The organism is Cupriavidus basilensis, from assembly GCF_000876015.1.
Taxonomy (GTDB): Bacteria; Pseudomonadota; Gammaproteobacteria; order Burkholderiales; family Burkholderiaceae; genus Cupriavidus; species Cupriavidus basilensis_B.
The window spans coordinates 1-55621 of record NZ_BBQM01000017.1 but is presented as its reverse complement, the minus strand read 5'-3'; the positions used below and the strand labels follow the sequence as shown (position 1 = coordinate 55621).

The following is a 55621-nucleotide window of genomic DNA, read 5'->3' as shown; positions in this document are numbered from 1 at the left end:
CCGGCCGCCCAGTGCGCCTGCCAGGCGCGCGCAGCCGGTGCGCGCGTGACGGGCAGGGCGCGGGCGGATACAGACGGCGCTCACGAGACGATATGCCTCCCTCGATTTCCCTGGCGGACAACCCGCCCCCGGCCCGGCCGGATGCCCCGCAGGCGCACGGACGCCTGCCCGGCAAGACCAGCCGGCGGCATTTCACGGTGCTGCCCGGCTTCGGCCTGTCGCTGGGCTTCACGCTGTTCTACCTGACGCTGATCGTCCTGATCCCGCTGTCGGCCACCTTCCTCAAGACCTTCACCATGAGCTGGGAAGCGTTCTGGGGCGCGGTGACGGCACCGCGCGTGGTGGCCTCGCTGGAGCTGAGCTTCGGCGCCTCGCTGATCGCCGCCATCGTCAATACCGTGTTCGGCCTCGTGGTGGCGTGGGTGCTGGTGCGCTACCGCTTTCCGGGCAAGCGCCTGATCGACGCGCTGGTGGACCTGCCGTTCGCGCTGCCGACCGCGGTGGCCGGTATCGCGCTGACCGCGCTGTATGCCGGCAACGGCTGGATCGGCCGCTACCTGGAGCCGCTCGGCATCAAGGTGGCGTTCACCCCGCTGGGCGTGGTGGTGGCGCTGACCTTCATCGGGCTGCCGTTCGTGGTGCGCACGGTGCAGCCGGTGCTGGAGGACGCGGAGCAGGAGCTGGAAGAGGCCGCCGCCAGCCTCGGCGCCACGCGCCTGCAGACCTTCGCGCGCGTGATCCTGCCGACCATCCTGCCGGCGCTGCTGACCGGCTTCGCGCTGTCGTTCGCGCGCGCCACCGGCGAGTACGGCTCGGTGGTGTTCATCTCCGGCAACATGCCGATGGTCTCCGAGATCGCGCCGCTGATGATCTATTCGAAGCTGGAGCAATACGACTACGCGGGCGCTACCGCGGTGGCGGTGGTGATGCTGGTGATCTCGTTCGCGCTGCTGCTGCTCATCAACGTGCTGCAGGCATGGACGCGCCGCCACCACACGGCCGGGCGCGCCGCCGCGGCGCAGGAACAGGAGAGCTGAGATGGCCGGCATCGTCACCAAGGGCCTGGGCGGCCGCGCCCAGCCCGCCGCGCATTTCGCGGACGCTACCGCGGAGGCGCCGTGGGTGCGCTACACGCTGATCACGGTCGCGGTCCTGTTCCTCGCGCTGTTCCTGTTCATCCCGCTGGCCTCGGTGTTCTACGAGGCGCTGCGCAAGGGCGTGCAGACCTATTTCGATTCGCTGGTCGAGCCCGACGCGGTGGCCGCGATCCAGCTCACGCTGCTGGTGGCCGCCATCGCGGTGCCGCTCAACGTGGTGTTCGGCGTGTCGGCGGCATGGGCCATCGCCAAGTTCGAGTTCCGCGGCAAGAACCTGCTGACCACGCTGATCGACCTGCCGTTCTCGGTCTCGCCGGTGATCTCGGGGCTGGTCTACGTGCTGCTGTTCGGCGCGCAGGGCTGGCTCGGACCGTGGCTGGAAGCGCACGACATCAAGATCATGTTCGCGGTGCCGGGCATCGTGCTGGCCACCATCTTCGTGACCTTCCCGTTCGTCGCGCGCGAGCTGATCCCGCTGATGCAGGCGCAGGGCAGCGAGGAGGAAGAGGCCGCCATCGTGCTGGGCGCGTCCGGCTGGCAGACCTTCCGGCGCATCACGCTGCCCAACATCCGCTGGGGCCTGCTGTACGGCGTGATCCTGTGCAACGCGCGGGCGATGGGCGAGTTCGGCGCGGTGTCGGTGGTGTCGGGCCACATCCGCGGGCTGACCAACACCATGCCGCTGCACGTGGAGATCCTCTACAACGAATACAACTTCGCGGCGGCCTTCGCGGTGGCCTCGCTGCTGACGCTGCTGGCCCTGGTCACGCTCGGCATCAAGACGCTGGTGGAATACCGGGCGCGCCGCGAGCACGCCGAAGACGAGAATATCGCGCCGGAGAACCCGGGCGCGGGCAATTTGCAAGGACAGGCATCATGAGCATCCAGGTCAGGAATGTGCAGAAGCGCTTCGGCAATTTCGTCGCGCTCGACGACGTCTCGCTCGATTTCGACGAAGGCCAGCTGACGGCGCTGCTGGGGCCCTCGGGCTGCGGCAAGACCACCCTGCTGCGCATCATCGCCGGGCTGGAGCGCGCCGACGCGGGCCAGGTCCTGCTGGAAGGCCGCGATGCCTCCAACCAGCACGTGCGCCAGCGCCAGGTGGGCTTCGTGTTCCAGCACTACGCGCTGTTCAAGCACATGACGGTGTTCGAGAACGTGGCCTTCGGCCTGCGCGTGAAGCCGCGCGGCGAGCGCCCGGCCGAGGCGCAGATCCGCGAGAAGGTGCGCTCGTTGCTGGAGCTGGTGCAGCTCGACTGGCTGGCCGACCGCTATCCGCCGCAGTTGTCCGGCGGCCAGCGCCAGCGCATCGCGCTGGCCCGCGCGCTGGCGGTGGAGCCGCGCGTGCTGCTGCTCGACGAGCCGTTCGGCGCGCTCGACGCCAAGGTGCGCAAGGAACTGCGCCGCTGGCTGCGCCGCCTGCACGACGAGCTGCACGTGACCAGCGTGTTCGTCACCCACGACCAGGAAGAGGCGCTCGAGGTGGCCGACCAGGTGGTGCTGATGAACCGCGGCCACGTGGAGCAGGCCGGCACGCCGGAGGCGGTCTACAACCACCCGGCCACGCCGTTCGTGTTCGGCTTCCTCGGCAACGTCAACCTGTTCCACGGCCGCCTGGAAGTGGGCGAGCGCGGCGGCCTGCTGCACACCGGCGAGGCGATCCTGCCGGTGGTCGGCAGCGGCCACGAGACCGCCGGCGACGCGGTCGCCTACGTGCGCCCGCACGACCTCGACCTGGAGCGCTACGCGCCGGGCGCCGAGGGCATCGCCGTGACCCTGCGCCGCGCGCTCACGCTCGGCCCGGTGGCCCAGCTCGAGCTCGAGCGCGAGGACAACCAGGAAGTGATCGAGGTGGCCCTGCCGCTCGAGCGCTTCCGCCACCAGGGCTTCCGCGAAGGCGAGCTGCTCGCGGTGCGGCCGCGCCAGCTGCGCGTCTTTGTCCAATCCGAATCGTCAACCCGCGCGCCGGCCAAGCCCGCGCCCGCAGGAGCCGCACAATGAACTTCCAGCAACTGCGTTCGATCCGCGAGGCGGTACGCCGCCAGTTCAACCTGACCGAGGTCGCCAACGCGCTCTATACCTCGCAGCCCGGCGTGTCGCGCCAGATCCGCGAGCTCGAGGAAGAGCTCGGGGTGGAAATCTTCGAGCGCTACGGCAAGCGCCTGACCGGCCTGACCGAGCCCGGCCGCGAGATCGTGCGGATCGTGGAGCGGCTGCTGCTCGAGGCCGAGAACCTGCGCCAGGCCGGCGACGAGTTCGCCGGGCGCCACACCGGCCGGCTGACCGTGGCGACCACCCACACCCAGGCGCGCTACGCGCTGCCCAAGGTGGTGCAGAGTTTCCGCCGCGCCTATCCGCACGTGACGCTGGCGCTGCAGGAAGCCTCGCCGGCGCATATCGTGGAGCTGCTGCTGACCGGGCAGGCGGACATCGGCATCGCCACCGAGGCGGTGGCCAGCGAGGCCGGCCTGACCTCGTTCGAGGCCTATAGCTGGCAGCACGTGCTGGTGGTGTCGCCCGGGCATCCGCTCACGCATGTGCCCGAGCCGACGCTGGAAGACATCGCCGGCTTCCCGATCATCACCTACGACGCCGGCTTCACCGGCCGCCGCAAGATCGACGGCGCGTTCGCCGCCGCCGGCCTGCAGCCGGAGATCGTGCTGACCGCGATGGACGCCGACGTGATCAAGACCTACGCCGAGCTGGACCTGGGCGTGGGCATCATCGCCTCGATGGCCTACGACGAGCGCAAGGATGCCGGCCTGGTGCGGATCTCGGCCGACCACCTGTTCGAGCCCAACACCACCAGCGTGGCCGTGCGCCGCGGCGCCTACCTGCGCGGCTACGCGCACGCCTTCATCAACATGTTCGCGCCGCACCTGTCGCGCGACACGGTCAGCAACGCGCTGTCCGAGCCGGCCGGCGGCCCCGCGGTCGAGGCCTGAGCGCCGGCGCCGGCCACGGCGCGCACGTTCTCCGGGCTGTTGCGCCGCCGCCGTCACTGGCGGCGGCGCCGTATCCGGCGGTGCCGCTCGCGCCGCATCCTCGCGCTTCGCGCTCCCGATCCTCCATTCGTCGCACGCCACTTCCGCCATGCACGCGGCAGGCGTACAGTTCGTGCAGTACGTGGCGGATCACTCTGGCGCAGCACCATGCGGCGACACGACCGCGGAAAGACGAACGAGGCGAGCGCAACATGACACGAGGCCGTGGCGGCAGGGGGCTGCTGCTCCCCATCATCCTGATCGCGCTGGGCGCGCTGTTCCTGGCGCGCAACGCCGGCATGCTGCCCGTGCGCGCCGTTCGCGACGGCTGGCCGCTGATCCTGGTCGCGCTCGGCGCCGGGCTGCTGGCGCGCCGGCTGGTGCCGCGCCGCGCCGCGCGGCGGGAGCCGCGGCCGTGAGCGCCCGCCCTGCATGGCTGCGCAGCGCGTGCCTGCGTGCCGGGGTGGGTGGGCATGCACGGAGGCCGGCCGTCGGCGGCGCATGGCGATGAGCCTCCCTTACAATAGGTTTTCGCCGGCCCGCCCGCGGCACCCGCGCAGGCCGGCGCGGCTTCTGTTCTTACCGATGTCACCGATCCTGCTGATTTCGCCGGCCTGGCCGGCACCCGAGCCTCGTATGGAGCTTCCGTCCTCATGAAATCGCTGGGCCGCTGTCCGGCCGCCATGCCTTCGCGCGTTTCCATCCTCGGGCGCGACCTCGTGTTCGTGCTGTGCATGAACACCGTGATCGCCGTGAGCCTGAACTATGGCTTCCGCACCGGCGGCTCGCTGTTGCACAACTTCGTCTACAGCCACCTGATCGGCCTGTCGATCTGGCTGCTGATCGACGTCGCCCGCGTGTTGATCTGGTGGAACGAGCGCCCCACGCGCTGGCCGTTCATCTGCCTGGCCGCGGTCGCCGTGCCGCTCGGGGTGCTGCTGGGCAGCTGGGCCACGCGCATCGTGCTGGGCGAGCCGGCCAAGTCCTTCCAGGAAGCCAGCGACATGCTGCGCATGTGCCTGGTGGTGGGCATGCTGGCGGCGGCCAGCATGATCTATTTCTACTGGTCGCGCGAGAAGCTGGCGCACCTGGAGCGGCAGGCCGCGCTGGACGCGCTGCAGCGCGAGGAGGCCGAGAAGCAGCTGGTGCGCGCGCAGCTGATGGCGCTGCAGGCGCAGATCGAGCCGCATTTCCTGTTCAACTCGCTGGCCAACCTGGATTGCCTGATCGCCACCGACCAGAAGGCCGCGCGGCGCCTGCTGCAGCGGCTGATCGGCTTCCTGCGGATGTCGCTGGCGCACACGCGCGCCGAGCAGTGCACGCTGCGCCAGGAGTTCGAGCTGCTGCGCAGCTATCTCGACATCCAGGGCCTGCGCTTCGGCACGCGCCTGAACTACAGCATCGACCTGCCGCCGGAGCTGGCGGAAGTGGAGATCCCGCCGATGCTGATCCAGCCGCTGGTGGAAAACGCGGTCAGCCACGGCATCGAGCCGTGCATGCATGGCGGCAGCATCGCGCTGTCCGCGCGCGCGCTCGGCGCCGGCGCGGTGCAGGTGGTGATCGCCGACACCGGCGTGGGCTTCGGCCACGCCGTGACCAAGGGCTCGGGCCTGGGGCTGACCCACGTGCGCGAGCGCCTGGCGCGCATCTTCGGCGCGGCGGCCGGCATGCAGATGGAGGAGAACGCGCCGCGCGGCGTGATCGTGCGCCTGACGCTGCCGGTGATGCGCGCGCCGGCCGCCGCCGTGCCCACGCCGGCACAGTCGCAGGCGCCGGCCGGCGGCATCGGCGCCGGGCTGGCCCCGGTGGCGCGTGCCGCCGTGCGGGGGGCCGCCCCGGCCTCGCATTCCTGACGCGCCGGGCACCGCCGGCGCCGTCCCGTTTTCCGACAGTCCATTACCGTTGCCATGTCCCCGACCTTGTTGATCGCCGACGACGAGCCGCTGCTCGCGCGCGCGCTGCATGCCGAACTGAGCGGCCTCTGGCCCGAGGCGCGCATCGTCTCCGTGGTGCACGATGGCGTGTCCGCGCTGGAGGCGGCGCGCCAGCACGGGCCGCAGGTGGCCTTTCTCGACATCCGCATGCCGGGCATGAGCGGCATGGATGTGGCGCGCGAGCTGATGGCGTTCGATCGGCCGCCGCTGGTGGTGTTCGTCACCGCCTACGACCAGTTCGCGCTCGAGGCCTTCGAGCGCGAGGCCGTCGACTACGTGCTCAAGCCGGTGCAGCCGGATAGGCTCGAAGCCACCGTGCAGCGTCTCAAGGGGCGGCTGGCCGAGCATGCCCAGGCCAGCGAGGAAGCCGGCGCGGGCGGGGCGGCGCTGGACGCCGCGCGCCTGGCGCAGCTGCTGGCGCGGCTGGAGACGCTGGAGCCCGGCGGCGGCGCGCAGCCGCCGGCTGCGGGGCCGGCGCAGCACGGCTACCTGCGTTTCATCAAGGCGCTGGTGGGGCAGGAGATCCGCATCATCCCGGTCGACGAGGTGATCTACCTCGAAGCCACCGACAAGTACGTCAACGTGGTCTCCACCGGCGGCGAGGCGCTGATCCGCACCAGCCTGCGCGAACTCTCGCAGCAGCTCGATCCCGAGCGCTTCTGGCAGATCCATCGCGGCACCGTGGTCAACATCGACTGCGTGGCCAGCGCCGTGAACCAGTCGCTCGGGCGGCTCGCGCTGAAACTGCGCAACCGCTCCGAGACCCTGGCGGTGGCGCGCCAGTACGCCTACCTGTTCAAGCAGATGTAGTGCCCGGGGGCATGCCTGCCGCGGGCGGTTTTCCTCTATGATGCGGCCCGATACCCGATGCTTTTTCCACTCTCACGAATCAGGAGCCGCCCATGAACTTTGCAACCACCGATCTGTGCGATGACAACGAAGACCGCCTGGCCGACGGCACGCTGCGCGTGCTGACGCCGGGGTTCCGCCATTTCGGCAAGCGCGCGGTCTTCGCCGGCCCGGCCGCCACGCTCAAGGTGTTCGAGGACAACTCGCTGGTGCGCGAGGCGGTGGAGTCGCCCGGCAACGGCCGCGTGCTGGTGGTCGACGGCGGCGGCTCGCTGCGCTGCGCGCTGGTGGGCGGCAAGCTCGGCGTGCTGGCCGAGAAGAACGGCTGGGCCGGCATCGTCGTCAACGGCTGCGTGCGCGACAGCGCGGAGCTGGACGCATGCGACATCGGCGTGCGCGCGCTGGCGCTGCATCCGCAGAAAAGCCAGAAGCGCAACATCGGCGAGCGCGAGGTGACGGTGCAGATGCCCGGCGCGGTGGTGCGCCCCGGCAACTGGATCTATGCCGACGCCGACGGCGTGCTGGTGGCGGACGGCAAGCTGGAGGGCTGAGCATGCCGGTGGTCTTTGTCTACGGCACGCTGCGCGCCGGCGAGGTCAACGACCTCAACGCCGCCGCGCGCCGGCACGGCATCGCGGCGCCGCGCCTGCTGGGCAGCGCCACCGTGCCGGGCCGGCTCTATGACTTCGGCAGCTATCCCGGGCTGGTGCCGGACGCCGACGCGCCCGGCGTGGCCGGCGACCTCTATGAAGTGGACGCCGCGCTGGTGCCGGTGCTCGACGAGATCGAGGAGGTCTACCCGGGCCAGGCCTCGCTGTTCGTGCGCGAGGAGCGCGCGGTGTCCGCCGCCGGCGGGCCGGTCGTCTGCCTGCTGTATCCGGTGGCCGAGTCCGCCGTGGCCGGGCTGCCGCGCATCGCGTCGGGAGACTGGGTGGCGTACCGCCGCGCGCGCGAGGCCGGCCTGCGCCAGGCCTGAGCGCGCCGCCGTTTCAAACGGCATGGCCGGTGCTCGCCGCGCCCGCGCGGCTGGCGTAGCATCGGCAACCATTCCATCACCCGATGTCATGGTCCGCGCATGCTTTCTTCCCCGCTTCCCTCCGAGGCCGCGCCCGCCCGGCTATCCGTCCGGTCCGGCGATGTCCGCCTCGCCGTCCAGACCTGGGGCGACCCGTCGCGCCGCGCCATCGTGCTGGTGCACGGCTATCCCGACAACAGCGCGGTCTGGCACGGCGTGGCGCCGCTGCTGGCCGATGACTACCACGTGGTTGCCTACGACGTGCGCGGCGCGGGCGCGTCGTCGGCGCCCGCGGGCGTGGCCGCCTACCGGCTGGAGCGGCTGGCGGAGGACTTCGGCGCGGTGATCGATGCGGTGTCGCCCGGCGCGCCGGTGCATCTGGTCGGGCACGACTGGGGCTCGATCCAGTGCTGGGAGTTCGCCACCGAGCCGCGCCTGCGCGGGCGCATCGCCTCGTTTACCTCATGCTCCGGCCCCTGCCTCGACCATGCCGGCCACTGGATGCGCGGCAACCGCCGGCTCTCGCGCGCGGCGCTGGCGCGCTCGCTGCGGCAGGCGCTCTCGTCCTGGTACATCTATGTATTCCACCTGCCGTGGCTGCCGGAGCTGAGCTGGCGGCTGTGGATGGGCCGCGCGTGGCCGCGCTACCTGAAGCTGTCGGAGGGCGTGGCGGCGCGGCCCAGCCCCACGCAGGTGGCCGACGGCTGCCACGGCCTGGCGCTGTACCGCGCCAACATGCTGCGCCGGCTGCTCGCGCCGGGCGAGCGCCATGCGCACGCGCCGGTGCAGGTGATCGTGCCGCTGCGCGACCGCTACGTCAGCCCGGCGCTGTCGGCGGACCTGTCGCGCTGGGTGGGACGGTGGTGGCGCCGCGAGGTGGCGGCGCGGCACTGGCTGCCGCTGGCCGACCCGGCCGGCATGGCCGCCATGATCCTGGAGCTGGCCCGGCATGTCGACGGCGCTCCCGAGGCGCAGGCGCTGCAGCGCGCGCGCATGCCGGACGGGCAGGGCGCCGGTGCGGCGGCGGCGTGATCGCCCCGCATGCCATCTTCCACTTTTTCACAATGCGGAATGTCGTTTTGAGCCACAAAAAATGTGGCTGCGTAGCACAACGGTCGTTTCTCATGATGGGAGATGTCGTGCCGTATCGTGAAATTACATTTATAAGATACTGATTTTATTTAATAAAAAAACTTAGCAAGGACTGCATTCCGACCTGTTGCGACGCGGGACGTTTCCCTACACTCTTATATAAGACACATGACCTGAGACGCGAAAAACGGGGGTGGCGAGGCAGCAGGAAACGGCCTCCGCAAGCATCCCCGCGGCGTCCCGGTTGGCTGCCAGGTATCGGTGCCCGGCAGGCCTGTCGCAAGTTTTCTTACGCCATACCCGTCTCAATCACTAGGAGAGTGCAATGTCCCGCGAACAAGAAATCCAGAAGCTGCAGAAGGAATGGGAAACCAACCCGCGCTGGAAGGGCGTGAAGCGCAACTACAGCGCCGCCGACGTGGTGCGCCTGCGCGGCTCCGTGCAGGTCGAGCACACCCTGGCCCGCCGCGGCGCCGAGAAGCTGTGGCACCTGCTGAACACCGAGCCGTTCGTCAACACGCTGGGCGCGCTGACCGGCAACCAGGCCATGCAGCAGGTCAAGGCCGGCCTCAAGGCCATCTACCTGTCGGGCTGGCAGGTCGCCGGCGACGCCAACCTGGCCGGCGAAATGTACCCCGACCAGTCGCTGTACCCGGCCAACTCGGTGCCGCAGGTGGTCAAGCGCATCAACAACACCTTCCAGCGCGCCGACCAGATCCAGTGGAGCGAAGGCAAGGGCGACACCGACTACTTCGCGCCGATCGTGGCTGACGCGGAAGCCGGCTTCGGCGGCGTGCTGAACGCCTTCGAGCTGATGAAGTCGATGATCGAAGCGGGCGCGGCCGGCGTGCACTTCGAAGACCAGCTTGCCTCGGTCAAGAAGTGCGGCCACATGGGCGGCAAGGTGCTGGTGCCGACGCGCGAAGCCGTCGCCAAGCTGACCGCCGCGCGCCTGGCCGCCGACGTCTCCGGCGTGCCGACCCTGGTGATCGCCCGCACCGACGCCGAAGCGGCCGATCTGCTGACCTCGGACGTCGACGACAACGACAAGCCGTTCTGCACCGGCGAGCGCACCGTGGAAGGTTTCTACCGCGTGCGCAACGGCCTGGAGCAGTCGATCTCGCGCGCGCTGGCCTATGCCGAAGTGGCCGACCTGGTGTGGTGCGAAACCGGCAAGCCGGACCTGGAATTCGCCAGGAAGTTTGCCGAAGCCGTGCACGCCAAGTTCCCGGGCAAGCTGCTGGCCTACAACTGCTCGCCGTCGTTCAACTGGAAGAAGAACCTCGACGACGCCACCATCTCCAAGTTCCAGAAGGAACTCGGCGCGATGGGCTACAAGTTCCAGTTCATCACGCTGGCCGGCTTCCACTCGCTGAACTACTCGATGTTCAACCTGGCCTACGGCTATGCCCGCAACCAGATGAGCGCCTTCGTCGAACTGCAGGAAAACGAGTTTGCCGCGGCCGAGAAGGGCTTCACCGCCGTCAAGCACCAGCGCGAAGTCGGCACCGGCTACTTCGACGCCGTGACCCAGACCATCGAAGGCGGCCAGTCGTCGACCACCGCGCTCAAGGGCTCGACCGAGGACGAGCAGTTCTTCGACAAGAAGGTGGCCTGAGTTTCCCGGGGCCCCGGCCCCGGAGTTGCAGCATGGCAGGATAACCAGAACGATACCTGCTCACCTTGAAGGACGTGCGACCATCGCGTCCTTCAATTAGGCGCCGCGCCGTGCCTCTCTCGGAGGGACGGCGCGGCTTTTTGTTTTCCGGCGCGGGGATGTGGATCAGGGGCTAGGAAAGATCGCGTGGGTCGATGCGAAATATCCGAAAAATATTAAAAATTGTGTCGTTGTCGATTCAGACGTTTCCAATTCACTTTCGATGATTTCGGCGATATGATGCCGCTGCGTGTCCGGAAGAGCACGCAGGGAAGCGCCGGCGAGCCACCGGCGCCGTCCCTTGGGGGCGGGCCTTCGGGCCATGCCTCCGGGTCGTTCATTCGCGTCATCCATCCGTGTTGCCGGCGCAGTTTCCGGCCGGTGCGCATCCAACAAGACAACTCCATGAAGCACACACTTTCCCTCGTGGCCGTCGCCGGCCTTTCCGCTCTCGTGGTCGGCTGTGCCGGCACCAATGTCGACGGCATGGTGGGCGCGGGCACCTCGATGTTCAAGGCGGCCTCGCTCGGCGACGCGGACGTCAAGTCGATGTCCGACCAGGCCTGCGCCGAGTCCGACAAGACCAACAAGATCGCCGCGGCCAACAGCGCCTATGGCAAGCGCCTGGCCAAGATCATGGCCGGCCTGCAGTCGACCGACATCTCCAACGTCAATGCCAAGGTCTACCTGACCAAGGACGTCAACGCCTGGGCGATGGCCAACGGCTGCGTGCGCGTGTACAGCGGCCTGATGGACATGATGACCGACGACGAAGTGCGCGGCGTGGTGGGCCACGAACTGGGCCACGTGGCGCTGGGCCACACCAAGAACAAGATGCAGGTGGCCTACGCCGCAATGGCCGCGCGTGGCGCGCTGGCGGCCAGCGGCAGCGGCGCGGTGGCCACGCTGTCGTCCTCGCAGCTGGGCGAGCTGGGCGAGCAACTGATCAACGCGCAGTTCTCGCAGACGCAGGAAAGCGCCGCCGACGACTACTCGTTCGACGTGCTGACCAAGAACAAGGCCAACACCCGCGGCCTGGTCACGGCCTTCCAGAAGCTGGCCAAGCTCGACGGCGGCAAGTCCAGCATGTTCTCGTCGCACCCGGGCTCGGCGGACCGCGCCAAGCACATCGAGGACCGCATCAAGCAGGGCAGCTGACCCGGCGCCGGCCTCGCGCCGGCGTCTTCCGCGCATGCAAGAAAGGCTGGCCGCCCGTTACCGGGCGGCCAGCCTTTTTTCCTTGTTTCCGCCGCCGTGGGCTACAAGCCAGCGCCGGAGGAAGGCGGATCAGCGGTACACGATCACGGGAATGTCGGTATGCGTGAGCACCTTCTGCGTCTCGCTGCCGAGCAGCAGGCCGGACAGGCCGCGCCGGCCGTGCGAGGCCATGAAGATCACGTCGCAGCCGTGGCGCTCGGCCGCGTCGATGATGCCGAGGTAGGGCACCGCGAAGGTCGTCATGTCGCAGTCGAAGGCGATGCCGTCGGCCGCGGCGGCGCTTTCCACTTCCTTCAGGTACAGCCGCGCCTGGCTCTCGACGCGGTCCTTGAAGGCCTGCGGGGCTTCCACCACGATCTCGCTGAAAGGCGTGTAAGGGTATTCCTCCAGGCACACATAGGCGGTGACGCGCGCCTTGATCGTCTTGGCCAGTTCCAGCGCGCCGTCGATGGCTTTCTTGGACAGTTCGGAACCGTCGGTGGGTAGCAGGATGTGCTTGAACATGCTGGACTCCTTTGGGGCAACGAGGCAGTAAGGGGGCGGTGCGCCGCATCAGGAGCAGGTCCAACGGCGCCTGCCCTTGATGCATTGTAGGCAGAGGTGGCGCATGGGTCATTGGCCTATATCAAATTCCTCCGCGGCGTGGGCCTCGCCGGCCCGGCGCCAGTAGGCCGGGTTGCCGTAGGTGTTCTTCAGGTGGTCGATGAACAGCCGCACGCGCAGCGGCAGGTGCTTGCGCTGCGGGAAGACCGCGTGGATGCCGATCGGCGGCGCCTGGAATTCGTCCAGCACCGTGACCAGGCGGCCGCTGGCGATCTCCTGCCCGACCTCCCACCAGGAGCGCCACGCCAGCCCGTGCCCCTGCAGGCACCAGGCATGCAGCACCGCGCCGTCGGTGCATTCCATCGAGCCGCCCACCTTGACCATGAGCGGCTTGCCGCCTTGCTGGAAGGCCCAGCCGCGCTGCACGTTGGCGCTCGCGCCGAAGGCCAGGCAGTTGTGCCGCGCCAGGTCCTCGGGCGCGGCCGGCACGCCGGCGCGCGCCAGGTAGGCGGGGGCGGCCACCACCACGCGGCGGTTCTCGGCCAGGCGGATGGACACCAGGCTGGAGTCGGGCAGGTCGCCGAGCCGGATGGCGCAGTCGAAGCCCTCGTTGACGAGGTCGACCACGCGGTCCGACAGGTCCAGCGTGAGCGTCACGTCCGGGTGCGACTCGATGAACAGCGGCACCAGCGGTGCCACGTGCCTGCGGCCGAAGCCCGCCGGCGCGGTCACGCGCAGGTGGCCGCTGGCCTTGACGCCGCCGGCCGAGACGCTGGCCTCGGCGTTGTGCAGGTCGTTGAGGATGCGCTGGCAGTCTTCCAGGAAGGCCGAGCCTTCGAAGGTCAGGCTGATCTTGCGCGTGGTGCGCAGCAGCAGCTTCACGCCCAGGCGCTCTTCCAGCGCGTCGATGCGGCGCCCGATGATGGCGGGCGCCACGCCCTCGGCGGCGGCGGCGGCGGACAGGCTGCCGCGCGCGGCGACCGAGACGAAGGTCTCCAGTTGCTTGAAATGATCCACGAATCTCGCCGGTGTGTGCCTCATGCCGCCCGGCGGGCAGCGTGCCGGGCAATGGAGTGGATTTGGTGCCTATTCTTATTACCGTCAGCGAAGATTAGTAGTGTAAAAGTAAAAGATCAAGTGACCCGCAACGGCTATGCCGCGGTGCGGCGCCTACCTACAATGCATGCATTCACTGGTGTACAGGCCGCGCGGCACGGATGAGCGATGCGCGCCGGCCTGACGCGATCGTCCGAGGAAGCCCCAGGCTCATGCACAAGATCCGCGCAGTCGTCTTCGATGCCTACGGCACGCTGTTCGACGTGTATTCCGTCACCGCGCGCGCCGAACAGCTCTTTCCCGGCAAGGGCGAGGCGCTGGCGCTGCTGTGGCGCGAGCGCCAGATCGACTACACCCGCATCCGCTCGCTGGCCGGCCCGGACGGCGCGCACTACAAGCCGTTCTGGCCGATCACGGTGGACGCGCTGCGCTACGCCGCCGAGCGCCTGCAGCTGGACCTGGGCCCGGCCGCCGAAGCGCAACTGCTCAAGGAATACGCCTGCCTGTCGGCGTTCCCGGAGAACCTCGGCGCGCTCAAGCGCCTGCGCGCCGCCGGGCTGCCGCTGGGCATCCTCTCCAACGGCAACCCGGAGATGCTCGACATCTCGGTCAAGAGCGCCGGCATGCACGGCCTGTTCGAGCACGTGCTGTCGGTCGACGCGGTGCGCCTGTACAAGACCGCGCCGGCCGCCTACGCGCTGGCCCCCGCGGCCTTCGGCGTGGCCCCGGCCGAGATCCTGTTCGTCTCGTCCAACGGCTGGGACGCATGCGGCGGCGCCTGGTACGGCTTCACCGCTTTCTGGATCAATCGTGCCGGCCATCCGGCCGAGCGGCTCGACGTGAGCCCTGCCGGCACCGGGCACGACATGAACGACCTGCTGCAATTCGCCCGCACCCGCGGCGTGGCGCTCTGACGGCAGGCAACCCGAACCAACCATCGAACACAGGAGAACACAGATGGCCATCACGCTGCCTGCGGGCATGAAGATCACCGGCGAGATCCTGCCGGCCTATGAAGACATCCTTTCGCCGGCGGCCCTGGCCCTGGTGGACAAGCTGCACCGCGCCTTCGAGCCGCGCCGCCAGGAACTGCTGGCCGCGCGCGTCGAGCGCACCAAGCGCCTGGACGCCGGCGAGCTGCCCGACTTCCTGCCGCAGACCAGGAGCGTGCGCGAAGGCGACTGGAAGGTCGCGCCGGTGCCGCCCGCGCTGCATTGCCGCCGCGTGGAAATCACCGGCCCGGTCGAAGCCAAGATGGTCATCAACGCGTTCAACTCGGGCGCCGACAGCTACATGACCGACTTCGAGGACTCCAACACTCCCAACTGGCACAACCAGTTGCAGGGCCAGGTCAACCTCAAGGCCGCCGTGCGCCGCACGCTCACGCTGGACTCGAACGGCAAGCACTACAAGCTGAACGACAAGATCGCCACGCTGCAGGTGCGCCCGCGCGGCTGGCACCTCGACGAAAAGCACGTCACCATCGACGGCCAGCGCGTCTCCGGCGGCATCTTCGACTTCGCGCTGTTCGTGTTCCATAACGCGAAGGAACAGATCGCCCGCGGCGCCGGCCCGTTCTTCTACCTGCCGAAGATGGAAAGCCACCTCGAAGCGCGCCTGTGGAACGATGTCTTCGTCATGGCGCAGAACGAGATCGGCCTGCCGCAGGGCACCATCAAGGCCACCGTGCTGATCGAGACCATCCTGGCCGCGTTCGAGATGGAAGAAATCCTGTACGAGCTGCGCGAGCACAGCGCGGGCCTGAACGCCGGGCGCTGGGACTACATCTTCTCGTGCATCAAGAAGTTCAAGGTCGACAAGAACTTCTGCCTGGCCGACCGCGCCAAGGTCACGATGACCTCGCCGTTCATGCGCGCGTATGCGCTGCTGCTGCTCAAGACCTGCCACAAGCGCGGCGCGCCCGCGATCGGCGGCATGAGCGCGCTGATCCCGATCAAGAACGATCCGGAGAAGAACGCGGTGGCCATGCAGGGCATCATCAACGACAAGAAGCGCGACGCCACCGACGGCTACGACGGCGGCTGGGTGGCCCACCCGGGCCTGGTCGAGCCGGCCATGAAGGAATTCGTGGCGGTGCTGGGCGACAAGCCCAACCAGTTCGGCAAGCAGCGCGACGACGTCAGCGTGTCGGCCAAGGACCTGCTGGACTTCCAGCCGGAAACCCCGATCACCGAGGCCGGCCTGCGCATGAACATCAACGTCGGCATCCATTACCTCGGCTCCTGGCTGGCCGGCAACGGCTGCGTGCCCATCCACAACCTGATGGAAGACGCCGCCACCGCCGAGATCTCGCGCTCGCAGGTGTGGCAGTGGATCCGCTCGCCCAAGGGCAAGCTGGAAGACGGCCGCAAGGTGACGGCCGAGATGGTGCGTGGCCTGATCCCCGAGGAACTGGCCAAGGTCAAGGAAGTGGTCGGCGGCGAGACCAGGACCTACGACCGTGCCGCCCAGATCTTCGAGCAGATGTCCACGTCGGAAGACTTCGCCGAATTCCTGACGCTGCCGCTGTACGAAGAAATCTGATGCCGTAGCCGCGCGCCGGGACCATCCCGGCGCATGGCAAGCCGGCCACGCCGCGCCGCCCCTGGACAGGGGGCGGCGCGTTTTTTTGTCCCGGCTACGCGGATGCCGGGAAGGTTTCCTGCAGCAGCGCGCGCACCGTGTCGGCCACGCCGTGCTGGCTGCCGCGGCGCCATGCCAGGTGCAGCTCCACGTCCAGCCCCGCGGCGTCCTCGAGCGGGCGGAAGGCCACGCCGGCATACCCGAGCCGGTGCGCGGACTGCGGCACCAGCGCCACGCCCATGCCGGCGTCCACCAGCGACAGGATGGAGTGCGTGTGGCTCAGCGTCTGCACGGTCTCGGGCGCCACGCCCTCGGCGCGCAGCCGGCCCGCCACCACCTCGTACAGGTAGCGCGACTCCGACGGGCAGAACTCGATGAACGGCTGCCCCTCCAGCGACCGCAGCGTGAGCGCGGCGCAGGTCATCAGCGCGTGCCCGACCGGCGCCGCCAGCACGAACGGCTCGCGCAGCAGCGGCGCCGACAGCGCGAAGCTGCGCGGCGCGAACGGCCGCACCACGCCGAGCTCGATGCGGCCCGCGCCGATCGCCTCCAGTTGGGCGTCGGTCTGCATCTCGCGCAGCGACACGTGGACGTCGGGGAATTTCGCGCCGATGGCCGACAGCAACTGCGGCAGCAGCGTGAAGCTGGCGGCCGGGATGAAGCCCATCGTCACGCTGCCGGCGTCGGCCCGCATGGCGCGCCGCGCGGCCAGCGTGGCGGCCTGGCTGCGGCGCAGGATGTCTTCCGCCTCGCGCAGGAAGGTGGCGCCGGCCAGGGTCAGCCGCACGGTGCCACCCGAGCGCTCCAGCAGGCGCACGCCCACCTCATGCTCGAGCAGCTGGATCTGCCGCGTGAGCGGCGGCTGTGTCATGTTCAGCAAGGCAGCCGCCCGGCCGAAATGCAGCTCCGTCGCCACGGCGACGAAGCTGCGCAGATGCGAAAGCTGGAACACGATTCAATTCTTGTATTGCGGCATCGCCTGTTTGAATTGGACGCCGCGCCCGCTTCCTTCTTAGAGTGGCACCTCCTGACTCTTGCGTCTTTTGAGTCTTTTCCTCTGGGAGATAAAGGTGGCAACTTTCGAAGGCCCGGCGCTGCGCAGGGCGCTTGACGGCATTTCCGGCATTCTGGTCACGCCCTTCGACGCAGATGATACCGTTTCGCCGGCGCCGCTCGCGCCCGTGGTGGATCGCGCGGTCGAAGCCGGCGTGCACGTGCTGGTCGCCAACGGCAACACCAGCGAGTTCTACGGGCTGCGCGAGCAGGAAGCCGTGCAGATGGTGCAGGTGGCCGCCGAGTGCGTGGCCGGCCGCGTGCCGCTGCTGGCCGGCGTGGGCCGCAGCGTGCACGAGGCCTGCGCGCTGGCGCGCGCCTCGCGCCAGGCCGGCGCCGACGCGCTGATGGTGCACCAGCCGCCCGATCCGTTCGTGGCGCCGCGCGGCGTGGCGGCCTACGTGCGCCGCATCGCCGAGGCGGGCGAGGGCCTGCCGCTGGTGCTCTACCTGCGCAACGACAACATCGGCCTGGCCGCGATCGAGGCGCTGTGCCGCATCCCCGGCGTGATCGGCGTGAAGTGGGCCTCGCCCACGCCGCTGGTGCTGGCCGAAGCCATGCGCCGCACCGCCGATCTCGGCCTGGCCTGGGTCGGCGGCCTCGCCGAGGTCTGGGCGCCGCCGTTCTACGCGGTCGGCGCGCGCGGCTTCACCTCGGGCCTCATCAACGTGCTGCCGGAGCGCTCGGTGGCCATCCATGCCGCGCTCGAAGCCGCCGACTACGCGCGGGCGATGCGCCTGATCGGCGAGATGCTGCCGTTCGAGGAACTGCGCGCGCAGGAGAACAACGGCGCCAACGTCACGGTGGTCAAGGCCGCGCTGCGGATCATGGGCAACGACTGCGGCGCCACGCGGCCGCCCTCGGCGTGGCCGCTGAACGCGGGCCAGCAGGCGCAGTTGCAGGCGCTGCTGGCGGGCTGGGGCCTGGCCCGCTGATCCGGCGATCCGCCGATCCGCCCGTTTTCCCCGATTCCCGCATCTCCGACCCCCGGCGGGGGCATCGTTTCCCCGCCGGCCCGAAGCACGACACAACACACCGGTTTCACCCGCAGGAGACAACCCATGCAGATCCACCGCCCGCTGCTTGCCATGCTGGCCGCCCTGTTGTTGAGCGGCGCCGCCGCCGCGCAGGGCTATCCCACCCATCCCATCACGATCGTGATCGGCTCCAGCCCCGGCAGCGCCACCGACGGACTCGCGCGCGCCATCGGCATGGAAGTGACCAAGCTCACCGGCCAGGCCGTGGTGGTCGACAACCGCGCCGGCGCCTTCGGCGGCATCGCCGCCCAGACCGTGGCGCGCGCCGCGCCCGACGGCTACACGCTGTTCATGACCACCAACACCACGCAGGCCGCCAACCCGCACCTGCTCAAGAAGCTGCCCTACGACCCGATCAAGGACTTCGCGCCGGTCTCGCTGCTGACCAAGGGCTACCAGCTGCTGGTGGTCAACCCGCAGGTCAAGGCGCACAGCGTGGGCGAGCTGGTCGCGCTGGCCAAAAAAGAACCGGGCAAGATGAGCTACGGCTCCGGCAGTTCGTCGGCGCAGGTGGCCACCGAGCTGTTCCAGCAGGCCACCGGCACCAAGTTCACCTACGTGCCCTACAAGGCCAATCCGCAGGCGGTGATCGACCTGGTGGCCGGGCAGACCGACCTGATGATCGTCGACCTCGCCGCCAGCCTGCCGCAGGTCAAGGCCGGCAAGCTGCGCGCGCTCGGCATCAGCAGCCCGAAGCGCTCGGCGCTGGTGCCCGGCGTGCCGGCCATCGCCGAGACGCTGCCCGGCTACGAGGCCGGCTACTGGAACGCGCTGTACGCGCCCGCCAGCACGCCCGCGCCGGTGGTGCAGCGCCTCAACGACCTGATGCGCCGCGCGATGGCCGCGCCCGAGGTCAGGCAGGTGGTCGAGCAGACCGGCATGGAGGCCGCGCTGTCCTCGCCCGAGGAACTGGGGCGCTTCCAGCTGGCGGAGCTGAGCCGCTGGGGGCAGATCATCAAGACGGCCGGCATCCAGCCAGAGTAAGGGCGTAGCCGGTAGTGTGGCGGCGCGGCGGTCCCGCGCCTGCCGGCCCCCGGGTCCCTGTACGGCGGTTGTCTGCGCGGTTGCCAGTGACTATGCTAGTCGGGCACATGGCCCGGCTTCCCGGGCCGGCCCGGGCAGACCGGACAGGAGACGATCAAATGCAGGTTTCGATACTTGTTCCGCCGCGTGCCCCGGTCTCGCGGCGCGCGCGCCTAATGTCCGCCGCGTTCGCCGCGCTCGCCGGCCTTGCGGCGGCCGCGGCGATGGCGGCGCCCGTTTCGTTCACGGTGCCGCTGACCGGCGCGCAGCAGGTGCCGCCGGTCCAGACCGCGGGCAGCGGCTCCGCCGACCTCACCTATGATCCCGCCACGCGGGTGGTCGCCTGGACGATCAGCTTCAGCGGCCTGTCCAGCGCGCCGACGATGGCGCATTTCCACGGTCCCGCCGCGGCCGGCAAGAACGCCGGCGTGCAGGTCTGGCTGGCCGAGAAGGGCGCCGCGCTGGCCAGTCCCGTCAAGGGCCAGGCCACGCTGTCGCCGGACGAGGCGAAGGAGTTCGCGTCCGGCGAGATGTACATCAACGTGCATACCAAGGACCATCCGTCCGGCGAGATCCGCGGCCAGGTGCTGCCGCCCAGGAGCAACTGACGCGACTGACGTAACGGACGGCCGGCGCGGCGCGCGTATCAGAGATACGCCGCCAGCAGCGCCGCCGCCGCCGCGCCCGCGGCCAGCATGAGCAGCGCCAGCGCCACGGGCGCGCGGCGCGGCGCGGGGATGCGCGCGGGCAGGAGCTTGCGCCCGGTCAGCATCGGGCGCAGCAGGTCTTGGCCCTTGGCCGCCGCGTACAGCGCGATGGCCAGCACGTGCAGCGCCACCGCCGCCAGCAGCGCATCCCACAACAGCGCGTGCAGCGCCGAGATCGCATTGGCGAGCGGCGCCGGCACCCATTCGCTCAGCGGCCCTTCGTTGGCGATGTCGTTGTTGATGTAGAGCCCGCTGAGCGTCTCGCCGAGCAGCAGCGTGAGCAGCAGCAGCACCATCCAGCCGCCGGCCGGGTTGTGGCCGACCTGCAGGTCGGCCTCGCGGCGGAACAGGTGGCGCAGGTGGCGCAGGTGACGCCAAGCGGCGGCGGGCGAAGCCATGAAACTGCGAAAGCGCGCGGTCTCGCTGCCGCAGCAGCCCCACAGCAGCCGGAAGAAAACCAGCGCGAGCAGCATCTCGCCGGCCCGCGCGTGCCAGTCCATCCAGTTCAGCCGGGCGGTGACGTAGGCCACGGCCACCAGCACCACCGCCAGCCAGTGGAACAGCCGCGTCGGCGCGTCCCAGACCGTCACGGGGCGGCCCGCGGGCGGCGCCAGCGGCGCGGCCGGGTCGTCAGGTTTCATCGCTCGGCTCCGTCGGGCATCCGGCCCTTGCCGGCCTTTACTTTAGGCCCGCCTGCCGCCGCGGCCTAGCGCTGCGTCAGCTCGGCCGCGGGATTCCACAGCGCCGGGTCGAACGGGTTGATCTGCCGGCCGACCTCGGCGGTCTCGCGCTGCATCAGCTCCACCACGATGGGCAGGCGCTCCGGGCTCAGCCGCTCGATCAGCGTGCCGATGCCCAGCGCCGCCACCGCGCGGCCTTCGCGGTCCAGGATCGGCACCGCCACGCCCGCCATGCCGTCGAGCAGCCCGGCGCGGCGCGAGGCGTAGCCGCATTCGCGGACCTGCTCGATCTCGCTGCGCAGCGACACTTCGTCGAGCAGGCCGTATTCGCGCAGCCGCGGCAGGTTGAACTGCAGCACCGCCTCGCGCTCCTCGTCGGGCAGGAAGGCGAGGATGGCGGTGGCGGCCTGGCCCACGCCCAGCGGCACGCGCCCGCCGATGCCGCCGGTGAAGGTGCGGATGGCGTAGGGCCCTTCGTTGCGGTCCAGGCACACGGCGTCGAAACCGCTGCGCACCAGCAGGAAGATCGCGTCGTTGAGGCGCGCCCCCAGCCGGAGCAGCACCGGGCGGCAAAGCTGGCGCAGCCCGCTCAGGTTGCCGGCCTGGGCCGCCAGCGCGAAGAACTCGATGCTCAGCCGATAGCGCTTGGAGCGCGTGTCCTGCTCGACCATGCCTTCCTTGACCAGCGATTGCAGCAGCCGGTGCGTGGTGGCCTGCGTCAGGCCGGTTTCCTGTGCCACGTCCTTGACGCGCGATGCGCTGTGCTGGTGCAGCGCCAGCGCGCGCATCACGGCAAACAGCCGGGCGGCGCCGCCGGCGGCGGGTTCCGTTACGTCTTCCATACAGTCGGCATCTCTTTCGTCGGAATTGAAGCAACGGCAGAAGGTCGCTTGATTTCAATCAATGGAATTTTACGAATAAAAATCCCATTGAACAGAATTATCTCACCGAACGGGTATGTTTCCTGCTCAAAATAAGCCGTCTCCTAACGGTTCGGATCCCGCCCCCACGATGCGCCGGATGCCGCCGCCGCCACCCAGGAAAAAGCGCATGTCCTTTCTTACCTTGAGCAATGTGAGCAAGTCGTATGGCGACAACCAGGTCGTCAGGTCGATGAACCTGTCGGTGGAGCGGGGCGAGTTCGTGTCCCTGCTGGGCCCCTCGGGGTGCGGCAAGACCACCACGCTGCAGATGATCGCGGGCTTTGCCACCGTCAGCAGCGGGCGCATCGCGCTGGACGGGCGCGACATCACCCATGCCCGGCCCAACACGCGCGGCCTCGGCATCGTGTTCCAGACCTATGCGCTGTTCCCCCACATGAGCGTGGAGGAGAACGTGCGCTTCGGCCTGGAGATGCGCAAGGTGCCGCGCGCCGAGCAGGCCGCGCGCGTGGCGCGCGTGCTGGAGCTGGTGCACCTGCGCGGCTACGAGGCGCGCTATCCGCGCGAGCTGTCGGGCGGCCAGCGCCAGCGCGTGGCGCTGGCGCGCGCGCTGGTGATCGAGCCGCCGGTGCTGCTGCTCGACGAGCCGCTGTCGAACCTGGACGCCAAGCTGCGCGAGGAAATGCAGTTCGAGCTGCGGCGCATCCAGCGCACGGTCGGCACCACCACCATCATGGTCACGCACGACCAGCACGAGGCGATGTCGGTCAGCGACCGCGTGGTGGTGATGGAGCAGGGCGTGCTGGTGCAGGTGGACAAGCCCTACGCGCTCTACGAGCAGCCGCGCACCGAGTTTGTCTCGTCGTTCGTCGGCAAGAGCAACCTGATCCCGGGGCGCGTGCTCGAAGGCGGCGCGCTGCCGCGCATCGAGCTGGCGGGCCAGCCCGCGCTGGTGGTCGGCCTGCCCGGCGCGGCCTGCCAGGCCGGCGCCGCGGTGCTGTTCAGCCTGCGCCCGGAGAAGGTGCATCTGGTGGCGCCCGGCGCGGGCCGCTTCGATGGCCGCGTGATCGAGCGCTTCTTCATGGGCAGCCACTGGCTGCACCGCATCGCCAGCCCGCTCGGCGAGCTGCTGGCGATGCAGAGCAACGACGGCCCGCCGCCGCAGCAGGACGGCGAGCAGGTCGGCATCACCTGGCGTGACGACAGCGCGCGCCTGCTGCCGGCCCCGGCAGCCACCGGCGCGGCGGCGCCGGCAGCGGTGCAGGCGGTGGCGGCATGAGCACCGCCGCAACCCTGCAAGGGCCGCCCAGGGCGCGCCCGTGGCCGTGGCTGATGTCGGCGCCCGGCCTGGTCCTGTTCCTGGTGATGCTGGTCACGCCGCTGGCGCTGACCGCCATGCTGGCCTTCAGCGTGTTCGACCACGACACCGGCAGCGTGGCCGGCGGCGTCACGCTGGCCAACTTCCTGGCCATCGTCACCGATGCCTATTACTACGAGATCCTGTGGCGCACCTTCTGGATCGCGCTGGTGACGACGCTGGTGTGCGTGCTGGTGGGCGTGCCGCAGGCCTTCATCCTTAGCCGCATGCGCAATCCGTGGCGCTCGGTGCTGCTGGTGGCGGTGCTGGCGCCGCTGCTGGTGTCGGTGGTGGTGCGCGCGTTCGGCTGGAGCATCCTGCTGGGCAACGCCGGGCTGGTGAACCAGATGCTCGGCGCGCTCGGCATCGCGCCGGTGCGCATCCTCTACACCAACCTCGGGATCGTGATCGGGCTGGTGCACGTGATGCTGCCGTTCATGATCATCCCGGTGTGGACCACGCTGCAGAAGATCGACCCGAGCGCCGCCGATGCCGCGCTCTCGCTCAACGCCTCGTTCCTGACCACCATGCGCCGCATCGTGCTGCCGCAGATGACGCCGGGCATTCTCTCCGGCAGCCTGATCGTGTTCGGCCTGAGCGCCAGCTCGTTCGCGATTCCCGGCCTGCTCGGCGGGCGCCGCCTGAAGATGGTGGCCACGCTGGTCTACGACGAATACCTCAACACCCTCAACTGGCCGCTCGGCGCGGCCATCGCCATCGTGCTGCTGCTGGCCAACCTGCTCATCATGCTCAGCTACAACCGCCTGCTCGAGCAGCGCTACAAGAAGCGCCTGGGGTGAACGCCATGAACAAGAACGGACCTCTCGCCCTGTGTTTCAACGCGCTGGTGATCGCCTTCACCGTGGCGCCGCTGCTGGTCGTCTGCCTGGTGGCCTTCACGCCCGGCGAAACGCTGAGCCTGCCGACCACCGCGTTCTCGCTGCGCTGGTTCCGCACGCTGCTGGAGCACGACGAATTCCTGCAGTCGTTCTGGACCAGCCTGGGGCTGGCCGTGGCCAGCGCCACGCTGTGCTGCCTGATCGCGGTGCCGGCCGGCATCGCCATCACGCGCCATGCGTTCGCGGGGCGCAACCTGGTCAACAGCCTGCTGCTGTCGCCGCTGCTGATCCCGCACCTGGTGCTGGGCGTGGCGCTGATGCGCATGTTCTCGCTGGTCGGCGGCGCCGGCAGCCTGGGCTGGCTGCTGCTGGCCCACACCATGGTCATCACGCCCTACGTGCTGCGCCAGGTGGTGTCCGCGCTGACCGGCTTCGACGCCAGCGCCGAGCAGGCCGCGGTGTCGCTGGGCGCGAGCCGCGCCACGGTGTTCCGCCGCATCGTGCTGCCGATGATCCTGCCCGGCGTCACCGGCGGCTGGATGCTGGCCTTCATCAACAGCTTCGACGAAGTCACCATGTCGATCTTCGTCACCTCGCCGTCGACGGTCACGCTGCCGGTGCGCATGTACATGTACGCGACCGAGTCGCTGGACCCGATGATGGCCGCGGTGTCCGCGCTGATGATCGCGCTGACCGCGGCGGCGATGCTGGTCATCGACCGCGTCTACGGCCTCGACCGCATGCTGGTGGGGCGCGCATGAGCACGCCATCCGATTCCGCGCGCGGCGCCGGCCAGTTGCGGCGGCTGCAGGAGCAGCGGCGCGCCGTGCTGCGCTTCGAGCTCGACGGCGTGTTCTGCGAAGGCCTCGAGGGCGACACCGTGCTGACCGCCATCCTGGTCCAGCGCCGGCGCCTGCGCGACAACGAATTCACCGGCGCGCCGCGCGCAGGCTTCTGCCTGATGGGCGCCTGCCAGGACTGCCTGGTGTGGCTCGAGGGCGGCGAGCGCGTGCGCGCCTGCGCGACCCCGCTGCGCGCCGGCATGCGCCTGCGCACGGCGCCGGTGTTCGCCGCGGCGCAGGCCGAGCCAGCGGAGCAAGCGGAGGAGCGGGCATGACGCGCGACGGCAACACGGTCATCGTCGGCGCCGGCCCGGCCGGCGTGCGCGCGGCGCAGACGCTGGTGCGCCACGGCCTGCGCCCGGTGGTGATCGACGAGGCGCCGCGCTGGGGCGGGCAGATCTACCGGCAGCAGCCGGACGGCTTCCGCCGCAGCGCGCGGCAGCTGTACGGCTTCGAGGCGGGCCGCGCGCGCGCGCTGCACGAGGCCTTCGCGGCCTTGCTGCCGCACGTCGACTACCGGCCCGGCCAGCTGGTCTGGAATGCCGACGGGCACGTGCTCGACCTGTGGGAAGCCGTCAGCGGCCGCCACGCGAGCCTGCCGTGGCGCGACATCATCCTGGCCACCGGCGCCACCGACCGCATCCTGCCGGTGCCGGGCTGGACCACGCCGGGCGTGTATTCGCTGGGCGGCGCGCAGGTCGCGCTCAAGTTCCAGGGCTGCGCCATCGGCCAGCAGGTGGTGCTGGCCGGCAGCGGGCCGCTGCTGTACCTGGTGGCCTACCAGTACAAGAAGGCCGGCGCCGACGTGCGCGCCGTGCTCGACTACGCCAGCACGGCGGAGCAGGCCGGCGCGCTGCTGCCGATGTGCCGGCTGCCGGCGGTGCTGGCCAAGGGGCTGTACTACGTGGCGTGGCTGCGGCTGCACGGCGTGCCGATCCACGCGAACGCGCGCCTGGCGCGCGTCGAGGGCGAACATGGCGTGGAGGCCGTGCACTGGGTCTCGCGCACCGATCCGTCCGCGACCCACCGCATCGCCTGCGACGCGCTCGGCTTCGGCTACGGCCTGCGCCCGGAGAGCCAACTGGCCGACCTGCTCGGCTGCGGCTTCGCGTTCGATCCGCAGCAGCGCGCGCATCTGGTCGCGCAGCAGCAGGGCCGGGCGAGCGTGCCGGGTGTGTTCGTGGCCGGCGACGGCGCGCGCATCATGGGCGCCGACGCGGCCGAGCTGGCCGGCGAGCGCGCGGCGCTGACGCTGCTCGCGCAGCGCGGCATCGCCGTCGACGCGGCGCGGGCGGCGAAGCTCGATGCGCGGCTGGCGCGCATCGCCGCGTTCCGCGCCGGGCTGGAGCGCGCGTTTCCGTTTCCGCGCGACTGGGCCGCGCAGGTGCCCGATCACACCGTGGTGTGCCGCTGCGAGGCGGTCACGGCGGGCGAGATCCGCCGCGCGGCGCGCGAGCAGGGCGCCGACGAGATGAACCGCATGAAGGCGCTGTGCCGGGTCGGCATGGGCCGCTGCCAGGGCCGCATGTGCGGCGTGGCCGGCGCCGAGCTGCTGGCCGATGCCTGCGCGCGGCCGCTCGAGCTGGTGGGCCGCATCCGCGGGCAGGCGCCGGTCAAGCCGGTGCCGATCTCCGGCCTCGCCGCCGGCGGGGAGGGCAATCATGGCTGAAACCCTGCAAGCCGACGCGCTGGTCGTGGGCGGCGGCATCGTCGGCGCGTCGGCCGCGCTGGCGCTGCGCGCGCGCGGCCTGTCGGTGGTGCTGCTGGAGCGCGACCTGTGCGGCTCGCGCTCCAGCGGCGTGAACTACGGCGGCGTGCGGCGCCAGGGGCGCGCCTTCGCGCAACTGCCGCTGGCGCAGCGCGCGCACCGCATCTGGCAGGACCTGCCGGCGCTGCTCGGCACCGACGGCGAATACGTGCGCAGCGGCCACCTGAAACTGGCGCGCACGGCGGACGACATGGCCAAGCTCGAGCGCTATCGCGACGGCGCGCAGCCCTACGGCCTGGCGCTGCAACTGCTCGGCCCCGGCGAATTGCGCCGGCGCTATCCGTGGCTCGGCGCCGGGCTGGCCGGCGCCTCGCTCTGCCCGGACGACGGGCAGGCCAATCCGCGCCTGGTGTCGCCGGCCTTCGCGCGCGCCGCGGCGGCCGCCGGCGCCGTCATCCGCGAGCGCGAGGCGGTGCTGCAGGTGGAGCACGGTGGCGCCGGCTTCGTCGCCACCACCGCCTCGGGCCTGACCGTGCGCGCGCCCAACCTGCTCAATTGCGCCGGCGCCTGGGCCGGCCCGCTGGCCGCGCGCTTCGGCGACGCGGCGCCGCTGACCCAGGGCCACCCGGCGATGGCCGTCACCGAGCCGCTGCCGTTCTTCCTGCCGCTGAGCCTGGGCATGGAGGGCGGCGACGTGTACTGCCGCCAGGTCGCGCGCGGCAACGTGGTGCTGGGCGGCGGCCGGGTCGAGCCGGGCGCGTCCGGCGTGGACGCGATCCGCTCCACCACCGCCGCGATCCTGGCGCAGATGCGCCGCATCGCCACGCTGATCCCGCGCCTGGAACAGGCCCAGATCATCCGCACCTGGAGCGGCATCGAAGGCTACCTGCCCGACCGCCAGCCGGTGCTCTGCGCCAGCCCGCGCGTGCCGGGCCTGTTCCACGGCTTCGGTTTTTCCGGCGCCGGCTTCGAGGTCGGCCCCGCCGCCGGCGCGGTGCTGGCCGAGCTGGTGGCCGACGGCGCCACCACGACCCCGATCGCCGCCTTCGACCTGCGCCGCTTCGCGCCGGGTACGGGCGTGCCTGCTGCTTCCCCCGCTGACTCACCCCGCATCGCCAAAGGAGTGCATTGATGACCAGACCGTTCGCTAAACAGATCCGGGCCGCCGCCGGCATGGCCGCCGCTTCGCTGCTGCTCGCCGCCGGCGCGCATGCCGCGACGCGCACGCTGTACGTCGGCATGAACGGCGGCTCGATGGAAAAGACCTACACGGACTTCGTGTTCAAGGCCTTCGAGAAGGCCAACGACGTCAAGATCGTGGTGGTGCCCGGCACCTCGTCCGACATCATGGCCAAGGCGCTGGCCGCCCGCGCCAAGCCGCAGATGCATGTGATGTTCCTCGACGACGGCCTGATGTACCGCGCCATCCGCATGGGCCTGTGCGAGAAGCAGCCGGCCTCCGCCGCCGGCAAGGCGCTCTATCCGCAGGCCCACATCGAGGGCGACATGGCCACCGGCGTGACCATGAGCATGACCGGCCTCGGCTACAACACGCGCGTGTTCAAGGAGAAGAACTGGGCGCCGCCCACCTCCTGGCAGGACCTGGCCGATCCCAAGTACAAGAACAAGGTGGTGTTCCAGTCGCTGCCGTCGTCCACCTTCGGCCTGCACGGCTTCCTGATGCTCAACCGCATCCGCGGCGGCAGCGAGTCCAACGCCGAGCCCGGCTTCAAGGCGTGGCCGCAGACGGTCGGCCCCAACGTGCTGGAATACGTGTCGAACTCGGCCAAGCTGTCGGAGATGGTGCAGTCCGGCGAGGCGGCGATCTTTCCGTTCACGCCCAGCATGACCACCATCTTCCAGGGCAAGGGGCTGCCGGTGGCCTATGCCCAGCCCAAGGAAGGCGCGGTGGTGCTGATGGTGGCCCAGTGCGTGATCGCCAACAACTCGGAGCCGGAGCTGTCGCAGAAGCTCGCCGCCTACCTGCTGACCGCCGCCGCGCAGAAGGCCGCGCTGGAAGGCGGCTCGTACAACCCGACCAACACCGAGGTGACGGCCACCGGCAAGGCCGGGCAGGAGCTGGCGCGGATGAAGGAATACCTCAAGACCGCGGTGACGGTCGACTGGAGCCAGATCAACCAGAACCGCGCCAACTGGGACCGGCAGTGGAACCGGCTGGTCGAGCGTTGAGCGGCGGCGCCGGGGTTTGCGCATGATCCTGCTGATCAAGTCCGGCGGCGCGCAGGCGCTGCCCGAATGGCGCGATGCGTTTGCCGCCGTGCTGCCCGAGGCCGAGGTGCGGCTGTGGGGCGACCCCGGCGTGCCGGCCGCGGCGGTGCGCTACGCGCTGGTGTGGGAGCCCGAGCGCGGCGCGCTGGCGCGCTACCCCAACCTCCGGCTGGCGATCAGCGCCGGCGCCGGCATCGAGCACATGCTGGCCGACGACCTGCTGCCGCCCGGCCTGCCGCTGGCGCGGCTGGTGCTGCCGGAGACGCAGCAAGGCATGGCCGAGTTCGTGGCGATGGGCGCGCTGATGCTGATGCGCGGCATGGGTGGCAGCGCGCGCGACCAGCAGCAGCGCCGCTGGCGCGCGCCGCCGCCCACACCGCTGGCGCAGCGCACGCGCGTGGGCGTGATGGGGCTGGGCGCGCTCGGGCTGCACGCGGCGCGCTACCTGGCGGGCATGGGATTCTCGGTGCAGGGCTGGTCGCGCTCGGCCAAGGCCATCGACGGCGTGGCCACATACCACGGCATGGCGCAGTTGCCGGATTTCCTGGCGCGCAGCGACATCCTCGTCAACCTGCTGCCGCAGACCGCCGGCACGGCCGGCCTGCTCAACCGCGAGCGCCTCGCCATGCTGCCGCGCGGCGCGCAACTGCTCAACGCCGGGCGCGCCGCGCACGTGGTGCAGGGGGATTTGCTCGATGCGCTCGATAGCGGGCACCTCGGCGGCGCGCTGCTCGACGTGTTCGATGTCGAGCCACTGCCGGAGTCTTCGCCGTTGTGGGATCACCCCAGGGTCATCGTCACGCCGCATTGCGCGGCGACGCCTTCGCGGCGGGATCGGGCGCGGCGGGTGGCGGAGTTGATTCGCATGGCGGAGGGTGGAGGGGAGGTGGAGGATGTTTATGAGGTGGGGAGGGGGTATTAGGGGGAGGGATAAGAAATTCAAAGGCAAAGGCTACTTCAAAGTCAACTTCTTAAAGTCAAAGTCAACGGCTTAAAGTCAACGTCAAAGTCAAAGGCTTTCGCGCCCCCGGCGCGACTTACTTTCTTTTATCCGAAAAGAAAGTAAGCCAAGAAAGCGGACTGCCTGGCCGGCAGGGGCAGAAACGTTGGGATTTCCAGGGTTGGTGGTTTCGTCGTGGGGTTTGCGGTTCTGCTGGCATCCTGCCGTTACCGGTTCGACTGGCCACGATCTGGCTGGTGGTGTTGGTTGCGGGGTCAGACCTATGATGGCGAATGCACTGCTGGTTCGGCCATCTGCCGTTACCGGTTTTAGCCGCCACGACATAGCACCCTCGTGTTTTCGTGGTGGGCGTGGTGGACCGGAGCGCGGGTGTTGGCGGGGACTCTTGCGTTGGGGCCACCGCGCCCACTACGAAACCAGTACCGTCCCTATGCCGTGTGCATCCGCTCTGGTCGCGGCAGCAGCCTGAAGGGCCTGGGCCACCGTCATCATGCAGCGCCACCACGAATCGAACACCATCCGTGACGCAGCAGGCGAGCAAACCAGTAGCGTCAGCAGTCTCATCGAAGCCAATGCGCCCACCACGAAACCACCACCAGACATAAAGTCTGAGCGCCCAGCCCTCTGCAAGAGTCCGCTTTCTTGGCTTACTTTCTTTTCGGATAAAAGAAAGTAAGTCGCGCCGGGGGCGCGAAAGCCTTTGACTTTGATTTTGACTTTGACTTTGAAGAAGTTAACGATTTTGAATTAGAAGTTGAGTTTTATCTTTATAAATATTAATAAAAACTATCACTCAACCTCCAAATCCTCCCCCTTCCACAATGCCGCGGCATAGAACTCCGGCCCAAAATCCACCGGCACCTCCCCCCGAATACGCCGCTTATGCAGCGGCAAATCCGCCAACAGCAAATCCCGGCTGATGCGCGCCACCGCGCCAGGAATATCGCGCCGCATGCTCGGCACGTCGCCGAGCGGCACGCCGGTGCTGGCGAACCCGCCCGGGTTGTGCACGTGGATGTCGCGCAGCCACGGCGCGCTGCCGGGCGTCTTTTCCAGGTATTCCAGCCCGCTGCCGAGGTACGGCGAGGCGCCCAGTTCGTCGTCGCGCGCGTCGGCTGGCGGCTGGTAGCGGTCGCGCCAGCGCAGCACGTGCGGCGCGATGTCGGCCAGCTCGGGCCGGGCGGCGGGGTCGACCAGGTAGCCGGTGCCGGCGATGGCGAAGTCGAAGCGCAGCGTCTCGCCGCGTACCTGCGCGGCGATGCGTCCGCCTTCGATCTCGGCCGCGCGCCACGGCGCGCTCAGGTGCAGGTGGAACTGTTCGAAGCCGAGCACGCGCTCCACCGAGTCGGCCGGCGGCGTGGAGCCGGCGCGGCGGTAGCGCAGGGCCTGTTCCCAGCGCGTGGCGTCGGGCAGCGCATGGTAGTTGTCGTAGAGGCCGGGGTAGGCGCGGATGCGCGAGACCGGCGTGGCGGCAATGTGATCGCGCCGCGCGAACAGGTGCACGGCGGCGGCGCCGGCTTCGAGCGCGACCGCGGCGGCGTCGAAGGCGGAGGCCGCGGCGCCGAGCACGGCCACGGTCTTGCCGCGCAGCGCGGCGAAGTCGATGGCGTCGGCGGTGTGGGCGGCCAGGCCCGCGGCTACCGCCGCCGACAGCACGGCCGGCACGAACGGCGCGCCGTTGCCGGCCACGCCGCTGGCGAGGATGACCTTGCGCGCGGTCTCGGTGCGCGGCTGGCCGTCGATCTCCAGGTGCAGGCGGAAGTGCGGCACGGCGGCGCCGGTCACGGGTTCGATGCGCTTCACGCGCGTGCCGTAGCGGACGTCGATGCCGAGGAAGCTGCGGAACCAGTCGAGATAGTCGGCCCAGGCCAGGCGCGGAATGCGGTCGATGGCGGCGTAGGCCTGCGCGCCGTGGCGCGCTTCGTACCAGGCCTGGAAGCCGAGCGCGGGCAGGCCGAGCTCGGGGCCGACCAGGTTCTTGGGCGTGCGCAGCTTCTGCATGCGCGCGCGCTCGCGCCACACGCCCGCGCGCGCGCCGTCGGGCGCGGCATCGAGCACGGTGACGCGGCCGATGCCGGCGCGCCGCAGCGCGAAGGCGTAGGCGCTGCCGCTCTGGCCGCCGCCGACGATGGCGACGTTGTGGTCGATGCCGGCATGGGCGGGCACCCAGTCGTCGGGCGCGGGGCCGATCAGGCGCAGCGTCTCGCGCGCGAGGAAATCGGGATCGGCGGCGGCGCCGGCTTGGGCGAGGGAGGACAGGTCGGTCATGCGGCGATGGCGGTGGTCGGCGTGGTCTGGCCGGCGCTGGCTTGCGCGGCGGGATGGGCGGGGCGCTTGAGCCCGAGGTGCTCGCGCAGCGTGGTGCCCGCGTATTCGGTGCGGAACAGGCCGCGCCGGCGCAGCTCCGGCAGCACCAGCGCGATGAAATCGGTGAGGCCGCCGGGCAGCACCGGCGACATGATGTTGTAGCCGTCCGCGCCGTACTTGCGGAAGCGTTCTTCGAGCTGGTCGGCGATCTGCTCCGCGGTGCCGACCAGCTGCCAGTGGCCGCGCGCGCCGGCCACGCGCTGGTAGAGCTGGCGGATGGTCAGGTTCTCGCGCCGCGCGAGGTCGATCAGCAGGCGCTGGCGGCTCTTGCTGGCGTTGGTCTCGGGCAGTTCGGGGATGGGGCCGTCGAGCGGGTAGCCCGACAGGTCGAAGCCGCCGCTCAGGCTGGACACCAGCGCGAGGCCCACCACCGGGTCGATCAGCGACTGCAGCTGCTCGAACTTCTCGCGCGCTTCGCTCTCGCTGTGGCCGACCACCGGGAACACGCCGGGCAGGATCTTGAGGTCGTCCGCTTCGCGGCCATACTTGGCGAGGCGGCCTTTCACGTCGGCGTAGAACGCCACCGCGTCCTCCACGGTCTGCTGCGCGGTGAACACGGCCTCGCCGGTGCGCGCGGCCAGTTCCTTGCCGGCCTCGGACGAGCCGGCCTGCACCACCACCGGATGGCCCTGCGGCGTGCGCGAGACGTTGAGCGGGCCGTGCACCTGGAAATGCTTGCCCTTGTGCCCGAGCACGTGGCGCCGCGCCGGGTCGTAGTAGCGGCCGCTGGCCTTGTCGCGCAGGAAGGCATCGTCCTCCCAGCTGTTCCACAGGCCGCTCACCACGTCGGCGAACTCGGCGGCGCGCTCGTAGCGGTCGGCATGCGCGAAGTGGTGCTCGCGGTTGAAGTTGTGCGCCTCGTGCTCGCTCGACGACGTGACCAGGTTCCAGCCGGCGCGCCCGCCCGAGATGTGGTCGAGCGAGGCGAACTTGCGGGCGATGTGGTACGGCTCGTTGAAGCTGGTCGAGGCGGTGCCGATCAGGCCGATGCGCTCGGTCACGGCGGCCAGCGCGGACAGCAGCGTGATCGGCTCGAACTGCGCCTGGTAGCTGTGCGCGGTGCGGCTGAGGAATTCCACGTCGTCGCCGCGCGTGCCCACGCCGTCGGCGAGGAAGACCAGGTCGAACTTGGCGGCCTCGGCGGCTTGCGCCAGCGCCACGTAGTGCTTGAAGTCGATGCCGGCGTCGGCCTTGGCGTCGGGGTGGCGCCAGGCGGCGATGTGGTGGCCGCTCGGATAGAGGAAAGCGCCCAGGCTGAGGAAGCCGCTGCGTTGAGCCATGATGAGTTGTCCCTTGGTTGGTTGTCCCTTGCGTGTCAGGCGGCCTTGCGCGCGCCTTGCCGGCCCCGCGGGCGCGCCAGCCCGAGGTGGTCGCGCAGGGTGGTGCCTTCGTACTCGGTGCGGAAGATGCCGCGGCGCTGCAGGATCGGCACCACGCCGTCGACGAAATCCTGCAGCCCGCCGGGCAGGGCGTCGGGCATCAGGTTGAAGCCGTCGGCGGCGCCGTGGCGGAACCAGTGCTCGATGTCGTCGGCGATCTGCTCGGGCGTGCCGACGATCACGCGGTGCCCGCCGCCGCCGGCCAGCTCGCGCACCAGCTCGCGCACGGTGTAGCCGTGGCGGCGCGCGGTGGCCAGCGTGGCGTTGAAGAAGGTGTGGTTGCCGTTGCCGCTGGCGGGCAGCGCGAGGTTGTCGGGCAGGCGCTCGTCGAGCCTGAGGCGCTCCGGCGCGATGCCGAGGATGCCGGCCAGCCGCGCGAGGCTGTAGTCCCACGGGATCAGGTCGACCAGCTCGTCGCGGCGCCGGCGTGCCTGCGCCTCGGTGGCGCCGATGATGGTGGTGAGGCCGGCCAGCACCTGCACCGCGTCCGGCCCGCGCCCGAGCGCCTGCGCGCGCGACTTGAGCTCGCGCCCGTAGGCCAGCGATTCCTCGAACGACTGCGAGGCCGAGAACACCGCCTCGGCATGGCGCGCGGCCAGTTCGCGCCCGTCGGCGGAGCCGCCGGCCTGCACCACCACCGGGTGGCCCTGCGGCGGGCGCGGCAGGTTGAGCGGGCCCTGCACGCTGAAGTGCTCGCCGTGATGGGCGACCGGATGCACCTTGCCGGGATCGACGAAGCGCCCGCCGGCCTTGTCGCCGATGAAGGCGTCGTCCTCCCAGCTGTCCCACAGCGCCTTGACCACCGCGGTGAACTCGGCCGCGCGCGCGTAGCGCTGCGCGTGGTCCGGCGCGGCCTCGCGCCCGAAGTTGCGCGCCGATGGCACGTCGGCGGTGGTCACGACGTTCCAGCCGGCGCGCCCGCCGCTCACGTGGTCCAGCGTGGCGAAGCGCCGCGCGATGTTGTAGGGCTCGTTGTAGCTGGTCGAGGCCGTGCCGATCAGGCCGATATGCGTGGTGGCCGCGGCGACGCTGGCCAGCAGCACGGTCGGCTCCAGCGCGGTGATCGGGCGGAAGTGGATCTGGTCGACGATGGCGGCGCTGTCGGCCAGGAACACGGCGTCGAGCTTGGCGGCCTCGGCGATCCGCGCCACGCGCACGTAGTGGCGCACGTCGGCGAAGGCGTAGGGATCGGCCTCGGGCAGCCGCCACGCGGACGGCACGAAGCCAGAGTGCAGCAGGTTGATGTTGAGGTGAAGCTGGCGCGGGCGTGTGGTGGCGCTCATTGGAATGTCCCCGGTTGCGGATGGCCTTCGCCGGGCACCCGGCGGTCCACGGCGCGGGTCTTGTACTCGGGTTGCGTGGAGCGCGGGAGTGCCGCGCAGGGCCTGCGAAGGCTTGACGATAGAACAAGCCGCGCGCGCCACCAACGAAGCAAAGCGCGCTTGCTTATCCGTTTGGCGTGGCGGCGCGCGCGGCCGGCCGGCGGCACATCCGCCGCCTCGATTCCTTGCGCTGGATCAAGCGCGGCGGCTTTGTTCCTTTTGTCACCATCGCCAGACGTTTCCCTCGCTTCGTACAAATACGGCTGACGCCTTTTCCGGGCCGGCGATGGAATCATCGGCGGGCGAATGCGCTTGCGTCGCCGGCAGGCATGGCCGCGCGAATGCGTCGCGACAGAACGATAACTGCATTTTCCCGAGGAAGAATCGATGCGCGAATTTCGACATGCCGTGCTCAGCCTGCTGGCGGTGGCGGTACTGGCCGCCTGCGGCGGCTCCGACGATGGCAATGGCACGCCCGCGGGCATGGCGCCGGCCAGCCCCGATCCTTCGGCTCCCGCCGCGCCGAAGACGGTGGCGGTGGCCGGCGTCCTGGTACAGCCGCAGGACAGCGCCGCGCGCGGCATCATGATCGTGCGCCAGGCGGGCACGGCGCTGCGCAAGCCCGCCAGCGTGGCCTGCCCCGAGGTGCCCGATGGCTACGACCCGCTCGCCGCGCTCGCCGTGCACTTCAGCAGCGCCGACGGCACGGTGGTCGCCACCCTGACCACCGATGCCTGCGGGGCCTTCTCGGGCGACGTGCCCGACACCGCGGTGCAGGCGCATGCCCAGCCCGGCAGCCTGGGCGCGATCAGCCGTCCGCTGTCGTCCTTCATCGTCGGCGCGGGCGCCGGCAAGCCGCCGGTGTCGGCGCTGCCGGCCAACGCCACCTACGTACTCAGCGTGGTCCAGGACCTCGGTGGCGGCAAGGTCGCGCTGACCGTGACCGACGACAAGACCGGCAAGGCCGTATTGGGCCTGGCCGCCGCGGATTTCGGCTTTGCCGTGGCCGGCACGGCGTTGCCGCTGGGCGCGCTGTCCTACGGCGCCAGCGCCGCGCAGAATGCCAGCGTGGCGATGGTGATGGATGCCAGCGGCTCGATGTTCGGCGCGGTCGGCACGACCGGCAAGAGCGCGCTGCGGATCGCCGGCGCGGCCGGCCACGTGCTGCTCGACGGCCTGCGCAGCGGCGCCGACGAGGCCGGCGTGGTGATCTTCGACAGCAAGGTGGAGAAGATCGACGATGCCAACCTGGCGCGCAACTACAACTGGTATCGCGGCGGCGCGGCGGTGGCCGCTTACCGCTTCAGCGCCAGCGGGCTGACGCAGGACATCGCCGCGTTGCGCCCGGTGGTGGACCTGTACAACGACGATTCGCAGATCTACGGCGGCAACGGTCCCGACCCGGTCCACCCGGCCACCGGCGACTGGCAGATCCGCGGCGGCTACCGCTATGGCGGCACCACGGCGTTCTATGCCGCCACGCAGGCCGGCCTCGGCCTGCTCGATGCCGGGGTCAACGCGCGCCGCATCGTGGTGGCGATGACAGACGGGCAGAACAATGTCTCGCCGTACTCGCCCGCCAGCGTCATCGGCGCGGCGCAGGCCAAGGGCGTGCCGCTGTACACGGTCGCGTTCGGCAGGCAGGGCGACGTCAACGAGCCCGACATGCAGAAGATGGCGGCCGACACCGGCGGCGAATACAAGCGGGTCGAGGGCACCGACCTGGCCGGCCTGTTCCAGAGCATCCAGACCGGCATCCGCTTCCAGTACCTGGCCAGCCTGGCGACGCCGCCGGTCTCGGGCGACGTCCTGACCATCACGGTCAGGCAGGGCAGCGCGCAGATCAGGCGCGACCTGCAGATCCGCTGAGCGCGGCCGCGGGGCTGGCGGGGCGCCGGCGTTGCGCTCTCGCCGGTCTGCGCGTCTTGGTGACGGCAGGGCGCGCGGCGCTGCCGCCCGCCTTGCGTTCAGCCTTGCAGATGTTCCAGCAGGGCCTGGTCGAACAGCGCGGGCTCCTCCATCTGCGGCGAGTGCGCGCTGCGCTCGAAGTGCCGCACGGTCAGCCGGCGCGCGTCGGCGCGATAGGCGTCCCAGGCCGAGGCCGGCGCGCTCAGGTAGTCGCAGCGCCCGAGCGCGAGCAGGATCGGCGCGCGGACCTCGCGCAGCAGCGCATGCATGTCGAGATCGCGGAAGGTCTCGCCCCACAGCCGGTCGATGACCGGCATGTTCACGCGCACGCCGCGCCACAGCGGCGCGGGGTCGTAGCGCGGGTCGAACCAGCTGCGCGCGCGCATCCGGATGCACAGCGCGATGAAGCCCTGGTCCGGCTGCGCGGCGAGGTCCCGGGCGAGCGCCGCCATCTGTTCCGCGTCGATGCGCTTGCGTTCCGGCGCGACGGTTTCCTGCCAGCGCCGCTCCTGCGCCGCCAGGTGCGCCGGCGAGAAATCCGGGCTGGTCGCCACGGCCACCACGTGGCCGACATGCGCGGGGAAACGGCGCGCGTATTCCAGCGCCAGGTAGCCGTTGCCGGAATGGCCGAGGATGTCCACGCGGGCCAGGCCCAGGTGCAGCCGCATCCGTTCGATGTCGCCGACGACCCGTTCGAGCGCGGCGTCCTGCGCGGCCAGCGGCCGCTCGATGCCGGCGAAGCCGCGGTGGTCAATGAAGGCCAGCCGGCGCCTGCGCCGCAGCGCCTGCGAGAAGGTGCGCGGATGGTAGATGGCGCTGCCGACGACCAGCAGGGGCGGGTCCTCGCCTTCGCCCTCGAGCCGGTAGCGCAGCGCGAAGCCGTCGGACAGCAGGCGGCCGGTCCGGCCGCCGGATGGCGGGTCGTCGCTCATCGGGTTTTCCTCCGCCCACGTGGATGTGCTGCCGCCATTATCGCCGCGCGTGGCCGGCTCAGCCAGGCAGGGCCCCGCCGCGCGCGGGCGCCCGGCGGGGCGGGCGGCCCGCCGCCGGCGCGTGGTGCGGCGCATGGTCGTGGCCGTGCCATTCGACGAAGCACAGCCCGTGTCCGAACGGATCGCACAGCATGGCGCAGCGGCCCTCGGGCAGGTCCTGCGGCCAGTCTTCCAGTTCGGCGCCCGCTGCCAGCGCGCGCTCGATGGCGGCTTCCAGGTCGGCCACGACGAAGTCGAGCCGCGCGGGCGTCCGGCGCGGGCGCCGCATGCCGGGCATGGCGGCGCGGCCCGCGCGCAGGTAGATCGGCGCGCCGCCGCCGCGCATTTCCGCCACCGCGCCGCCGGACAGGGTGCGCGCCAGGCTCAGTCCCAGTCCGCGTCGATAGAAGCCGATGCCGCGCGCGAGGTCGTCGACATCGAGTTGGATCAGCAATTGCATCGCAGTCTCCTGCCCGCGTTGCGGGCGTGATCGGGCCGCGATTGTGCGCCGGCACTCCTGACAGTAACTGTCAGGAGTGTTGCGGGCCGGCGCGCTTGCCGGGGCATGGCGCGGGCAGGCGGCGCCGGGGAAGTTTTGCTGCAGACCTTGACGCGGAACCTTCATAATGTCGGCTAACCATCGACCAGGAGAGGGAAGTTGCGCTTCGAGCACCTTGTGGAGATCAACGATCCACGCAATATCCAGTTGGACACGCTGACGCCGGAACAGCTCTGGCAAGGGCTGGTGCTGCGCTCGGCGGAGCCCGAGCTGTTCGTCCTGGGCCTGGACCGTGCCGAGATCGTGGCGCGGGGTGACGACTTCGTGGTGCGGGTGCTGCATTTCGGCAAGGCCACGATCCGCGACCGCGTGGTGTTCGTGCCGCGCCGCGAGGTGCGCTACGAAACCGCCGCCACCGCCGAGCATGCCGGCGGCACGCTGACGATGGCGATCGAGACGCCGGGCCCGGGCGCGCTGCTGCTGCGCTTCGTCTACGAGACCACCATGCCGGCCATCGACGAGCGCGGCGACGACCGCTACGCCGAGATCGTCAAGTCGGCCTATCACGAAGCCGACATCGACACCGTGCGCAAGATCCGCGAACTGGCCGCCAGCGGGCGCCTGGGGTGAGCGCGCAGCCTTCGCCGCCCGCCCCCGGCGGGCCGACGGACGGCGCGCAGGCCAACGACGCCACGGACACGGCGCCGGGCAGGGCGGGCGGCGGCCCCACGCGGGCATCGCTGCGCGCGCGCTACGGCGAGCAGTTGCGCTGGCTGGTGCTGCTGACGCTGATGCTCGGCACGGTGTCGTCGATCGTCTCCTCCACCATCGTCAACGTGGCCGTGCCGGCGCTGAGCCGGCATTTCGCGCTGGGCCAGGAGCGCGCGCAATGGGTGGCGGCCAGCTTCATGATCGCCATGACGCTGTCGATGCTGCTCACGCCGTGGCTGCTCAACCGCTACGGCCTGCGCCGCACCTTCGTGGGCAGCCTGTTGCTGCTGGGCGCGGGCGGGCTGGTGGGCGGCTTCTCGCCGACCTACGCGGTGATGATCGCCATGCGCGTGGCCGAGGGCATCGCCGCGGGCATCCTGCAGCCGCTGCCCAACATCCTGATCCTGCGCGTGTTCGCCGAGCGCGAGCAGGGCAAGGCGATCGGCCTGTTCGGCTTCGGCGTGGTGCTGGCGCCGGCGGTGGGCCCGAGCGTGGGTGGCTTCCTGGTGGAGGCGTTCGGCTGGCGCTCGATCTTCTTCGTGGTGGTGCCGCTGACGCTGATCGGCCTCTGGATGGCGCGCCGCTTCATGGCGGTGGACTCGGCCATGATGGGCGAGCGCAAGCCGCTCGACTGGCGCGGCCTGGGCCTGGCCGGCATCGCCACCGTGAGCCTGCTCAACGGCGTGGTGCAGATGCGCGAGAGCCTGCCGGCCGGGCTGGCGCTGGCGGGCTTCGGCGTGCTGATGCTGGTGCTGTTCGTGCTGTGGCAGCTGCGCGCGGCGCATCCGCTGATGAACATGCGCCTGTACAGTTACCGCCAGTTCGCCGCCGGCGCGGTGGTGGCCTTCATCTACGGCGCGGGCCTGTTCGGCTCGACCTACCTGCTGCCGGTCTACATGCAGATGGCGCTGGCCTACACGCCGTCGCGCGCGGGGCTGGTGCTGCTGCCGGCCGGGCTGGCGCTGGCCTTCACCATTGCCGCGGCGGGGCGGCTGACCAACCGCATCGCGCCGCACCGGCAGGTCTCGTTCGGGCTGGCGCTGCTGGCGGCGTCCTTCCTGCTGATGGCGCTGGGCTCACAGGCCACGCCGTACCTGCTGCTGGTGGCGTGGGCCATCGTGGGGCGCATCGGGCTGGGCTGCATCCTGCCGTCGCTGACGCTGGGCGCGATGCGCGGGGTGGACTATTCGCTGATCGCGCAGGGCTCGAGCTGCATCAATTTCCTGCGCCAGCTCGGCGGCGCCATCGGCGTGAGCCTGGCCGGCGTGGGCCTGCAGTGGCGGCTCGCGGCGCAGGGCGCGGTGCTGGGGCCGGAGGGCGACGCCGCGGCGCGCATCCGCGCGTTCGACGAGACCTTCCTCGCGGTCGGGCTGGTGATCGCCACCGCCATCCTGGCGGCGTGGCGCATCCGGCCGCGGCCGCTGCCGGCCTAGCGGGCCGGCATGAACGCATGGCCGGCCGGGGCATGCTCCGGCGGCGAGGTTCAGGCGGCCGTGCCGCTGCGCAGTTCCTCGACCAGCGCGACGTACTTTTCCATCGCCTCGTCCTTGCTGGTGCCCTTGATGGCTTCCCAGGCCTCGAACTTGTAGCGGCCGACGAAATCGGTCATGCCGGGCTTGTCGCCGTGGACATCGCCTTCGCTGCCTTGCTTGAACAGCGCGTAGAGGCGCAGCAGGGTCATGTTGCTGGGGCGCTCGGTCAGTTGCTTGACGTCGAGCTGGGCTTGGGCGAAGCGGGCCTGCAGGTCGCTCATGGGGTCTCCTGGGTGTGTTGGGGGAATGGCGGGGCGCGAGGCGGGGCCGGGCGCGGACAGCGCGATGATAGCGCCCGCCGCCGCGCGTTTGGGCGCAAAGAAACCGAGGAAGGCCTCGGTCCGGCCCGCCGCGCCGGCGGCGCGCGGCAGCCGCGCGCGCGCAAGTTCAGCTTTTGAGGTGGCAACGGATACAATCTCGCCATGTCCTGGATTCTTGCTGTCGAAACCTCCACCGAGTGGTGCTCCGTCGCGCTCGGGCGCCTTGCCCGAGGCGGCGCCCTGGAGTGCCTGGTGCGTCATGAACACACCGGCCCGCGCTCGTCCGCGCGGGTGCTGCCGGCCGCCGGCGAGCTGCTGGCCGAGGCCGGCATCGCGCTGGCCGACTGCGCCGCCATCGCCTTCGGCGCCGGGCCCGGCTCCTTCACCGGCTTGCGCACCGCCTGCGGCGTGGCCCAGGGCCTGGCCTTCGGCGCGGGCCTGCCGGTGGTTCCCGTCAATTCGCTGATGGCCTGCGCCGAGCGCGTGCGCCTGGGTGAAGTGGGTGAGGTGAGTGAGGCGGGCGCGCCCGCGTTGCCGCCCGGCGTGCCGGTGCTGGTGGCGCTGGATGCCCGCATGGACGAAGCCTATGCCGGCGCCTTCGCCTGGGACGAGGCCGCGCAGCAATGGCAGCCCGTCACCGCCATGCAGGTGTGCCCGCCCGAGGCGGTGACCTTGCCGCCCGCGCCGTTCTGGCTGGCCGGCAACGCCGCCGCCGTGTTCGGCGAGCGCCTCGCCGCCGCCGCGCTGGCGCAGCACAGCGTGCCCGGCGCGCTGCCCGCCGCGCCCGCGCTGGTGTCGATCGCGCTGCGCGCGCTGGCGCGCAACGAGACCGTCGCGCCGGAGGACGCCATGCCGATCTACCTGCGCGACAAGGTCGCCCAGACCATTGCCGAGCGCCAGGCCATCGCCGCGCAGCGCGCCGCGCTGGCCGCCACCGGAGAACGGCCATGAGCGCGCGCCGCAGCATGCCGCTTGCCGCCGAGGCCGGCGCGCCGCCGGCGCCGCCGTCCGCCGGCTGGCCGGAAGTGCCGGTCATGCCGGTGCTGGGGGCGGGCTGGGCGATCGGGCGCATGAGCGCGCTCGACGTCGAGGCCGTGGCCGGCATCGAGGCGCGCGCCTACAGCCATCCGTGGACGCGCGGCAATTTCGAGAATTCGGTCAAGGCCGGCCACCTCGGCATGACGCTGCGCGACCCGGCCGGCGTGCTGGCCGCCTACGCCGTGCTGATGCCGGTGGTGGACGAGATGCACCTGCTCAACATCACCGTGGACCCGGCGCGCCAGCGCACCGGCCTGGGCCGGCTGATGCTGGCCGCCGCGCTGGCCACCGCGCACGCGCATCACCTGCACACCATGCTGCTGGAAGTGCGGCCGTCCAACACCGGCGCGATTGAACTCTACCGCCAGGCGGGCTTCGCCGAGATCGGCCGGCGCAAGGGCTATTACCCGGCGGCCGGCCAGACCCGCGAGGACGCCCTGGTGCTGCGCCGCGCGTGGCCGCCCGCGGAGGGCCAGGCATGAACCGGCGCGCGCGTTTTCTCGAAGTGCTGGGCGTGAGCGAGGAGTGGGTGCCGCGCCACGCGCCGGCATTGCCGCAGGACCGGACGGCGGAGCCGGATGTCGCCGCGGATCTCGCCGCGGACGTTGCCGCCGAGCCGGTTGCCGCCGCCGTTGCCGCGCCGCCCGAAGCGCCGGCCGCCGCCGCCGGGGATGCGGCAATGGCGCCGCCGTCCGTGCGCGACCGGGCCGGGCCGGAAGCCGCGCCGCGGCCGCCGGCGGAAATTCACCCGGAGATCCGCCCGGAAATTCGTCCGGAGGCGCGGACGGAACCGCGAACGGAAGCGCCGCCCGCGCTCGCGCTGGCCCCCGCGCAGCCCGCCATGCCGGCGTCCGCCGGCTCGCGCGAGGCGGTCATCGCCGGCCTCGACTGGGCCGGGCTGGAGGCGCGCGTCTCGGGCTGCACCGACTGCGGCCTGTGCGACCGCCGCACCCAGACCGTGTTCGGCGTCGGCGACCGCCAGGCCGAATGGATGCTGGTGGGCGAGGCGCCCGGCGAGAACGAGGACAAGCAGGGCGAGCCCTTCGTCGGCGTGGCCGGCAAGCTGCTCGACAACATGCTGGCCGCGGTCGGCCTGGCGCGCGGGCGCAATGTCTTCATCGCCAACGTGCTGAAATGCCGTCCGCCCGGCAACCGCAACCCGGAGCCGGACGAGGTCGCGCAGTGCGAGCCTTACCTGCGCCGCCAGATCGCGCTGGTGCAGCCCAGGCTGATCGTGGTGCTGGGCCGCTTCGCCGCGCAGTCGCTGCTGCGCACCACCACGCCGATCGGCAAGCTGCGCGGCAGCGTGCACAGCTACGAGGGCATCCCGGTGGTGGTGACCTATCACCCGGCCTACCTGCTGCGCACGCTGTCGGACAAGGCGCGCGCGTGGGAGGACCTTTGCCTGGCCCGCGAGGTGCATGCCCGTGCGGGAGCCAAGGCCTGACGCCGCCCTGGGCCCCGGCGGCGCCATCGAGGTGGCGCCGCTGTGGCGTCATGCCGCTTCGCAGCGCCTGCGCGAACTGGCCTGGTGCTCGCTGTCGCCGCCCCTGCTGGCGTTCCTGCCGGCGGTAGCGGCTGCGGGAGGGGTCGTAGAAGAGGCCGCAGAAAGGGCCGCAGAAAGGGCGGGCGGCGCGGTTCCCGCCGGCATGTCCGCCAGTCCTGGCGGCGTTACCCATCCCGCCATCGACGGTGCCCTCAACGGCACCACCAACGGCATCGCCCCGGGGCTGGCGCGCTGGCCCGACGGCGCGCTGGCGGGCTGGCAGCGCTGGCTGCTGTCGGCCGATCCCGGCGCGCTGCCGCCCACCATCGCCGAACTGGCGGCGGGCCGCGAGCATCCGCGCCCGCACGGCGCCGCGCACGCGCCCAGCCTGCGGCTGGGGCGCCACGCCGAGCGCCTGCTCCAGTTCACGCTGGAACATACCCCCGGGCTGGAACTGCTGGCGGCCAACCTGCCGGTGCGGCGCGCCGGCGCGCATGGCGTCCAGACGCTGGGCGAGCTCGACTTCGTCTGGCGCGACGCCGGCAGCGGCGCCATCGTGCACTGGGAGATGGCGGCCAAGTTCTACCTGCTGGTCGATCCCGTCCCCGAGGCGCAGCGCGGCGATGCCGCGCCGCCCCGGCTGCATCATTTCGTCGGCCCCAACCTGGTGGACCGCCTGGGCGACAAGCTCGGCCATCTCGTGCACCGCCAGCTGGCGCTGTCGCACATGCCCGAGGCGTTCGCGCTGCTGGGGCGCAAGGTGGACCGCAGCGAGGTCTACCTGCTCGGCTGGCTGTTCTACCGCAATGGCCGCGTCCCGGCCGGCGTGCGCGACCTCGGCATCGCGCCGGACCATCTGCACGGCTGGTGGGACACGCTGCCGGAGTGGGCGGACTGGGCCGCCACGCGCGCGGGTTCGCGCTGGTTCCGCCTGCCGCGCTCGGCGTGGATGGCGCCGGCCCTGGTGCCGTGGGCGCAGACCGAGCCGCTGGCCACCGTGCGCGACGCGCTGGCGCTGCGCTTCGCGGAAACCCGGCACGACAAGAGCTGGCGGCGCGAGGCGCCCGTCATGCTGTGCGAGCTGGAGCCCGCCGGGCCGCTCGCGCCCGGCCTCTGGCGCGAGCGCACGCGCGGCTTCGTGGTGCCGCCCGGCTGGGAAGAGCGGGCGCGGCAGCGCGTGGCCCGGGCGGCCGAATAGCACTGCCGCGCGCCGCCGCGCGCTGCCCGAAGCCCGGGCATATTCTCCTCCGATAATCTCCGTTGCCGCGAATGGCGGGCGGGCCATCGCGCGCGCTTTTTCCGGCATTCCCGCACCGCTTCATTTTCCCGTTTTCCATCGCCGCCGGTATTGAAAATACGTCCGTCCGTGAATGGTGAAAATGGCATTTCCGGCTGGTCCTAGTCCGTGCGGATCCGGAGGCGAATTTGTCCGATGCTCCGGGTCGGACGGCGCCTTTCGCGGGGTTTTGCACCGTCGTTCGCGTGTTTCGCCAGTTTGTTGACCAAAAATTGCTGAAATGTGTCTTCTTTGTTTCTAAGTCACCGTGAATGTGCGGATTCGTGAATATGGATTGCCGTCATTAAAGTGATCTTAGTGACTCTTTTTGTGCCGAAAAATTGGCGATTAGTACAAGTCCTATAAATCCGTTACCAATCTTGGTACTGGTCAAATTAACAGTCAAGGACCGGAAAATTAGAATTCAGTCACTGGCCCGGGAAACAGGTCAGGCACCGGAGAAAATGAAGATTTCGCATTTTACGGTGCATTTTCACCAACCTCAACCAACTGGAAAACGCCATGACCAAGAACATTATCCGCACCCTGCTCGCCACCGCCGCCCTGGCCGCTGTCGCCACCGGTGCGCAAGCCTCCGACGGCACCATCAACTTCGAAGGCGAAGTGATTGCCCAGACCTGCAAGATCAGCGTCAACGGCACGGAAACGCCGGCGGCCGCCACCGTGGTGCTGCCCTCCGTCGCCGCCGCCACGCTGAGCTCCACCGACGCCCTGTCCGGCCTGACGCGCTTCGTGGTCGGCCTGAAGGAATGCAGCGGTCCCGCCACCACGGCATCGGCGTTCTTCGAAGCCGGCCCCGGCGTAGACCTCGACCGCGGCACGCTGGCGAACCTCACCACCGGCGAAGACGCTGCCAAGAACGTCGAACTGGCTCTCCTGGATCCCACCAGCGGCCAGCCGATCAAGGTCGGCTCCAACCAGGACAGCTCCACCAAGTACGAACTGTCCGCCGGCGCGGCCGAGCTGCCGTACATCGTCGCCTACCGCGCGATGAGCGACGAAGTCCAGCCGGGCGCCGTGACCGGCCAGGTGACCTACTCGATCGACTACAAGTAATCGCCCGCCGCCATGCCGGCAGCCTGCCCGTAAGGGCTGCCGGAAGGCGAGTCACCAGCGAGAAGGGGAAGCAACGGAAGGGACCGGCCGGGATCGACAGAAACCGGCCGGGATCCACCGGATACGGGAAACCAACAAGGCAACCAGGGGAACCATCATGGGACAACGAACACGCAAGCTGGCCGCCGCGGCACTCGCCGCCGCCATGCTGGGCTCGGCGGCAAGCGCATGGGCCGGCGTGGTCATTTCCGGCACGCGCGTCATCTATCCGGCGCAGGCCAAGCAGGTCACGGTCAAAGTGACCAACGACGGCAAGGTGCCGGCGCTGCTGCAAAGCTGGGTCGACGATGGCAATGCCCGCGCTGACGCCAACACCGCCAGCATGCCGTTCACGCTGCTGCCTCCGATCGCGCGCATCGACCCCGGCAAGGGACAGTCGCTGCGCCTGGTCTATACGCAGGAGCCGTTGCCGCAGGACCGCGAATCGGTCTACTGGCTCAATGTGCTCGAAGTCCCGCCCAAGCTCCAGAGCGATGCACCCGCCAACGTGCTGCAGATGGCGTTCCGCTCGCGCCTCAAGATTTTCTTCCGCCCCAGCGGCCTGCCCGGCGACGCCAACAGCGCGCCCGCCAGGCTGACCTGGGCCATTCAGCCGGCCGCCGGCAGTGCCGGCGGCTATGTGGCCAAGGCGAGCAATCCCACGCCTTACCACGTCAGCATCGCCAGCGCGGCGGTCGAGACCGGCGGCAAGCGCTATCAGGCCAAGGCCGAGATGGTGCCGCCGCTCGGCAGCATCGAGCTGCCGGTCGAAGGCCTGTCCCGGCCGGCCGGCGATGCACAGGTGGTCTTCACCACCGTCAACGACTACGGCGCCGTCATCGACAACAAGGCTGGCGCCGTCGCCAGGTAGGCGCGCGCGGCCCCAGCGCCGCGCCCTCCGCACCTTCTTCCAGTCACCCGGGTTCTCGCGGCAGGCCGCATGTTCGCCGCCGTGGGGGCCACATTGCCCAACGGCCTGCAAAACCATGCGCCCCGACATCTCGAACCGCACCAGGAACACCCTCTCCACGCAACGCACGCCGCTGTGCCTGGCGTTGCTGGTCCTGTTCGGCATGGGCGGCGCATGGGCGGCGCCCACGCCCGCGAACGCCGCGGCAGCCGCGCCGATGACGGTGGCCAGCGTCGAGTTCAACGACGACTTCCTCGTGCGGCAGGGCGGGCACAAGGCCGACCTGTCGCGCTATCAGCATGGCAACCCGGTGCTGCCCGGCGAATACCGCGCGGAACTTACCGTGAACGGTCAGCTGCTGGGCTATACCGACGTGCAGGTCAAGGCCGGCGGCGAGCCGGGCGGCGCCCGGGTCTGCGTCACGCTGGCGCAGCTCGACCAGTTCGGCGTGGACATGTCCAAGGTCGACGCCGGCGTGGTCGCGGCGCTGGCGGCGCCGGGCGCGTGCCTGACGCTGCCGGAGATCGTGCCGCATGCCACCGCCACGCTGGACCCGGGCCAGTTGCGCCTCGAGGTCAGCATTCCGCAGGACATGGCGCGGCGCACGCCGCGCGGCTACGTGAACCCGGCGCTGTGGGACAGCGGCGTGACCGCCGGTTTCCTCGGCTACGGCCTCAACGTCTACCGCAGCGAGTCGGGCGGCCACGCCGCCACGTCCGGCTTCCTCTCGCTCAACGCCGGCTTCAACCTCGGCGAATGGTATTTCCGCCATAACGGCTCGCTCAGCACGCAGGCCGGCGCCGGCAGCAAGTACCAGAACGTCAACACCTACGTGCAGAAGGACCTGACCGCGCTCCAGAGCCGGCTCGTGCTGGGCGGCGCGAACACCTCGGGCGAGCTGTTCGACACGCTGCCGTTCCTCGGCGCGCAGGTCGCCAGCGACGACCGCATGCTGCCCGACTCGCAGCGCGGCTACGCGCCGGTGGTGCGCGGCGTGGCCGACACCAACGCGCGCGTGACGATCCGCCAGAACGGCGTGGTGATCTACGACACGCCGGTCGCGCCCGGCCCGTTCGCCATCGACGACCTCTACCCGAGCGGCTATGGCGGCGACCTGCAAGTCACCGTGACCGAGGCCGACGGGCGCGAGCGCACCTTCACCGTGCCTTACGCCGCCGTGCCGATGCTGCTGCGCCCCGGCATGACGCGCTTCAGCGTCACCGCCGGCGTGCTCAACGACACCACGCTGTCGTCGCGGCCCAAGCTGCTGCAGGCCACCGTGCAGCGCGGGCTGACCAACAGCCTGACCGGCTACGCCGGCGTGCAGGCCAGCAACCGCTACGCGGCGGTGCTGGCCGGCGCCGCGTTCGACACCGGCTTCGGCGCGGTGTCGATGGACGTCACCGGCGCCTACGCCAGGATCGGCGGGCAGACCTTCGCCGGCACCAGCACGCGGCTGGCCTACAGCAAGCTGTTCCAGCAGACCGGCAGCAACCTGTCGGTGGCCACCTATCGCTTCTCGTCGGACCGCTATGTCGATTTCGCCGGCGCCGCGCGCATGGAGGAGGCGGCCCGCAGCGGCCAGGACATCAGCGCCATGCACCGCCCCAAGAGCCGCGCCACGGTGAGCCTGAGCCAGCCGCTGCCGCGCGGCTGGGGCCAGGTCTTCGCCAGCGCGCTGGCGCAGGACTACTGGAACGGCAAGCCGCACGACGTGCAGTACCAGCTTGGCTACAGCAACCGCATCGGCCCGGTGAACTATTCGGTCACCGCCACGCGCGTGCGCGGCGCCAACGGCACCGTCGACAACCAGTTCATGCTCAACCTGACGCTGCCGCTCGGCCGCGCAAGCCGCGCGCCGCAGCTCGCGTTCAGCCTCGGCCACGAAACCGGCGGCGGCACCAGCGCGCAGACCACGGTCAGCGGCGTGGCGGGCGCGGACAACCAGTTCAGCTACGGCGTGACGGCCGCGCGCAGCGCCGCGGGCCAGGTCTCGGGCGCGCTCAACGGCCAGTACCGCACGCCCTACACCTCGATCCAGGCCGCCTACGGCCAGGGCTCGGGCTACCGCAATGCGTCGGTCGGCCTGAGCGGCTCGGTGGTGGCGCATCCGGGCGGCGTGAGTTTCTCGCCGTACACGGGCGACACCTTCGCCGTGGTGGAAGCCCCGGCCGCGGCCGGGGCCAGGATCGACAGCTATCCGGGCCTGGTGCTCGACGGGCGCGGCTACGGCGTGGTGCCCTACCTGATGCCGTACCGGCAGAACCAGGTCTCGCTCGATCCGGCCAACATCCCCGACGACATCGAGCTCAAGGTCACCAGCCAGCAGGTGGCGCCGCGCGCGGGCGCGGTGGTGATGCTGCGCTACGCCACCGAGTCGGGCCAGGCCGCGCTGATCGACGCCGCGCTGGCGGATGGCACGCCGGTGCCGTTCGGCGCCGAAGTCACCGACGGCGACGGCAACAACGCCGGGCTGGTCGGGCAGGGCGGGCGCATCTACGTGCGCCTCAAGGAAGGCGGCGGCGCGCTCACCGCGCGCTGGGGCGACGGCGCCGGCCAGCAGTGCGAGATCGAGCCCGCGGCGGATGCGCAGGGCAGCAGCCCGCTGCTGCGCCTCAAGCGCGTCTGCACGGTCGGCTGAACGGACAACGGCGGCGGCGATGGGGCCGCGCCATACAGGAAGGAACAAGAACATGAAGCCATATCTCCGCAATCTCGTTGGGCTGCTGATCGGCCTGGGCGCGGTTGGCGCCGCCAACGCGGCGATCGATACCTCCGACTGCTATGTGGGGGACGGCTCGCCCGCCCCGCCGACCCTGAGCGTGCCGCTGGCCGCCGGCGCGTTGACCATCGGCCGCGACGTGCCCGACGGCACCGTCATCTACAGCCAGACCGTGTCCGCGCAGGCGGTGGGCATCGACTGCAAGAACTACGCTGTCACCGTGGTCAGGAATGCCCTCGAACTGACCACCAGCCAGCCTGCCGCCGCCTGGAACCAGGGGCCCTTCGCCGGCAAGGTGTACGAAACGGGACTGCCGGGCATCGGCGTGGCCATCCGCGACAACCGCACTGGCCAGTTCTATCCAGGCGAGGACGCCATCAACTGCCGGATGACCTGCATCTACACGGTCGGGCCGCAATACGTCGAGATCTCGCTGATCAAGATCGGCAATGTTTCCGCCAGCGGCCCGGTCGCCGGGGCATCGCTGCCACGCGTGAGCTCGAAGTGGCGCAAGGCCACTACGTTCAAGTACCTCGATGCATTCGAGATCGCCTTCACCGGCAGCCTGAGCATCGTGTCGCAGACCTGCACCACGCCCGACGTCAGGGTTCCCATGGGTGTCCACAATCCCGGCGACTTCTCCGGCGTCGGCAGCGGCACGCGGTGGGAAACATTCGACATCCGGTTGCTGAACTGCCCGGCGTTTCATGGCGCCACGGCGAGTGTGTCCTACGACAACGGCGCGCTGGGCGACGTGAGCGGCACCGGCAACCAACTCGGTTTCCTGCTGACGCCGGCCACCGAGGTGGTGGACGCGGCCAAGGGGATCGTCGCGCTGAGCGCGGGCAGCGAGGCCAAGCCCGCGGCGGGCGGCGTCGGGCTGCAGATCGCCTCGCCCGATGGCGCGCCGGTGGCGTACCACAGCGTGATGCCGAGCGGCATCGTGCCCGCCGCGGTGGACGGCGGCAGCTACACCATTGCGCTGCAGGCGCGTTACGTGCAGACCGGCGAAGCCATCACGCCGGGGCAGGCCAACACCTCGGTGATGTTCACGATCGACTACCGGTAGGAAGAAGGAGAGAGGCGCGCGGCGGGGTCAGTGGTGCTTGTCCTCGCCGATCATCGCCAGCGAGTCGAAGTTGCGCACGTTGTAGCGGTGCTGGCGCATCACCAGGGTCATGGTGACGCAGACGAAGATGCCGAACGCCACGATGACGATGCCGATGGGCACGTTGAGCTTGATCAGCAGCGCGTACAGGCACAGCATCAGCAGCACCGAGACGTTCTCGTTGAAGTTCTGCACCGCGATCGAGTGGCCGGCGGACAGCAGCACGTGGCCGCGGTGCTGCAGCAGGGCGTTCATCGGCACCACGAAGTAGCCCGACATGCCGCCCACCACCATCAGGAACAGGTAGGCGATGGCCATGTACAGCGGCATGTGCATGCCGAGGACGTCGAACGAGACATCGGGCAGGCTGTTCTTGGTGTAGAAGGCCATCAGCATCACCACCACGCCCATCGCCACGCCAAACGGCAGCACCGACAGCGATTTGCGCAGCGGAATGCGCATCGCGGCCAGGATCGCGCCGACCGCCACGCCCACCGCCACCACCGCCTGCAGCAGCGCGCCCTGCGACAGGTTCAGCTCCAGCGACTTCTCGGCCCACTTCAGCACGATGAACTGCAGCGTGGCGCCCGCGCCCCAGAACAGCGTGGTCACGGCCAGCGAGATCTGGCCCAGCTTGTCGCGCCACAAGGCGGTGAAGCAGTCGGCGAACTCGGCGATCAGCTTGATCGGGTTCTTTTCCTGCTGCGGATAGCGCGCGCCGGTCTCGGGGATGAACAGGTTGAAGATGGCGGCGACCACGTAGAACAGCATGATGACCACCATCGCCGCCTCGGCCGGGGTGTGGATGCCGGTGTCCACGAAGGGCATGTCGAAGCCGAGCAGCACCTTGGAGATGTGCACCGAGATCAGCGCGCCGCCCACCACGGTGCCGAGGATGATCGAGCCGACCGTGAGGCCCTCGATCCATCCGTTGGCCGCCACCAGCCGCTCCGGCGGCAGCAGCTCGGTGAGGATGCCGTACTTGGCGGGCGAGTAGGCGGCCGCGCCGAAGCCCACGATGCCGTAGGCGAGCAGCGGGTGCAGCCCGAACATCATGATGGCGCAGCCGGCGATCTTGATGGTGTTGGTGATGAACATCACCTTGCCTTTCGGCATGGAGTCGGCGAAGGCGCCCACGAAGGCGGCCAGCACCACGTAGGACAGCACGAAGAACAGCTTGAGCAGCGGCGTCATCCACTGCGGGGAATGCAGCTCGGTAAGAAGGGCGATGGCGGCGATCAGCAGCGCGTTGTCGGCCAGCGAGGAGAAGAACTGCGCCGCCATGATGGTATAAAAACCCTTCTTCATACTGTGGACTCTGTCTCCATCGCAATTGCTGTGCAAGTCGGTCACGGTCGCGGTCACGACCGCGTTGCCGGCGGCGCCGGAGGCCGTCGGGGAACCTGGGCTGGCGCCGTTGTCAAAGTGATGCCCGGACCAGCTCTGGGAGTGCTTTGCAGCTTGCCTCACCGTGTTTGACATATTGCATCACTTTTGAAACATGGTCGGAACGTCCGGCTTTATAACACGAAAATAAGGCGATTCCGAGCATCTCCGGGCCGCCGGTTGGACAGCGCAAGCGCGCTGCGATTCCCTAAATGTTGAGTCGGATGTGTTCAAATAACGTCTGTGCGACGTGCAGCGCGTACCGGGTCTTCCCCTATGTGGTGCATCCGCGGGCCGCGGGCGGCCCCTGCCGGCCGGCCTCGGTCCGGCCCCGACCCCTCCCGCGCCGTCGCGCATCAGCCTCCTGGAAGCCACAGCGATCCCATGCCTAGACCCATTCACGCCGTCATCCACCAACCGGCCCTGGCCAACAACCTGGAAGTCGTGCGCCGCTGCGCACCCGAAGCGCGCGTCTGGGCCGTGGTCAAGGCCAACGCCTACGGCCACGGCATCCGCCGCGCCTTTGCCGGCCTGCGCGCCGCCGACGGCTTCGGCCTGCTCGACCTGAACGAAGCCGTGCTGCTGCGCGAGCTCGGCTGGCAGGGCCCGATCCTGCTGCTGGAAGGTTTCTTCCAGCCCCAGGACGTGCCGCTGCTGGAGCAATACCGCCTCACCACCGCGGTGCATTGCGAAGAACAGCTGCGCATGCTGGAAGCCGGCCGCCCCAAGGGGCCGCTGGCGATCCAGCTCAAGCTCAATACCGGCATGAACCGCCTGGGCTTCCGCCCGGACCAGTACCGTGCCGCCTGGGAGCGCGCGCGCGCCCTGCCGTGCGTGGGCAGCATCGTGCATATGACGCATTTCTCCGATGCCGACAGCCCGCGCGGCATCGCGCACCAGCTCGCGGTGTTCGACGCCGCCACGGCCAACCTGCCGGGCGAGGCCAGCCTGTCCAACTCCGCCGCCACGCTGTGGCATCCCCAGGCGCACCGCGCCTGGGTGCGGCCGGGCATCGTGCTGTACGGCGCGTCGCCGTCCGGGGTGGCGGCCGACGTGAGCAGCTTCGGCCTGCAGCCGGCCATGTCGCTGCACAGCGAGCTGATCTCCGTCCAGGACCTCCAGCCCGGCGATACCGTCGGCTATGGCTCGCTGTTCACGGCGGACCGCGCCATGCGCATCGGCGTGGTGGCCTGCGGCTATGCCGACGGCTACCCGCGCCATGCCGCCGGCTGGGGCGACAACCCGGCGCCGGTGCTGGTCGACGGCGTGCGCACGAACCTGGTGGGCCGGGTCTCGATGGACATGATCTGCGTCGACCTCACGCCTTGCCCCAAGGCCCGCGTGGGCAGCGCCGTGACCCTGTGGGGCCAGGGCCTGCCGATCGACGACGTGGCCGCGGCCAGCGGCACCGTGGGTTACGAGCTGATGTGCGCGCTGGCGCCGCGCGTGCCGGTCACGGTGGCGACGCTGACGGCGCCGGAGCAGGCCGCGCTGGCCTGACGCCAGGGCCGCGGGCGGGCCGGCGCCGGCCCGTGGCCTGCCTGGCCCGGCGGCGGCGTGCCGTCCGTGCGCCGTTTCGCCTCCGCCCGCCTGTTTCGGTGGTTTTTCGCCGCGTCTTGTTGCCGCCGCCGCCGCTCCGGTGGTTTTCCACCGCTTTCACCGTCTCCACCGTTTTCCCCGAGGATCCCAGTTGGCCAAGCCAAAGAACGTCTATACCTGCACCGAATGCGGCGGCACCTCGCCGCGCTGGCAGGGCCAGTGCCCGCAGTGCCAGCAATGGAACACGCTGGTCGAGACCGTGGCGGAAACCGCGTCGGCCAAGCGCTTCGCGCCGCTGGCCGCCTCGGCCCGCGTGCAGCGCCTGTCGGAGATCGACGCGGCCGACGTGCCGCGTTTTTCCAGCGGCATCGAGGAATTCGACCGCGTGCTGGGCGGCGGGCTGGTGGCCGGCGGGGTGGTGCTGATCGGCGGCGATCCCGGCATCGGCAAGTCCACGCTGCTGCTGCAGGCGCTGGCCAACCTCGCCGCCGAGCGCCCCGTGCTGTACGTCAGCGGCGAGGAGTCCGGCGCGCAGATCGCGCTGCGCGCCCAGCGCCTCGGCGTGGACAGCCCGCAGCTCGCCTTGCTGGCGGAGATCCAGCTGGAGAAGATCCAGGCCACGCTGGAGGCGGAAAAGCCCGAGGTGGCGGTGATCGACTCGATCCAGACGCTGTATTCCGAAGCGCTCACCTCGGCGCCCGGCTCGGTGGCCCAGGTGCGCGAATGCGCGGCGCAGCTCACGCGCATCGCCAAGGGCAGCGGCACCACCATCATCCTGGTCGGTCACGTGACCAAGGAAGGCGCGCTGGCCGGCCCGCGCGTGCTCGAGCACATCGTCGACACCGTGCTTTACTTCGAGGGCGACACCCATTCCTCGCACCGCCTGGTGCGCGCGTTCAAGAACCGTTTCGGCGCGGTCAACGAACTGGGCGTGTTCGCCATGACCGAGCGCGGCCTGCGCGGCATCAGCAACCCGTCGGCGCTGTTCCTGTCGCAGCACGAGCAGCAGGTGGCCGGCTCCTGCGTGCTGGTCACGCAGGAAGGCACGCGGCCGCTGCTGGTGGAAGTGCAGGCGCTGGTCGACGCCGCGCAGGTGCCCAACCCGCGCCGGCTGGCCGTGGGGCTGGAGCAGAACCGGCTGGCCATGCTGCTGGCGGTGCTGCACCGCCATGCCGGCATCGCCTGCTTCGACCAGGACGTGTTCCTCAACGCCGTGGGCGGCGTCAAGATCGCCGAGCCGGCGGCCGACCTCGCGGTGCTGTTGGCGATCCATTCGTCGATGCGCAACAAGCCGCTGCCGCGCGGCCTGGTGGTGTTCGGCGAAGTCGGCCTGGCCGGCGAGATCCGGCCCAGCCCGCGCGGGCAGGAACGCCTGCGCGAAGCCGCCAAGCTGGGCTTCACCACCGCGGTGATTCCCCGCGCCAACGCGCCCAAGCAGCCGATCGACGGCCTCGAGGTGATCGCGGTCGAGCGGCTGGAGCAGGCCATCGACCGTGTGCGTCATCTGGAGTGAGAGCCGCTGCGTCAATCCGCCGCAACAGGCGCGTTTGCGGCGCCGCGCACGGTGCGTGGCGCGCTGCGCAAAATCGGTAATAATGAGCCTCGCATCGCGCACGTCCGGCCGTCAGGCCGGCGGCGCGCCGACACCGATGCGCGGTCCTGCCCGGTCCCCGGGTCCAATTCGCTACTGAACCATGCAAGCCAATTCGCGCAGTTTCTTCCTGTTGATCGCCGTGATTTCCTTCGGCCTGGTCGGCTATGCCCTCTACCTGCAGCACGTGGAGGGCTACCAGCCGTGCCCGCTGTGCGTGATGCAGCGTTTCGCCTTCGTCGGCATCGGCATCTTCTCGCTGCTGGCCGCCATCGCGCAGAGCACGCGCAGCCTGTGGCAGGGGCTGGGCATGCTGTCCGGCATCGGCGGCATCGCCGTGGCCGGCTATCACGTGTCGCTGCTGCTCAACCCCAAGGCCAGTTGCGGCATCGACCCGCTGGAGAACTGGGTCAACCGGCTGCCCACCGCCAAGCTGCTGCCGCAGGTGTTTTACTCGGACGGCCTGTGCACGGCGCCGCTGCCGCCGATTTTTGGTTTGTCGATTCCGGCCTGGTCGCTGATCTGGCTGTTTATTTTGACTGCGACTTTGGCGGTGGGGATGATTCGGAGGGAGAGGAATTATCGGTAGTTTTTTGATTTTATTTTGGGGTTTGGGGGGATTTTAGGGTTTGCGGTTTAATGTTGATTGCTTGACGTCGATGGATTAATGCCAAATTCAATGGCTGAATGTCAACGGCTGAATGTCAACGGCTGAACGTCAACTGCTTAACTTCAAAGTCAAAGTCAAAGTCAAAGGCTTTCGCTCCCCCGGAGCGACCTACTTTCTTTTCCCCGAAAAGAAAGTAGGCAAAGAAAGCGGGCTGCCTGGCCGGCAGGGGCAGAAACGTTGGGATTTCTCTTGTTGGTGGTTTCGTCGTGGGGCCTGTAGTTCTGCTGGCATCCTGCCGTTACCGGTGCGACTGGCCACGATCTGGCTGGCGGTATGGGTTTCGGGGTCAGACCTATGATGGCGGGCGCACTGCTGGTTCGGCCATCTGCCGTTACCGGTTTTGGCGGTCACGGCGTAGCACCGGCACTGGTTTCATGGTGGGCGCGGTGGACCCAGCGCGGGTGTGCTGGGTTGCTTTGAATCGGATTGCCTCTCAAGTCAAAACCGTTTGGCACTGCGTTCAAATAGGGGCCACCGCGCCCACC

Annotated in this window: 51 protein-coding genes; 39 read left to right on the top strand and 12 right to left on the bottom strand. The window is 70.0% G+C overall.

Translation table 11 applies throughout. From position 1 onward, the window contains the following. Positions 1-92 precede the first annotated feature (92 nt). The 12 genes from cysT (at position 93) to KF708C_RS18425 (ending at position 11786) form a co-directional block, all read left to right on the top strand. Positions 93-1037, top strand: a complete 945-nt coding sequence (cysT, locus tag KF708C_RS18480) for a sulfate ABC transporter permease subunit CysT (RefSeq protein WP_020202696.1) — start codon at positions 93-95, stop codon at positions 1035-1037. A 1-nt stretch (position 1038) separates the two neighbouring features. Further along, complete coding sequence (gene cysW / locus KF708C_RS18475) at positions 1039-1977, top strand: sulfate ABC transporter permease subunit CysW (protein ID WP_059412881.1); 939 nt, start codon at positions 1039-1041, stop codon at positions 1975-1977. Then, positions 1974-3098, top strand: a complete 1125-nt coding sequence (locus tag KF708C_RS18470) for a sulfate/molybdate ABC transporter ATP-binding protein (protein WP_020202698.1) — start codon at positions 1974-1976, stop codon at positions 3096-3098. The genes cysW and KF708C_RS18470 overlap by 4 nt, the downstream gene beginning before the upstream one ends. Beyond that, positions 3095-4042 (top strand): CysB family HTH-type transcriptional regulator, encoded by a 948-nt coding sequence (locus tag KF708C_RS18465; protein ID WP_020202699.1) that lies wholly within the window; start codon positions 3095-3097, stop codon positions 4040-4042. The genes KF708C_RS18470 and KF708C_RS18465 overlap by 4 nt, the downstream gene beginning before the upstream one ends. 251 nt (positions 4043-4293) lie before the next feature. Beyond that, positions 4294-4500 carry a LiaI-LiaF-like domain-containing protein gene (locus KF708C_RS18460; protein ID WP_059412880.1) on the top strand — a complete coding sequence of 69 codons (207 nt, stop codon included), beginning with the start codon at positions 4294-4296 and terminating at the stop codon, positions 4498-4500. A 234-nt stretch (positions 4501-4734) separates the two neighbouring features. Then, on the top strand, positions 4735-5934 hold the full coding sequence (locus KF708C_RS18455) for a sensor histidine kinase (protein ID WP_059412879.1): 1200 nt from the start codon (positions 4735-4737) through the stop codon (positions 5932-5934). A gap of 54 nt (positions 5935-5988) precedes the next feature. After that, entirely contained in the window at positions 5989-6825 is an 837-nt protein-coding gene (locus tag KF708C_RS18450) for a LytR/AlgR family response regulator transcription factor (RefSeq protein WP_059412878.1), read from the top strand. Between the two features lie 92 nt (positions 6826-6917). Then, positions 6918-7415 (top strand): ribonuclease E activity regulator RraA, encoded by a 498-nt coding sequence (gene rraA, locus KF708C_RS18445; protein WP_059412877.1) that lies wholly within the window; start codon positions 6918-6920, stop codon positions 7413-7415. A gap of 2 nt (positions 7416-7417) precedes the next feature. Further along, complete coding sequence (locus KF708C_RS18440; protein ID WP_059412876.1) at positions 7418-7840, top strand: gamma-glutamylcyclotransferase family protein; 423 nt, start codon at positions 7418-7420, stop codon at positions 7838-7840. A gap of 99 nt (positions 7841-7939) precedes the next feature. Beyond that, on the top strand, positions 7940-8911 hold the full coding sequence (locus KF708C_RS18435; protein ID WP_020423760.1) for an alpha/beta fold hydrolase: 972 nt from the start codon (positions 7940-7942) through the stop codon (positions 8909-8911). Between the two features lie 385 nt (positions 8912-9296). Further along, complete coding sequence (gene aceA / locus KF708C_RS18430) at positions 9297-10589, top strand: isocitrate lyase (RefSeq protein ID WP_020202706.1); 1293 nt, start codon at positions 9297-9299, stop codon at positions 10587-10589. 444 nt (positions 10590-11033) lie between these two features. Further along, positions 11034-11786, top strand: coding sequence for a M48 family metallopeptidase (locus KF708C_RS18425; RefSeq protein ID WP_081651378.1), 753 nt, complete (start codon positions 11034-11036; stop codon positions 11784-11786). Between the two features lie 129 nt (positions 11787-11915). Here KF708C_RS18425 and KF708C_RS18420 read toward each other — a convergent pair whose 3' ends face one another. Together KF708C_RS18420 and KF708C_RS18415 are read right to left on the bottom strand one after the other, a co-directional pair. Further along, positions 11916-12350: a universal stress protein gene (locus KF708C_RS18420; RefSeq protein ID WP_020202708.1), complete on the bottom strand. Its 435-nt coding sequence runs from the start codon at positions 12348-12350 to the stop codon at positions 11916-11918. A gap of 108 nt (positions 12351-12458) precedes the next feature. Continuing rightward, on the bottom strand, positions 12459-13406 hold the full coding sequence (locus tag KF708C_RS18415) for a LysR family transcriptional regulator (protein WP_156173877.1): 948 nt from the start codon (positions 13404-13406) through the stop codon (positions 12459-12461). A 251-nt stretch (positions 13407-13657) separates the two neighbouring features. Between KF708C_RS18415 and KF708C_RS18410 the strand changes: the two genes are divergently transcribed. Together KF708C_RS18410 and aceB are read left to right on the top strand one after the other, a co-directional pair. Then, positions 13658-14359 carry a haloacid dehalogenase type II gene (locus KF708C_RS18410; RefSeq protein ID WP_020202710.1) on the top strand — a complete coding sequence of 234 codons (702 nt, stop codon included), beginning with the start codon at positions 13658-13660 and terminating at the stop codon, positions 14357-14359. A 43-nt stretch (positions 14360-14402) separates the two neighbouring features. After that, positions 14403-15989: a malate synthase A gene (aceB, locus tag KF708C_RS18405; protein WP_020202711.1), complete on the top strand. Its 1587-nt coding sequence runs from the start codon at positions 14403-14405 to the stop codon at positions 15987-15989. A gap of 94 nt (positions 15990-16083) precedes the next feature. On the opposite strand, the gene KF708C_RS18400 is transcribed toward aceB, so the two are convergent. Continuing rightward, complete coding sequence (locus KF708C_RS18400; protein WP_020202712.1) at positions 16084-16980, bottom strand: LysR family transcriptional regulator; 897 nt, start codon at positions 16978-16980, stop codon at positions 16084-16086. Between the two features lie 118 nt (positions 16981-17098). Here KF708C_RS18400 and KF708C_RS18395 point away from each other — a divergent pair, with 118 nt between their 5' ends. The 3 genes from KF708C_RS18395 to KF708C_RS18385 all read left to right on the top strand — a co-directional run bounded on the left by KF708C_RS18395 (position 17099) and on the right by KF708C_RS18385 (position 19749). Next, complete coding sequence (locus KF708C_RS18395; protein WP_059412874.1) at positions 17099-18016, top strand: dihydrodipicolinate synthase family protein; 918 nt, start codon at positions 17099-17101, stop codon at positions 18014-18016. 126 nt (positions 18017-18142) lie between these two features. Next, positions 18143-19102 carry a Bug family tripartite tricarboxylate transporter substrate binding protein gene (locus KF708C_RS18390; protein WP_059412873.1) on the top strand — a complete coding sequence of 320 codons (960 nt, stop codon included), beginning with the start codon at positions 18143-18145 and terminating at the stop codon, positions 19100-19102. Between the two features lie 215 nt (positions 19103-19317). Next, positions 19318-19749 carry a CHRD domain-containing protein gene (locus KF708C_RS18385; RefSeq protein ID WP_059412872.1) on the top strand — a complete coding sequence of 144 codons (432 nt, stop codon included), beginning with the start codon at positions 19318-19320 and terminating at the stop codon, positions 19747-19749. A gap of 38 nt (positions 19750-19787) precedes the next feature. Here the strand turns inward: KF708C_RS18385 and KF708C_RS18380 are convergent, their stop codons facing one another. Both KF708C_RS18380 and KF708C_RS18375 read right to left on the bottom strand, forming a co-directional pair. Beyond that, entirely contained in the window at positions 19788-20489 is a 702-nt protein-coding gene (locus KF708C_RS18380) for a cytochrome b/b6 domain-containing protein (protein WP_059412871.1), read from the bottom strand. A gap of 65 nt (positions 20490-20554) precedes the next feature. Then, positions 20555-21370: an IclR family transcriptional regulator gene (locus KF708C_RS18375; RefSeq protein ID WP_059412870.1), complete on the bottom strand. Its 816-nt coding sequence runs from the start codon at positions 21368-21370 to the stop codon at positions 20555-20557. A gap of 208 nt (positions 21371-21578) precedes the next feature. Here KF708C_RS18375 and KF708C_RS18370 point away from each other — a divergent pair, with 208 nt between their 5' ends. From KF708C_RS18370 to KF708C_RS18335, 8 genes are read left to right on the top strand one after another with little or no spacing between them, the layout of a single operon-like run. Further along, positions 21579-22688 carry an ABC transporter ATP-binding protein gene (locus KF708C_RS18370; RefSeq protein WP_029043538.1) on the top strand — a complete coding sequence of 370 codons (1110 nt, stop codon included), beginning with the start codon at positions 21579-21581 and terminating at the stop codon, positions 22686-22688. Next, the gene (locus KF708C_RS18365) at positions 22685-23566 is read left to right on the top strand and encodes an ABC transporter permease (protein WP_059412869.1); all 882 of its coding nucleotides are present in this window, start codon (positions 22685-22687) and stop codon (positions 23564-23566) included. Before KF708C_RS18370 ends, KF708C_RS18365 begins: the two co-directional genes overlap by 4 nt. Before the next feature lie 5 nt (positions 23567-23571). Then, positions 23572-24366, top strand: coding sequence for an ABC transporter permease (locus tag KF708C_RS18360; RefSeq protein WP_059412901.1), 795 nt, complete (start codon positions 23572-23574; stop codon positions 24364-24366). Beyond that, positions 24363-24722, top strand: coding sequence for a (2Fe-2S)-binding protein (locus KF708C_RS18355; protein ID WP_020202721.1), 360 nt, complete (start codon positions 24363-24365; stop codon positions 24720-24722). The genes KF708C_RS18360 and KF708C_RS18355 overlap by 4 nt, the downstream gene beginning before the upstream one ends. Further along, positions 24719-26116, top strand: coding sequence for an NAD(P)/FAD-dependent oxidoreductase (locus KF708C_RS18350; protein ID WP_059412868.1), 1398 nt, complete (start codon positions 24719-24721; stop codon positions 26114-26116). Before KF708C_RS18355 ends, KF708C_RS18350 begins: the two co-directional genes overlap by 4 nt. Continuing rightward, the gene (locus KF708C_RS18345; RefSeq protein WP_059412867.1) at positions 26109-27287 is read left to right on the top strand and encodes an NAD(P)/FAD-dependent oxidoreductase; all 1179 of its coding nucleotides are present in this window, start codon (positions 26109-26111) and stop codon (positions 27285-27287) included. The genes KF708C_RS18350 and KF708C_RS18345 overlap by 8 nt, the downstream gene beginning before the upstream one ends. After that, positions 27287-28345: an extracellular solute-binding protein gene (locus KF708C_RS18340; RefSeq protein ID WP_020202724.1), complete on the top strand. Its 1059-nt coding sequence runs from the start codon at positions 27287-27289 to the stop codon at positions 28343-28345. The genes KF708C_RS18345 and KF708C_RS18340 overlap by 1 nt, the downstream gene beginning before the upstream one ends. Positions 28346-28367: 22 nt before the next feature. Next, complete coding sequence (locus tag KF708C_RS18335) at positions 28368-29306, top strand: 2-hydroxyacid dehydrogenase (protein ID WP_059412900.1); 939 nt, start codon at positions 28368-28370, stop codon at positions 29304-29306. Between the two features lie 828 nt (positions 29307-30134). On the opposite strand, the gene KF708C_RS18330 is transcribed toward KF708C_RS18335, so the two are convergent. The 3 genes from KF708C_RS18330 to KF708C_RS18320 are packed head-to-tail and all read right to left on the bottom strand — an operon-like array spanning position 30135 to position 34374. Then, positions 30135-31613 (bottom strand): SidA/IucD/PvdA family monooxygenase, encoded by a 1479-nt coding sequence (locus tag KF708C_RS18330; protein ID WP_059412866.1) that lies wholly within the window; start codon positions 31611-31613, stop codon positions 30135-30137. Then, positions 31610-32992 (bottom strand): LLM class flavin-dependent oxidoreductase, encoded by a 1383-nt coding sequence (locus tag KF708C_RS18325; RefSeq protein WP_059412865.1) that lies wholly within the window; start codon positions 32990-32992, stop codon positions 31610-31612. Before KF708C_RS18325 ends, KF708C_RS18330 begins: the two co-directional genes overlap by 4 nt. Positions 32993-33027: 35 nt before the next feature. Next, on the bottom strand, positions 33028-34374 hold the full coding sequence (locus tag KF708C_RS18320; protein WP_059412864.1) for an LLM class flavin-dependent oxidoreductase: 1347 nt from the start codon (positions 34372-34374) through the stop codon (positions 33028-33030). 426 nt (positions 34375-34800) lie between these two features. Between KF708C_RS18320 and KF708C_RS18315 the strand changes: the two genes are divergently transcribed. Continuing rightward, on the top strand, positions 34801-36282 hold the full coding sequence (locus KF708C_RS18315) for a vWA domain-containing protein (RefSeq protein WP_059412863.1): 1482 nt from the start codon (positions 34801-34803) through the stop codon (positions 36280-36282). A 98-nt stretch (positions 36283-36380) separates the two neighbouring features. Here the strand turns inward: KF708C_RS18315 and KF708C_RS18310 are convergent, their stop codons facing one another. Next, positions 36381-37253, bottom strand: coding sequence for an alpha/beta fold hydrolase (locus KF708C_RS18310; RefSeq protein WP_059412862.1), 873 nt, complete (start codon positions 37251-37253; stop codon positions 36381-36383). 58 nt (positions 37254-37311) lie between these two features. After that, entirely contained in the window at positions 37312-37752 is a 441-nt protein-coding gene (locus KF708C_RS18305; protein ID WP_059412861.1) for a VOC family protein, read from the bottom strand. A 198-nt stretch (positions 37753-37950) separates the two neighbouring features. On the opposite strand from KF708C_RS18305, the gene KF708C_RS18300 reads away from it, so the two are divergent. Together KF708C_RS18300 and KF708C_RS18295 are read left to right on the top strand one after the other, a co-directional pair. After that, complete coding sequence (locus tag KF708C_RS18300) at positions 37951-38421, top strand: SRPBCC family protein (RefSeq protein ID WP_020202733.1); 471 nt, start codon at positions 37951-37953, stop codon at positions 38419-38421. A 110-nt stretch (positions 38422-38531) separates the two neighbouring features. After that, complete coding sequence (locus KF708C_RS18295; protein WP_029043544.1) at positions 38532-39935, top strand: DHA2 family efflux MFS transporter permease subunit; 1404 nt, start codon at positions 38532-38534, stop codon at positions 39933-39935. A gap of 50 nt (positions 39936-39985) precedes the next feature. Here KF708C_RS18295 and KF708C_RS18290 read toward each other — a convergent pair whose 3' ends face one another. Further along, positions 39986-40255, bottom strand: coding sequence for an acyl-CoA-binding protein (locus KF708C_RS18290; protein ID WP_059412860.1), 270 nt, complete (start codon positions 40253-40255; stop codon positions 39986-39988). A 201-nt stretch (positions 40256-40456) separates the two neighbouring features. Here KF708C_RS18290 and tsaB point away from each other — a divergent pair, with 201 nt between their 5' ends. The 8 genes from tsaB to KF708C_RS18250 all read left to right on the top strand — a co-directional run bounded on the left by tsaB (position 40457) and on the right by KF708C_RS18250 (position 49911). After that, the gene (tsaB, locus tag KF708C_RS18285; RefSeq protein WP_059412859.1) at positions 40457-41245 is read left to right on the top strand and encodes a tRNA (adenosine(37)-N6)-threonylcarbamoyltransferase complex dimerization subunit type 1 TsaB; all 789 of its coding nucleotides are present in this window, start codon (positions 40457-40459) and stop codon (positions 41243-41245) included. A 14-nt stretch (positions 41246-41259) separates the two neighbouring features. Then, the gene (gene rimI, locus KF708C_RS18280) at positions 41260-41814 is read left to right on the top strand and encodes a ribosomal protein S18-alanine N-acetyltransferase (protein WP_082079638.1); all 555 of its coding nucleotides are present in this window, start codon (positions 41260-41262) and stop codon (positions 41812-41814) included. Beyond that, entirely contained in the window at positions 41811-42779 is a 969-nt protein-coding gene (locus tag KF708C_RS18275) for a uracil-DNA glycosylase (RefSeq protein ID WP_059412858.1), read from the top strand. Before rimI ends, KF708C_RS18275 begins: the two co-directional genes overlap by 4 nt. Next, positions 42754-44016, top strand: coding sequence for a DUF1853 family protein (locus KF708C_RS18270; protein ID WP_059412857.1), 1263 nt, complete (start codon positions 42754-42756; stop codon positions 44014-44016). The genes KF708C_RS18275 and KF708C_RS18270 overlap by 26 nt, the downstream gene beginning before the upstream one ends. Before the next feature lie 600 nt (positions 44017-44616). Next, positions 44617-45171, top strand: coding sequence for a fimbrial protein (locus tag KF708C_RS18265; protein WP_059412856.1), 555 nt, complete (start codon positions 44617-44619; stop codon positions 45169-45171). 157 nt (positions 45172-45328) lie between these two features. Continuing rightward, the gene (locus KF708C_RS18260; protein ID WP_059412855.1) at positions 45329-46081 is read left to right on the top strand and encodes a fimbria/pilus periplasmic chaperone; all 753 of its coding nucleotides are present in this window, start codon (positions 45329-45331) and stop codon (positions 46079-46081) included. A 115-nt stretch (positions 46082-46196) separates the two neighbouring features. Next, positions 46197-48761, top strand: coding sequence for a fimbria/pilus outer membrane usher protein (locus KF708C_RS18255; protein WP_059412854.1), 2565 nt, complete (start codon positions 46197-46199; stop codon positions 48759-48761). A gap of 52 nt (positions 48762-48813) precedes the next feature. Then, complete coding sequence (locus tag KF708C_RS18250) at positions 48814-49911, top strand: fimbrial protein (RefSeq protein WP_059412853.1); 1098 nt, start codon at positions 48814-48816, stop codon at positions 49909-49911. A gap of 27 nt (positions 49912-49938) precedes the next feature. Here the strand turns inward: KF708C_RS18250 and lplT are convergent, their stop codons facing one another. Continuing rightward, a complete protein-coding gene (gene lplT / locus KF708C_RS18245; RefSeq protein WP_020202744.1) occupies positions 49939-51258 on the bottom strand; it encodes a lysophospholipid transporter LplT in 1320 nt (439 codons plus the stop codon). Positions 51259-51720: 462 nt separating this feature from the next. On the opposite strand from lplT, the gene alr reads away from it, so the two are divergent. The 3 genes from alr to KF708C_RS18230 all read left to right on the top strand — a co-directional run bounded on the left by alr (position 51721) and on the right by KF708C_RS18230 (position 55055). Further along, positions 51721-52836 carry an alanine racemase gene (gene alr / locus KF708C_RS18240; protein ID WP_020202745.1) on the top strand — a complete coding sequence of 372 codons (1116 nt, stop codon included), beginning with the start codon at positions 51721-51723 and terminating at the stop codon, positions 52834-52836. A gap of 190 nt (positions 52837-53026) precedes the next feature. Continuing rightward, on the top strand, positions 53027-54388 hold the full coding sequence (gene radA / locus KF708C_RS18235) for a DNA repair protein RadA (protein ID WP_020202746.1): 1362 nt from the start codon (positions 53027-53029) through the stop codon (positions 54386-54388). Positions 54389-54569: 181 nt separating this feature from the next. Further along, entirely contained in the window at positions 54570-55055 is a 486-nt protein-coding gene (locus KF708C_RS18230; protein WP_020202747.1) for a disulfide bond formation protein B, read from the top strand. Positions 55056-55621 lie beyond the last annotated feature (566 nt).

Excerpts from the sequence above, each read along its gene's own strand:
- cysT (WP_020202696.1), top strand. The coding sequence starts at position 93 with ATGCCTCCCTCGATTTCCCTGGCGGACAACCCGCCCCCGGCCCGGCCG.
- cysW (WP_059412881.1), top strand. The coding sequence starts at position 1,039 with ATGGCCGGCATCGTCACCAAGGGCCTGGGCGGCCGCGCCCAGCCCGCC.
- KF708C_RS18470 (WP_020202698.1), top strand. The coding sequence starts at position 1,974 with ATGAGCATCCAGGTCAGGAATGTGCAGAAGCGCTTCGGCAATTTCGTC.
- KF708C_RS18465 (WP_020202699.1), top strand. The coding sequence starts at position 3,095 with ATGAACTTCCAGCAACTGCGTTCGATCCGCGAGGCGGTACGCCGCCAG.
- KF708C_RS18460 (WP_059412880.1), top strand. The coding sequence starts at position 4,294 with ATGACACGAGGCCGTGGCGGCAGGGGGCTGCTGCTCCCCATCATCCTG.
- KF708C_RS18455 (WP_059412879.1), top strand. The coding sequence starts at position 4,735 with ATGAAATCGCTGGGCCGCTGTCCGGCCGCCATGCCTTCGCGCGTTTCC.
- KF708C_RS18450 (WP_059412878.1), top strand. The coding sequence starts at position 5,989 with ATGTCCCCGACCTTGTTGATCGCCGACGACGAGCCGCTGCTCGCGCGC.
- rraA (WP_059412877.1), top strand. The coding sequence starts at position 6,918 with ATGAACTTTGCAACCACCGATCTGTGCGATGACAACGAAGACCGCCTG.
- KF708C_RS18440 (WP_059412876.1), top strand. The coding sequence starts at position 7,418 with ATGCCGGTGGTCTTTGTCTACGGCACGCTGCGCGCCGGCGAGGTCAAC.
- KF708C_RS18435 (WP_020423760.1), top strand. The coding sequence starts at position 7,940 with ATGCTTTCTTCCCCGCTTCCCTCCGAGGCCGCGCCCGCCCGGCTATCC.
- aceA (WP_020202706.1), top strand. The coding sequence starts at position 9,297 with ATGTCCCGCGAACAAGAAATCCAGAAGCTGCAGAAGGAATGGGAAACC.
- KF708C_RS18425 (WP_081651378.1), top strand. The coding sequence starts at position 11,034 with ATGAAGCACACACTTTCCCTCGTGGCCGTCGCCGGCCTTTCCGCTCTC.
- KF708C_RS18420 (WP_020202708.1), bottom strand. The coding sequence starts at position 12,350 with ATGTTCAAGCACATCCTGCTACCCACCGACGGTTCCGAACTGTCCAAG.
- KF708C_RS18410 (WP_020202710.1), top strand. The coding sequence starts at position 13,658 with ATGCACAAGATCCGCGCAGTCGTCTTCGATGCCTACGGCACGCTGTTC.
- aceB (WP_020202711.1), top strand. The coding sequence starts at position 14,403 with ATGGCCATCACGCTGCCTGCGGGCATGAAGATCACCGGCGAGATCCTG.
- KF708C_RS18390 (WP_059412873.1), top strand. The coding sequence starts at position 18,143 with ATGCAGATCCACCGCCCGCTGCTTGCCATGCTGGCCGCCCTGTTGTTG.
- KF708C_RS18385 (WP_059412872.1), top strand. The coding sequence starts at position 19,318 with ATGTCCGCCGCGTTCGCCGCGCTCGCCGGCCTTGCGGCGGCCGCGGCG.
- KF708C_RS18380 (WP_059412871.1), bottom strand. The coding sequence starts at position 20,489 with ATGAAACCTGACGACCCGGCCGCGCCGCTGGCGCCGCCCGCGGGCCGC.
- KF708C_RS18375 (WP_059412870.1), bottom strand. The coding sequence starts at position 21,370 with ATGGAAGACGTAACGGAACCCGCCGCCGGCGGCGCCGCCCGGCTGTTT.
- KF708C_RS18370 (WP_029043538.1), top strand. The coding sequence starts at position 21,579 with ATGTCCTTTCTTACCTTGAGCAATGTGAGCAAGTCGTATGGCGACAAC.
- KF708C_RS18365 (WP_059412869.1), top strand. The coding sequence starts at position 22,685 with ATGAGCACCGCCGCAACCCTGCAAGGGCCGCCCAGGGCGCGCCCGTGG.
- KF708C_RS18360 (WP_059412901.1), top strand. The coding sequence starts at position 23,572 with ATGAACAAGAACGGACCTCTCGCCCTGTGTTTCAACGCGCTGGTGATC.
- KF708C_RS18355 (WP_020202721.1), top strand. The coding sequence starts at position 24,363 with ATGAGCACGCCATCCGATTCCGCGCGCGGCGCCGGCCAGTTGCGGCGG.
- KF708C_RS18350 (WP_059412868.1), top strand. The coding sequence starts at position 24,719 with ATGACGCGCGACGGCAACACGGTCATCGTCGGCGCCGGCCCGGCCGGC.
- KF708C_RS18345 (WP_059412867.1), top strand. The coding sequence starts at position 26,109 with ATGGCTGAAACCCTGCAAGCCGACGCGCTGGTCGTGGGCGGCGGCATC.
- KF708C_RS18340 (WP_020202724.1), top strand. The coding sequence starts at position 27,287 with ATGACCAGACCGTTCGCTAAACAGATCCGGGCCGCCGCCGGCATGGCC.
- KF708C_RS18335 (WP_059412900.1), top strand. The coding sequence starts at position 28,368 with ATGATCCTGCTGATCAAGTCCGGCGGCGCGCAGGCGCTGCCCGAATGG.
- KF708C_RS18330 (WP_059412866.1), bottom strand. The coding sequence starts at position 31,613 with ATGACCGACCTGTCCTCCCTCGCCCAAGCCGGCGCCGCCGCCGATCCC.
- KF708C_RS18325 (WP_059412865.1), bottom strand. The coding sequence starts at position 32,992 with ATGGCTCAACGCAGCGGCTTCCTCAGCCTGGGCGCTTTCCTCTATCCG.
- KF708C_RS18320 (WP_059412864.1), bottom strand. The coding sequence starts at position 34,374 with ATGAGCGCCACCACACGCCCGCGCCAGCTTCACCTCAACATCAACCTG.
- KF708C_RS18315 (WP_059412863.1), top strand. The coding sequence starts at position 34,801 with ATGCGCGAATTTCGACATGCCGTGCTCAGCCTGCTGGCGGTGGCGGTA.
- KF708C_RS18310 (WP_059412862.1), bottom strand. The coding sequence starts at position 37,253 with ATGAGCGACGACCCGCCATCCGGCGGCCGGACCGGCCGCCTGCTGTCC.
- KF708C_RS18305 (WP_059412861.1), bottom strand. The coding sequence starts at position 37,752 with ATGCAATTGCTGATCCAACTCGATGTCGACGACCTCGCGCGCGGCATC.
- KF708C_RS18290 (WP_059412860.1), bottom strand. The coding sequence starts at position 40,255 with ATGAGCGACCTGCAGGCCCGCTTCGCCCAAGCCCAGCTCGACGTCAAG.
- tsaB (WP_059412859.1), top strand. The coding sequence starts at position 40,457 with ATGTCCTGGATTCTTGCTGTCGAAACCTCCACCGAGTGGTGCTCCGTC.
- rimI (WP_082079638.1), top strand. The coding sequence starts at position 41,260 with ATGCCGCTTGCCGCCGAGGCCGGCGCGCCGCCGGCGCCGCCGTCCGCC.
- KF708C_RS18275 (WP_059412858.1), top strand. The coding sequence starts at position 41,811 with ATGAACCGGCGCGCGCGTTTTCTCGAAGTGCTGGGCGTGAGCGAGGAG.
- KF708C_RS18270 (WP_059412857.1), top strand. The coding sequence starts at position 42,754 with ATGCCCGTGCGGGAGCCAAGGCCTGACGCCGCCCTGGGCCCCGGCGGC.
- KF708C_RS18265 (WP_059412856.1), top strand. The coding sequence starts at position 44,617 with ATGACCAAGAACATTATCCGCACCCTGCTCGCCACCGCCGCCCTGGCC.
- KF708C_RS18260 (WP_059412855.1), top strand. The coding sequence starts at position 45,329 with ATGGGACAACGAACACGCAAGCTGGCCGCCGCGGCACTCGCCGCCGCC.
- KF708C_RS18255 (WP_059412854.1), top strand. The coding sequence starts at position 46,197 with ATGCGCCCCGACATCTCGAACCGCACCAGGAACACCCTCTCCACGCAA.
- KF708C_RS18250 (WP_059412853.1), top strand. The coding sequence starts at position 48,814 with ATGAAGCCATATCTCCGCAATCTCGTTGGGCTGCTGATCGGCCTGGGC.
- lplT (WP_020202744.1), bottom strand. The coding sequence starts at position 51,258 with ATGAAGAAGGGTTTTTATACCATCATGGCGGCGCAGTTCTTCTCCTCG.
- alr (WP_020202745.1), top strand. The coding sequence starts at position 51,721 with ATGCCTAGACCCATTCACGCCGTCATCCACCAACCGGCCCTGGCCAAC.
- KF708C_RS18230 (WP_020202747.1), top strand. The coding sequence starts at position 54,570 with ATGCAAGCCAATTCGCGCAGTTTCTTCCTGTTGATCGCCGTGATTTCC.